The organism is Herbidospora solisilvae (genome assembly GCF_009901565.1).
GTDB lineage: Bacteria > Actinomycetota > Actinomycetes > Streptosporangiales > Streptosporangiaceae > Herbidospora > Herbidospora solisilvae.
In genome coordinates this window covers 402,886-451,006 of sequence record NZ_WXEW01000009.1, presented here as the reverse complement: position 1 = coordinate 451,006, position 48,121 = coordinate 402,886, and the positions used below count along the sequence as shown (strand labels likewise).

Genomic DNA, 48,121 nt, shown 5'->3' with positions numbered 1-48,121 from the left:
CGGGATCAACCGGCTCAAACGCCACCGCGCCATCGCCACTCGCTACGACAAACTCGCCGTCCGCTACGAAGCCGCCGTCCAGATCGCCGCCATCAACGACTGGTTAACCCGACTTCGAAACACGACCAGCCCGGCCTTCAGGGCAGCCACCCGGTCGTTGACGGCGCCCCAGTCGGAGACGACGACTCCGTCGAATCCCCATTCCTCGCGCAACACCGTGGTGAGCAGCCAGGGATGCTGAGCGGCGTAGACGCCGTTGACCTTGTTGTAGGCGGCCATCACCGTGGCCGGTCGGGCCTCCTTGACCACTCGCTCGAAGGCAGGCAGGTAGATCTCACGCAGGGCGCACTCGTCGACGTCGGCGCTCACGCGCATCCGGTCGGTCTCCTGATTGTTGGCCGCGAAGTGCTTGACGGACGCACCGGCTCCTTCAGCCTGCATCGCTTTGACATGGGCTGTGGCCAACACACCGGTGAGCAGCGGGTCTTCTGAGTAGTACTCGAAATTTCGACCGCACAGCGGGGAGCGCTTGATGTTCACCCCCGGTCCGAGGACCACCGTGACGCCGGACGCCCTCGCCTCCCGGCCGACGGCGGCCCCCAGCCGGGCGGCCACCTCGGGGTCCCAGCTCGATCCCACCGCCACGGCGGGCGGAAGGCAGGTGGCGGGAAGGCTGTCGTAGATGCCGAGATTGTCGGCGCCGCCGGCCTGACGGCGAATGCCGTGCGGGCCGTCGGTGAGGACGATGGACGGGACGCCTGCCTCCTCGATCGGCTTCGTGCTCCAGAAATTTCGTCCTGAGAGCAGGGACGCCTTCTGCTCCAGGGTGAGTTCGGTGGGGTCGCTCTGCGACACTGCGGTCCTTTCACGGTCGTATTAAGGCGACGGGCATCGCGAGGGCATCGGACTCCCCGCCCCCCGCGAGGACCCGGGTTCACATGTGCGCTCCGCCGTCGACTCGGATCTCGGTGCCGGTGACGAAGGCGCCGTCGTCGGAGACGAGCATCGCGACGACACCGGCGACGTTCTCCGGACCGGGAAGGCCGTCGCCGATCGCGGCTGTCAGCTTGAGGAACAGGTTCCAGTCGACGTCCTCAGGGACGAGGCTGGCGATGTTGTTGGTGATGCCGCTGCTGATGCCGCCCGGCACGATGTTCACGGCTCGCAGGCACTGCTTGGCGTACTCCAGGGCGGGGCTGTGGGTGAAGGAGGCGACTCCGCCCTTACTGGCGGAGTAGGCGGCCATGAACGGGTGAGCGAAGAACGCCGACGTGGAGCTGAAGTTCACCACCACGCCCATGCCGGTCTCCAGCAGCGCCGGCAGCGCCGCCCGGGTCATGAGGAATGTCCTGGTGAGGTTGACGGTGATGATGCGGTTCCACAGCTCCAGCGAGCACTCGTGGGTGTGCGCGCCACGCAGGATGCCCGCCGCGTTCACCAGGGCGTCCAGGCCGCCGAGGCCGGCCACCGCGTGTGGACGACCGAGCTGACCGACTCCTCGTCGGCGATGTCGAGGGTCGTCAGACATCCACTCGCGCCGCCGGGGCCATGTCCCGCGGTATCGATCCATCGACCCGACACGCTGCCCCGGGGACCCGCCCCGATCGCACCATCCACGGGGGGATATTCATGACCACGCCGGTTGAGCAGCTGCTCGAACGCGCGCACCTGCTGGGAGCCGATCCCCGCAACACGAACTTCGCCGGGGGCAACGCCTCGGCCAAGGGCGCCACGGTGGACCCGGTGACCGGGTCCACCGTGGAGTTGATGTGGGTGAAGGGGTCGGGTGGCGATCTCGGCACGCTCACCGAGGCCGGGCTGGCCGTGCTCCGGCTCGACCGGCTGCGCGCGCTGACCGGCGTCTACCCCGGCGCCGAGCGCGAGGACGAGATGGTCGCGATGTTCGACCACTGTGCGTTCGGCAAGGGTGGGGCAGCCCCGTCGATCGACACCACCATGCACGGGCTGCTCGACGCCGCCCATGTGGACCACCTCCACCCCGACGCCGGGATCGCGATAGCCACCGCTGCCGACGGCGAGGAGCTGACCCGGCGCATCTACGGCGACCGGGTCGTCTGGGTGCCCTGGCGGCGGCCCGGCTTCCAGCTCGGCCTGGACATCGCCGCCATCAAGGACGCCAACCCCCAGGCCGTCGGCTGCATCCTCGGCGGGCACGGCATCACCGCCTGGGGCGACACCTCCGCCGAGTGCGCGGACAACTCGCTGTGGATCATCCGCACCGCCGAGACGTACATCGCCGAGCACGGCAGGCCCGAGCCGTTCGGACCGGTCAGTCCGGACTGGGAGCCGCTGCCAGAGCAGGCCAGGCGAGAGCGGGCGGCGGCGCTGTTCCCCGTGCTGCGCGGCCTGTGCTCGACCGACGTCCGCCAGGTCGGCCACTACACCGACACCTCCGAGGTGCTCGACTTCTTGTCCCGCGAGAAGCACGCGGAGCTCGCCGCTCGCGGCACCTCCTGCCCCGACCACTTCCTGCGCACCAAGGTCGCGCCGATGGTGCTCGACCTGCCCGCCGACGCTCCGCTTGAGGACGTGATCTCCCGCCTCGGCGAGCTGCACGCGGCCTACCGTGAGGACTACCGCGCCTATTACGAGCGGCATGCCACGCCGGACTCCCCGGCGATGCGCGGCGCCGACCCGGCGATCGTGCTCGTGCCGGGCGTCGGCATGTTCTCCTTCGGCAAGGACAAGCAGACCGCCCGGGTCGCGGGCGAGTTCTACGTCAACGCGATCAACGTGATGCGCGGCGCCGAGGCGCTGTCGGCCTACGCCCCGATCGAGGAGTCCGAGAAGTTCCGCATCGAGTACTGGGAGCTGGAGGAGGCTAAGCTGCGGCGGATGCCGGCGCCCAAGCCGCTGGCCACCCGGATCGCGCTGGTCACCGGTGGCGGCTCGGGCATCGGCGCGGCCACCGCCCGCCGCCTGACCGCCGAGGGCGCCTGCGTCGTGGTCGCCGACCGCGACCTCGCCGCTGCGGAGAAGGTCGCCGCCGAGATCGGGGCCCGCGCGTTCCGAAGCGCCGACGTCGCCGTGGCCGTCCAGGCCGACGTGACCGAGGAGGCCCAGGTCGCCGAGGCCGTACGGCAGGCCGTGCTGGCCTTCGGCGGAGTGGACCTCGTGGTCAACAACGCCGGGCTGTCGCTGTCGCGCTCCCTGCTGGAGACCACCGTGGACGACTGGGACCGTCAGCACGACGTGATGGCCCGCGGCTCGTTCCTCGTCTCCCGCGAGACCGCCCGCATCATGATCGAACAGGGCATAAGCGGCGACATCGTCTACATCGCGTCCAAGAACGCGGTGTTCGCCGGGCCGAACAACGTGGCGTACGGCGCGGCCAAGGCCGGCCAGGCCCATCAGGTGCGCCTGCTCGCGGCCGAACTCGGCGAACACGGCATCCGCGTCAACGGCATCAACCCCGACGGCGTGGTCCGCGGCTCCGGCATCTTCGCCTCCGGCTGGGGTGCCAACCGGGCCGCCGTCTACGGCGTGCCCGAAGACAAGCTCGGCGAGTTCTACGCCCAGCGCACCCTGCTCAAGCGCGAGGTCCTGCCTGCGCACATCGCCGCCGCCGTCTTCGCCCTAACCGGCGGCGACCTGTCCCTCACCACCGGCCTGCACATCCCCGTCGACGCCGGAGTGGCCGCAGCCTTCCTGCGCTGACAGCCAGGCTCGTGGCCGGGATCGCGGCCGGGCTCGTGTTCGTGTTCGTAGGCGAGTTCGTGGGCGACTCGTGGCCGATGGAGAAACCGGGATTCGCCAACCTCCGGTTGCATGACCGGGGCCCACGCCTTGCGGGCAAGCTCGTGTTCGGGCTCGTGTTCGGGCTCGTGTTCCGGAAACACCATTCTTGGCTGGCATATCTGGTCGCCACTTACCGTCTTGCCTGGGCGGGTGGCTGCCCCGCCCGTTGATGCCATTTCTGGATGACGCGCACCGACTCGGGTTGCTGCGCGCGGTCGGGCCGATCTACCAGTTCCGGCACGCCGACCCGCCGCCCAGCTGAAGATCGGAGGGTTGACTGGCAGAGTGACGTACTCGACTGTGTCGTATTCGCCGCGCGCGTGGTGCAATGCGGACCTTCCTGACGGCTCGGGAAAACCCGGGCAGTGCCTCGCGGCGAGTAGCGAGGAGTGAGTTACCGGCCGGTCACGTCCAGCGGAGTGGTGTAAGAGATCAGCTTGCGCGTGATCTTGTTTGTGCAGGTTAAGCGGTAAGTGTCTCTGGCAATGCGTTCGGTACCGGTGTGTCGCCATTGATCACGCGGAGTCAGGCTTTGGCGAGAATGTCCAGGCCGATGTAGCGGCGGACCTCGCTCCATTCGTCGGTCTGCTCGGCCAGGACAGCGCCGACCAGCTGGATGATCGCGGCCCGGTCGGGGAAGATGCCCACCACGTCGGTGCGGCGGCGGATCTCCTTGTTCAGCCGCTCTTGGGGGTTGTTGGACCAGATCTGCCGCCAGACCTCGACCGGGAAGGCGGCGAAGGCCAGCAGATCCTCCCGGGATTCGTCCAGGTGCCGGCAGGCGGCCGGATACTTGGCCTCCAGCGCGTCGATCACCCAGGCGTGCTGGACGCGGACCGCCTCGGCGCTGTCCTGGTCGAAGATCGTGCGGACCAGGGTGGCCACCCACGGCTGGGCGTTTTTCGGCACGGTGGTGAGCAGGTTGCGCACGTAGTGGGTGCGGCAGCGCTGCCAGGCCGCTCCCGGCAGGCAGGCGCCCACCGCGTCCACCAACCCGGCGTGCGCGTCAGAGGTGACCAGCTGAACACCAGAAAGGCCCCGCGCCACCAGCGAACGCAGGAAGGCCAGCCAGCCCGCGCCGTCTTCCCGCGAGGACACCTCCAATCCGAGGATCTCCCGCTGGCCGTTGGCGTTGACCGCGGTGGCGACCAGCACGTGGACGTTGACGATCCGGCCGCCCTCGCGGACCTTCTGGGTGAGCGCGTCCAGCCGGAGGAAGGTGTAGGGGCCGCCGGCCAGGGTGCGGGTGCGGAACTCCTCCACCTGCGCGTCCAGCGTCTTGGACATCTGGCTGACCTGGCTTTTGGAGATCCCGGTGATGCCGAGTTGCTCGACCAGTTCGTCCACCCGGCGGGTCGAGACTCCCAGCAGGTATCTGGTGGCGACCACGCTGATCAGCGCCTGCTCCGCGCGGCGCCGTCGTTCCAGCAGCCAGTCGGGGAAGTAGGAGCCCTGGCGCGGATGTCCCACTCGCGGGTGCGGTAGCCGTTGCGAGAGTTGACGCGCTCGTCGCTGCGCTGGCCGTATCCGGCTCCGCAGGCGGTGTCGGCCTGGGCCGACATCAAAGCCTCGGCCATGGTCTTCACCATGGATCGCAACAGATCCGGGTCACTGGTCTGAAGCCGGCTTTCCAGCCAGGCGGCAGGGTCCACACTGTCGTCCACGGCCATCGTTTCGGTTCCTTCGATCTTGGTTTTCGCAGACCAGAAGGATCACTCGGTGGCCGTCCTCATTTCACGACGCCACGCCTGCTACCAGCGGAAACTCGTACACCACCTCCGTGGACGCAACCTCGGCCGCCCCGCCTCAATCGTCGGGGTGCGGGCCGAACTTCGTTCCTTCGACCTGGTCGGTCGCCGCCCGCACTTGTTGCTCTGACAGACCCGTCCCCCGCAGGTCCGCACCGTTCAGGTTCGCGCGTGTCAGGCTTTTACTGCGTAGCCTCGCGCGATGCAGGTTTGCGTGGCTCAAGTCCGCACCCTTCAGGTCCGCGTCGCGTAGGTCCGTGTCGTACAGGTCCGCGCCATTCAGTTTTGCACCAGTCAGATTCGCCCTGCTCAGGTTCGCGCTGTTGAGGTGGGCGTCGCGCAGGTCAGCGCGGCTTAGGTCCGCGTCTTTCAGGTTCGCGCCGTCCAGCCTCGCGCGGTTCAGATTGGCGTCGCTCAAGTTTGCGCCGATCAGGTTCGCGGTGAACAGGTTCGCGTCGCGCAGGTCGGCGCCTTCCAGCACCACGCTGGCGAGGTACGAGTCGCCCCCCAGATTCACATCCTTCAGATTCGCTTCGGGCGGGAAAATCATGAGGGGTGTGCGGAGGTCGGTAAGGTCCAGTGGGGGGCTGCCGGGGGGATCCGCGGGGCGGCGGGCCAGGACGGTGAGTGCGGCGGCGATATCGGCGTCGGGATAGAGCGGAAGCTTGTCGCCTTTGACGGTAGGAGCGGGGTCGCGTTCGCGGATGAAGGTCGCCAGGACATCGCGGATCGCCAAGCGGTCGCGTTCGGAGTCTTTGGTGATGCGCTCCAAGGCGTAGACGGCGGTCGTGCGGATCTCGCGCTTGTCGGAGCCGAGTTGTTCGCCAGCCTTAAAGAAGCGGTCGGTGACCTGGCCTTCAGCGGTGATGTTGAGTTGCTCTTGACCGCTGCGTAGTGTCAGCGTGCCCACTATCAGGGTTCCTACGGTAGCGATGATGCCCGCCGCCAAGAAGAAGGTGTGGAGCCAGCGGTGCCGCTGCTGGTGCTTGAGGTCCATCAACTCCAGGCGCCGGTCAGCGGGCAGTGCATCCAGTTGTTGCTGGGTCGGCGGGGTGAGCCGTGGTGCTTGCCGTACCGATGAGGCCGGCGGGGTGCCCGTCGGCTCCAGTTCGCCGGGAGGGATGGAGGCGTCGGCGGGCGGTGGGGTGCGGGAGGAATCGCTCACATAACCTTGGACGCCGACCGCAACCACGAAGATCCCGCCCGGGGTTGATGAAGTGCGTTGTGGACAGCTTCCGCCAGGACCTGGAGGCGACCCTCGCGACCACCGGCCTCCTGCTCAATCTCGCCGACGAACGATCCACCTCAACACCGCGACAAACATGGGTCCCCGCTGGCTGTTTCCCGGCCGCCGCGCCACCATCCGTGAGCACCTACGCCGCGCAGGCTCCCTCACTGGCCCTGTTCACGCTCTACCACCAGATCCACGGACCCGACGTGCCGGGCCTGCCCGCCCTCCTGCCGGAGGTGTGGCTGCGGGCCTCGCACAGCGGCGGCCCGGCCGCTCGGATTGCGGCCGGGCCGTCTCCGAGCGGCAGCGCAGCTGTGTGTTTCGCGCCGCGGTCATCGCGCGGTCCGGGTCACTGCTTGGCGAAGCCGTCCGCCAGGGACTTCGTGCGGGTGGTGAGGGTCTCGCGGAGGGAGGCGAGTTCCTTCTGGGCCTCGATGGCGTCGGCGCCCTCGTTGGCCTGGTACGACGCGACCGCCCGGTCGAGGAGGGTGTCCGCCTTTCCGCTGGAGAGGAGGTCCTGGTAGAGCTTCTGGTACTGCTCCTCGTAGATCTTCTTGAACGCGGGCGTTTTGAGGAAGCGGTCCTTCAGCGTGTGTCCCATGCGCATTCCGCCACCGCCTGGCCGTCGCTGAGCCTGCTCTGCAGGGGCTCCTTGCCCGCCCGGCTGCCCCGCCTGGTCGGGTGCTTGGCTTTGCCCACCAGATGGGCTGGCCCGACCTGCGGCCGCATCCTGTTCATCGGGCTGCGTACCGGTCTGGTCCGCGGGTCGCTGGTCGACTTGGCGCATGCGGCCGAAACCGCCCATGCTCATCGCATCGTTGGGGCCGGCGGTCGCGTCGCCGCTGAAGGCGAGGTTCAGGTCCCAGGTGATGACCTTGAACTTCTTCGTCGTGAGGTCGTACCACAGGTAGTAGTTGCGGCCGGGCCCTGCCATGTCGTCGAAGTTGAGCAGCATGTTCTGCAGAGCCAGGTAGCGGGCGAACGACTCCACGTCGAGCTTCGCGGCCAAGCCCGCGGCGAACTCCTCGTCGGAGGACTGCTCGACCCATTTGACCAGGTCGATCACCGGCTGGAGGTCCTGCTCGCCCTTGGCGTTGATCTGTTTGTAGTCGTCCACGTAGGAGGTCTGGTCTTCGCCCTTGTACGTGAAACTCGACGTCGCCAGCGACTTGTAGAGCACGCCGTCGCCCAGTTTCTCCGCGTAGCCCTCATCCAGGTACTCGACCAGCAGTCGAGGGCCCGAAGAGCGGCCGTTCACGGAGAAGGCGCTGTAGGCGTAACCCTGTGACGGTTCACCCGACGTGTCGACCATCGAGATCGCCAGCGACTCCTTGAGCAGGGTTGAGGACCCCATCGAGGTCGGGCGTACGGCGATCTGGCTGTGGCCCTGGTAGCGGCGGCCCTCGACGAACTCGTCGAAGCTGATCAGCCAGGGCAGGTTCTCCGGCTCCTCCGCCTTGAGGGACATCCCAACCATTCCAGCGAACCCGCCGCCGCGCGGCATCTCGCCACCACCCGGCATCTCACCGCCGGCCGGCGGTTCGAAGCCCTCCGGTGGCTGGAATCCGCCTTCCGGGCGCTGGCCGCCGAATCCGCCGCCGCCCGGCCCCCGGCCGCCTTCTCGGCCCTTGCCGTTCCAGGTCAGGCTGCCCAGGGTCGAGTTGCCCTTCAGTCGGACGCCCACGCTGGGGATCGTCGTCCCGTCGATGACCAGGTCGGCTTCGACGTAGTTCTTCTCGCCGCTCTTGAAGTACTCGGTCAGCATGTCTTCGTAGGCCGCGTCGGTGAAGGTCAGTTTCACCTGGTGGGGCTTCGAGAGGTCGAAGAGCTCCACCGAACCCTTCAGGTCGGTGATCACCGTCGCCCCGGAAGCGGAGGCCGTGCTGGTCACGTACGGGCGGATGGTTCCCGTTCCGAAGACCCCGGCGCACACCGCCAGGAAGATCCCCGAGGCGGCGACCGGTTTCCAGTTCATCCGCAGGGAGACGGGGATCCGGTGTTTGAGGGCCATCAGAGGTCGGTCTGGTCGTAGCCGGTCAGGACGGTGACCGACTGGCCGTGGTTGCGCTCGCGCAGGGCGCTGATCAGGTCGGCGGGTTCGTGGCCCTTCTTGATCTTCACGGTGTACATCAGCTCCATGAGCGCACCGGCGCGGATCGACTCCATGCTGACCAGCTCGAACTCGTCGGTGTGTTGGATAAGAATGTCCTGGATGGCGTGCGTGTAGTCCTCGTCGGAGGGCACCTGCACCTTCACGACCTGGCGCTGCGTGTTGAGCGCGAACCAGTTGAACCGGTTCATGATCACGACGATCAGGCAGATCGCCACGGCCGCGACGATGGCCAGCACATAGAAGCGGGTGCCGACCGCCATGCCGACGGCCATCACGAGGAAGATGAAACCGACGTCGCGCGTCTCCTTGATGGCGTTGCGGAACCGGACCACCGACAGGGCTCCGACCAGGGCGAACGCGCGGGCGATGTTCGACCCGACGACCAGCATGATCAACGAGATGAGCATGCCGAGGATGACGAGCGTCTGCACGTACGACTGGCTGTAGGACACGTTGCGGTGCGTCGCCCGGTAGACCCAGCCGATCATCGCGCTCAGCACGAACGACAGGGCCATCGCGACGGCGATGTCGGTCACGCTGAACGTGCCGGACAGGTCCTGGAAAGTGAAGTCCATGGGGGTTCAGACCTTCAGGTAGGCCGGACGGTGCGCGTCGGCGTGGTGGTCGTCGGAGATGTGGAAGATCGAGCGCGGCACCAGCCCGTAGGCCTCCACGCTCTGGCAGTACTTGGAGACCCGGACCACCTGGAGGTTCTGCGCGGCGGCCAGGTCGGTGAACCAGTAGGGCACCCGCTCGTTGGCCTTGACCTCGACGATCGCCTTGCGGGCCGGCACGATCAGCCGGTTCTCCGCCTGGGCGGCGAGGTCGAAGTCGCGGTCGCGGCCCCGGATGCGGCGGTCGAAGGTGACGCGCAGGCCCAGGTCGGCGTCGCGGCCCACGTAGGCGTGGCGGGTGTAGCCGGTCATCGCGGTGGCGCCCAGGTCGAGGCGGGACACCAGGTCGAGGACTTCCTCGACGAAGGGCTGGGAGTCGCTCTCGACCATCTGCCGCCGGTCGCACAGGGCGAGCGCTTCGGCGTAGGGCAGCCGGACCCGGCGCTTCTGGGTGACCTTGTTCACCCGCTGCTTGATCTCGACGTACACGGGCGTCTCCGCGGTGGCCGCGAAACGGTCGCCGTAGTGGCGGATGCGCAGCTTGCGGCGGAACTTCAGGCCCTCGATCTTCTCCCAGTAGAAGCGGAGCCGCCGGGTGTCGTAGTAGGTGCTCCAGATGCTGTAGCCCTCCTCGGGGCAGTGCCGGTCGCGGTCGAGGCGCCGTTCGATCTCTTCCCGCAGCCGGTCGACCTGGTCGACGTCGATCAGGTACTTGATCTCGTAGCGGTTGAAGGCGTGCAGCCTGCTCGGCGCGCGCAATCGGTCACCGTGCATGTTCCTCCGTTCGGGTCAGCGCATATACGACCCGACCAACCTGGGAACAATGTGTGAACCTAGGCCGAACCAGACATGAACGGCAGCGTCACCCGGAACGTGGCGCCCTCGCCCGCGACGCTCTCCACCTCGATCCGGCCGTGATGCGCCTCGACCAGCGCCGCCGCGATCGCCAGGCCCAGACCAGTCCCGCCATGAGCCCGTGACCGCGACGGATCGACCCGGTAGAAGCGGTCGAAGACATGCGGCAGATGCTCGGCGTCGATGCCGGGGCCCTGATCTCGTACCGAGACCAGAGCGGTCTTCTCGTCATGGCGCGCGACGGTGACGAAGACGCGGTCGTTGGTGTGGGTGACCGCGTTCCGACCAGATTCGCGATCACCTGGTGGAGCTGGTGTTCGTCCCCGTGTACGCAGACGGGATCGCCCGGCAGCTCCAAGGTGATCGGCCGCCCGGGTTCCCTGGCACGGGCGGCGTGGACGACGTCGCCAGCCAGTACCCGCAGGTCGACCGTGCTGAGGTCGAGCATCGGCTCGCGGTCGAGCCGGGCCAGCAGCAGCATGTCCTCCACCAGCACGCCCAGGCGCTCCAGCATCGTGTTGAGAGCGGTACCGAGCCTGCCGGGTTCGGTGCGCGGGTCGGAATCGGCCACCCGGCGGTCGAGGTCTCCCGCCGTGATGGCCTCGGCGGTGGTCTCCATCCTGGTCAGGGGACGCAGCCCCAGTCGTACCAGAACCCAGGCGAGCGCCCCGAGAAGGACCAGCACGACCACACCGACGACGATCTCGATGATCAGCAGTTCCCGCACGGTCGCCTGGTTCGACTCCAGCGACATCGCCACGGCGACCCGCCGCCCATCGGGCAACTGCTCGACGATCGCCCGCCAGTCGCCCACAGTGAACGGTCGGCGGGTCGCCCCGGTGACGAGGTCGGCGGTCAGCGTCGGCCCGTCGTCAGAGGTGGTGGGCAGATGCCGTTCGAACTGCCCGGACGGGGTGTAGAAGATGACCCGGAACTGGCTCGGCAGCTCCAGGCTCCCACGCGGTGGCGGTGGCTGGATGTCCGAGGGCGGCGGCGGGCGGCGGGTGACGCTCATGGCGAAGTCGCTCAACTGGCTGTCGGAGCGCGCCAGCAGCGACCGCTCCAGCACCAGCACTCCCGACACCGCGAACACCGCCAGCCCGATGGCCGACAGGGTGAGCAGCGCCGCCAGCAGCCGCAGCCTGAGCGGCCACGGACGGGTCATGGCGCGCTCGACAGCCGATAACCGACACCCCGGAGGGTGTGGATCAGCGGCGGCCCGCCCGTGTCGATCTTCCTGCGCAGATAGCTGATGTACGACTCCACGATCCGGCTGTCGGTGTCGAACCGGTGGTCCCAGACGCGTTCGAGGATCTGCGCCTTGCTGACCACCCGCTCGGCATTGATCATCAGATAGCGGAGCAGGGCGAACTCCGTCGGCGACAAGTGGATCGGACGACCCGACCGGCGCACCACGTAAGCCTCCTCGTCGAGTTCGAGGTCGGCGTAGCGAATGACGCCGTCGAACTCCGGCGGCCGCATGCGCCGCAGGATCGCCCGCAGCCGCAGCACCACTTCTTCGAGGCTGAAGGGCTTGGTGACATAGTCGTCGCCGCCCGCCGTGAGGCCTCTGATGCGGTCGTCGACGTCGTCCTTCGCGGTCAGGAACAGCACCGGCGGGCCGCTGTCGCCGAGCCGCCGCGCCACAGTGAAGCCGTCGATGTCCGGGAGCATGACGTCGAGGATCACGATGTCGGGCCGGTCGGCCGCCACCTCCTGCAGGGCGGCCCGGCCGCAGGAGACGACCCGGACGCTGAACCCGTCCGGACGCTGAACCCGTTGAGTTCCAGCGCCTCGGCGAGCAGGTCACGGATGCTCGGCTCGTCGTCGACCACCAGCACTTCGGCGTCCATAGTCGATTTCTACGCGGTCGGTCTGAAGAAAAGCTAAGAGCTTCTAACAAAATGACTCCCTTGTGCTTTGATCTCTCGCTGAAGCCAAGCGGGAGGCGTTGCGGGTGGCCAAGTCCCAAGCCGTGGGAAGTCGAGGATGAGCTGTGGGCGGTGATCGAGCCGTTGCTGCCCCGCCGTCCACGCCGGGTACGGCATCCGGGCCGCAAGCGGCTAAATGACCGGCTGGCACTGCAAGGCATCCTGTGCGTGCTGCACACCGGAATCGCCTGAGAGCACCTGCCGCAAGAGCTCGGCTACGCCTGGACGAATGGAACAAGGCCGGGGTGTGGCAGCGGCTGCATGAGAGTGGCTGGCACGATCGCCGATCTCGCGCTCGGTGACACCTCACGGGCATTGGCCGCTCACGCTGGCCACCTGCCGGGGTGGCTGTCTCGCTTCCAATAGGAACACCACGGCTCACGACGGGCTGCGATGCCACGGGGTGTCAGATCTGCCTCAGACGGGCTGGCCGACCGGCCGGATGGTCAGGGTGTTGAGGTCGACGCCGGCCGGCTGCCCGAGGGCGAAGCAGATGGCCTCGGCGACGGGCTCGCGGGACAGGGCGAAGGGCGGGACGCCGCCTTGCCAGAAGGGAGTGTCGGTCATGCCGGGGTTGACGAGGGTGACGCCGACGCCGCGACTGGTGGCGTACATCCGCAGGTTCTCGGCCATGCCGGTGACGGCCCACTTGGTGGCGGAGTAGAGGTTGGCGGGGCTGTTCTTCAGGCCGGCGACGCTGCCGATCAGCACCAGCCGTCCGCCCGTGGCCTCGAGGTGGGGCAGGGCGGCGTTGGCCAGCAGGGCGGGGCCGAGGACGTTGGTGAGGACCATGGGCGCCCACAGTTCCGGATCGCCGTCGGCGATGGTGCGAGGGTGGTCGGCGGCCACGAAGCCGGCGTTGGCCACCGCGGCGTGCAGGGCGCCGAAGTGTGCCACGGTGCGGGTCACGGCGGCTTGGGTGGCCGGCCAGTCGGCGGCGTCGGCGATGATGCCGAGCAGCCGGTCGGGGCGACCGGTCTCGTCGAGGAAGGCCTTGAGTCTGGTCTCGTCGCGGCCGGTGACGGCCACGCGGTGGCCGCGGTCGAGGAGCAATCGTGCGGTGTGCGCGCCGATGCCGCTGGTCGCGCCGGTGATCAGTACGGTCTTGCCGGTCATGGTCATACTCCCGGGTGCTGGAGGTCCTGGTGGTGCGTCACAGGAGGGCTTCGACGGTGATGGGCGGCCCGATCACCGCTACTGGAACTGGTCGGAGAGAGTCCATCTCCGTGGCGCAGGTCGCGTTCGACTTGCTGATCCCAGGAAACCTGCCTGGCCGGGCGCGAGGCAGAGCGCGTTTATAGGGGGGATAAGCTCAACCCCCTTACCGTCGGCGCCTGCGCGAACTCTGCGGTTACCGTGGGGGCATGGACGACCGGCCCGACCACCGCGCCCAGATCCGGGACTTTCTCGCCACTCGGCGCGCCAAGCTCACCCCGGAGCAGGTCGGGCTGCCCGCCAGCAGCCGGCGTCGGGTCCCCGGGCTGCGCCGCGAGGAGGTCGCGGTGCTGGCCGGGGTGAGCACCGAGTGGTACATCCGGCTGGAGAAAGGCCACATCAGCGGCGTATCGGAAGAGGTACTCGACGCGGTCGCCCAGGCCCTGCGCCTGGACCAGGACGAACGCACCTACCTGTTCGACCTGGCCCACGCCGCCCGGCCCGCCCGCCGCGCACCTTCGCGCCGCAAGGATGCCGAGGTCCCGCCGCGGGTCCAGTGGATGCTGGACTCCGTGACGATGTCGGCGGCGTTCGTACGCAACGGCCGCCAGGACCTCGTCGCCCACAATGCGCTGGCCCGGGCCCTGCTCGCGCCGGTCTTCGACAGCCCTGCCACCACACGGCACGGCCGCGCCAACCTCGCCCGCTACGTCTTCCTCGACCCGGGCTCCCAGCGGTTCTTCGTCGACTGGGACGCGGCCACCGCCGTCAGCGCCGCGCTGCTGCGCGCCGAGGCCGGACGCGAACCCCACGACCGGGCGCTACGCGACCTCCTCGGCGAGCTCTCTACGCTCAGCACCGAGTTCCGCAGCCAATGGGCCGCCCACGACGTGCGCATCCGCCACGCCGGCAGCAAGCGGCTGTGGCACCCGCAGGTCGGCGACCTGGAGCTGACCTACCAGTCCCTTGACCTGCCCATCTCCAGCCGGACGGTGTACGACCTCACCATCTACACCGCCGAACCGGGCAGCACCTCAGAAGAGCGGCTCAAGCTCCTGACCAGCCTGGCAGCCACCCAGTCGGCACACCCCACCAGCCAGCCGCGGTGAAACGCGCCGACTTGCTCACGGCCTGCAGCTCGGGCACCGCAGACGGCGGCCTCATCCCCCACCGAGGGTTCCATCCATGCTGATGCCGAAGGCACACGGGGCCGCGCCGCTCAAACTGCGTCGCGCAGTGGTGGCGGTAGGCGGCAGTGGCCTCCCGGGTCGAGGGCCGCCGCTCTGCCAGCCGACCATCTGCTCGTCCTCGCCGGTCAGATGAGCGTCGAGGTCGGCCGGCGTCAGTGGGCTCAGGTCCATGGGCCTCCGTCGCAGGAGCGCAGGCGTGAGGGAGTGTCTGCGCGAGGTCACGTCGAGTTTCCTGGACACCTTCCGCCGGCGGCGATCTCGTGGTTGGCGGTGCTGACGCCTGCGAGCGTGGCCACGCGGAGTTCGTGCGGGTCAGGTCGGTGAGGGTCCGTCTGCTGCCGGGCGCGGGTCTGCTCCGCGCCGCGGCCAGTTCCAAGCGGGCGCGTTCGGCGAAGGCCGCCGCGCCCATCTCGCTGAACATCTGATGGGTGGTGCACAGGTGGTGGCAGGCGAGCCGCGGTAGCCCCACAGCCACCCTGCGCCGAAAGGGCGGAGGGTCACCGTGGCGATGAGGGCTGTGGGGTCTGACCGGGAACGGAAGGGGAACTGTGATCAGCCTGCAGCCCGTGGCGACTTCCCCGTTAGACGCGCCCGTCTACACCTGGGTCCACCGCCGAACATCGCACTTGTCAGCGACCTTCTATTCGGAGCTACCAAGCGGGCCCGAGGGCTTCGTCCGTGGGGTGATGAGGATGCCGATGGCCGCGCCGAGGATCAGGATGGCGATGTCCGCGATCCGGTCCATCCAGAAGGTGATGGTGTTGTCGATGGCCAGGAACTGTACTGAGATGCCGCCGTTGTCGCGGACCCATCGCATGGAGCGGAGAGACGCCAGCTCGACGTCCGGTGCAGGCTCGGAGAGCGTGATGCTGTTGTTGGATTCGTGGTATCGGATTTCGCTGGCGACGGGAGTGGCGCTTGTCTGCGTGTCGACGAAGTCCAGGTCCGGATACTCCTGGCTGAAGCCGTACGGCGAATCCTCGACCTCAAGGAAGATCTTGTTCTCGCCCCAGTGCTGGTGATAGCGGACGGTCTTCACCGGAAAATCGAACGCGACGGTCAGCATGTACTCGCCGGCCGGCTGGTGGATCGGCGCGACGACCACGGAGAAGTCGTCGACGCCGTTGGATCTGCCGGTCTCCGTCCAGGCGGTGAGCTTGCGACCGGCACCGGATTTGGGCGCGGCAGAGGAGATGGGGAGGAACGCCGACTCGCTTCTGCCTTCGCGTGAGGGTTCGCCAAGGCTGAAGCGGGTCGGCGTCAACCGTTCGTCCAGGGCGAACCGGAAGGTTTGCCGGATGGCGTGGGAGCTTTTGAAGGAGACGGTGAAGTAGCCGGAAGCCGGTTCGTCGTCGAAGAAGGGCTGAGTCTGACCGGTGCGGGTGTGCTGCTGGACCACGAGAGTGCGGCCGGTCAGCGTGGCTGAGGTGCCGTCGGCGGGTTGCTCGGCAGCAACCTGAAACGGCATCAGGTCGTCATAGGACGGAGAGCGGGGATACTCGCCCCACCAATAGATCGCGTAGACCAGACCCGACAGCAGCAGGAGAGGAAACGGGGACACAAACGCGGCCCGGATGCGTTGCGATCTTGAAGACAAATCAACGCCCCCTGCACCCTGCGAAATCGGCGACGGGAATCAGAAGCAGCCTATTCGGCCCACCCGGCGGGGTTCGCGCGAAAGTTAAGACCGTGACTCATTTGGGTTGTGGTTGTTGGATCGTTCGTGGATGCGTTCTTTAAGCGGCTGGTGCCCGACGAACTGTGGGAGCTGTTTCAGCGTGTGGTCCCGCCGGCGCCGACCCGTCCGCAAGGCGGCGGGCGGCGGCGGGTCGAGGACCGGGTGATCCTGGCGGCGATCGTGTACGTTGCCACGACCGGCTGCGCCTGGCGGCAGCTCCCGCCCGTCTTCGGCGCCTCCTGGCAGACGGTGCACCGCCGCTTCACCGAATGGAGCGGCGCACGGGTGTGGGCCAAGCTGTATCGGGTCCTGCTGGATGAGGTCGGTGCCCGCGGTGAACTGGACTGGTCGCGGTGCGCGATCGACTCCGTCCGCGTGCGAGCGGTCAAAGGGGGGAGCTGACCGGCCCGAATCCTGTCGATCGCGGCAAGAACGGGTCGAAGATCCACCTCATCACCGAACGGACCGGTCTGCCGATCTCTGTCGCGATCAGTGCCGCCAACACCCATGGCAGCCGGGCGTTGGAGCCGCTGGTGTGCGGCATCCCGGCCATCCGCTCACGCCGTGGACCGCGCCGACGCAGGCCCGCCAAGCTGCACGGCGACAAGGGCTACGGCTACTCCCACGTGAGGGCATTCCTGCGCGGGTGTGGCATCGTCCCGCGCATCGCCCGGCGCGGGATCGAGTCCAGTCAGCGGCTGGGCCGCCACCGCTGGGTGGTGGAGCGGACCGTCTCCTGGCTGGCCGGGTGCCGGCGATTACACCGCCACTACGAATGCCGCGCCGACCACTTCGCTTCCTTCGTCGCCGTCGCCGCAGCCCTCATTTGCTACCGCCGACTCACCATATGAGTCACCGTCATAGTCCCCGTCGCAGCGGTTTGCATCGCAGGCCGGATGGGTCTGGACTTGATGCGATCTTGGGCAGGTCGCCCGGTGGGAGGAACTTGCCGCGTCGACTCCGGTCCCGCGAGGACTAAACTGTCGCTATTGCGAAATATCGTAATTACTCAACTGCGGAACCGAGGTCGCGCGGTTGGGGCGACGGAAGGAGACGCGTGGTGAGCACAGCCGTTGCCGCCGCCATCCGGGCACGGGCCGGCGTGGCCCGGCAGGCGCTGCGGGCCGCCTACCGGAACGGTGACGCCCATGCCGTGCTGCTGGCCGAAGAAGAGTGGGACGACGTGCGACGCCTGGCACGCGCGCATTCCGTGCTCCTGCCCGGAGGCGACGACCCCCGGGAGGCCGTCGAGGGTGACGAGGTGGAGGCGTGATGTCGGTTCCCCTTTACCAGGCCAAGGCGGAACTCTTCCGGCTGATGGGGCACCCGGTGCGGATCCGCGTCCTGGAACTGCTCCAGGACGGGCCGATGCCCGTCCGGGAGCTGCTTTCGGCGATCGACGTGGAGCCGACAGGGCTGTCGCAGCACCTGGCGGTGCTGCGCCGTTCCGGGCTGGTGACCGCTCAGCGAGACGGGGCCACCGTGGTGTACGCGCTGGCGGGCGGACAGGTGGCGGGGCTCCTGCGAGCCGCCCGCGAACTGCTGACCGAGAAGCTGTCAGGGCAGAGCGAACTGCTGAGTGAGCTGCGAGCGGAGTCCCGCGAGGAGAAGGCCGAGACGAGCGCGTGAACAGCCGGATCCTGGCGGGCTGGACGCGCCTGCGATCGGTGCTGCCCGAACGCGCAGAACTGGCCGCCATGGGCCGTCACCCCCGCAGGGACTTGGTGGCGGGACTGACCGTGGCGATCGTCGCACTCCCACTGGCCCTCGGATTCGGCATCTCCTCGGGGATGGGCGCGGAGGCGGGGCTGGCCACCGCGGTGGTCGCCGGCGCGGTGGCCGCCTTCTTCGGCGGTTCGGCGCTGCAGGTGTCGGGCCCGACGGGGGCCATGACGGTGGTGCTGGTGCCAATCGTGCACGCGCACGGCGCATCGGGGGTGCTGGCCGTCGGGGTGCTGGCCGGGCTCCTGCTGCTGGCGTTGGCGCTGGCTCGCGCCGGTAGGTACATGGCGCTCGTGCCGGCTCCAGTGGTCGAGGGCTTCACCGTCGGCATCGCCTGCGTGATCGGCCTGCAACAGATCCCCGCCGCGCTCGGCGTGAGCCCGGGCGAGGGAGAGAAGGTCGTCGTGGTGGCCTGGCAGGCCGCCCGTGACTTCCTGACGGCGCCCGACTGGCAGGCGCCGGTCATCGCGGCGGGGGTGGCGGTGCTCATGCTGGCCGGCGGCCGGTGGCGGCCGGCCGTGCCCTTCTCCCTGATCGCGGTGGCCGCCGCCACGGCCGTCGCCGAACTGACCGGCCTGGACGTGGCCCGGATCGGAGCGCTGCCCGCCGGGCTGCCCGCCCCGTCGCTGGACTTCCTCGACCTCGACTCGCTGGGCTCCCTCGTCGCCCCGGCCGTCGCGGTCGCCGCGCTGGCAGGCTTGGAGTCCCTGCTGTCGGCCGCGGTCGCCGACGGCATGAGCGTCCAGCACCGGCACGACCCCGACCGCGAACTGTTCGGCCAAGGACTGGCCAATCTGGCCGCACCGCTGTTCGGCGGGGTCCCGGCGACCGGCGCGATCGCGCGCACCGCCGTCAACGTGCGCTCCGGCGCCTCCTCCCGGCTTGCCGCGCTGGCGCACGCCGCCATCCTCGGAGTGATCGTCTTCAGCGCGGCGGGCCTGGTCGCCCGCATTCCCCTGGCCGCGCTGGCCGGGGTGCTGCTGGCCACCGCAACCCGGATGGTCGAGGCCGGATCCGTCACCGCGATGATCCGCTCCACCCGAGGTGACGCGCTCGTACTGGTGCTCACCGCGGTCGCGACGCTGGCCCTGGACCTGGTGCTGGCCGTCGTCCTCGGCCTGGTCGTGGCCGGCGCGCTGGCCCTGCGTGCGGTGGCCCGCGACGTGCGGCTGGACGCCGTGCCGCTGAAGCCTGACCTGCCGCAGGACCACACCGAGGAGGAGCACGCCCTGCTCGCCGAGCACATCGTCGCCTACCGGCTGGACGGGCCGCTGTTCTTCGCGGCCGCCCACCGTTTCCTGCTGCAACTGTCGGAGGTCGCCGACGTCTCGGTCGTCATCCTGCGAATGTCCCGGGTCACCACGGTCGACGCCAGCGGTGCGCTGGTACTCGCCGACGCGATCGAACGACTCCAGCGGCGTGGCATCACCGTCTACGTCTCCGGCATCCGTGACGGCCATCACCAGCCGCTGCACGCCCTTGGCGTGATCGCCCGACTGGACGCCGCCGGCCAGGTCCTGGACACCACGCCAGAGGCCATCGCCGCCGCCCGCGATCACCTGCACCACACGGGAGTCCTCAGCGCCTCTCGTTGACACTGGGGACCTCGTGGCCACCCTGGAGGTGGCCACCCACCAGCGCTCCTGGCCGCGCCGCCACGAAGTTCCCTTCGGTCTTGTCCTCCCGGGAACCTCGGGACACAGCCCGGGCGGGCGTCGGGATTGGCGCAGGTGTATCGGTCGCGTCGGCGGAAGAGTGTCAGGAACGTGTCGGCCGCGATGTCGTCGGTCAGGCCGCTCATGGTCCGGATGAGAGCCTGCCGCAGGCGTTTCCGGGACAGGAGGAATCATGACGACCACCACGACCGGCCGCCGGCGGATCGGAGTGGCGGTCGGCGCGTCGTCCTGTTGGTGGCCGCCGTCGCGGGGACGGGGATGTGGTTCCACTCCGTCGTGGCGACCACCTGTCCCGGCTGCGGCCCGGCGTGTACGCCGAGCCCGGCCGGCGATCGGGCAGGGAGCAAGGTGCAGCAACGCCTGGCTGACCGATCCGAGCACCGTCCCCGCGAGCGCACCGTGTCCGTGAGATCCGACCACCAGCAGGTCGGCCGAACCGGCGCAGGATGTCGACGGGATGCCCTTCGACGACCTCCCTCGACACCTGGACGTCGGGGTACCTCTCCCGGCGGCGTTCGCCCGAAGCTGCCGCCAGTTCCAGGCGAGCACGGCATGCAGAAGGCAGGCCGGCCACGGTCGCATACGCCATCACTTGCGGCACCAGGTATCCGGCCACGATGAGCCCGGCGAGCAGATCGCCCCTAAACCAGGCCCGCTGGTATTCCCGCAGGTCGGAGATGACTTTATGGTGCGTGGATCATGACCGGAAGTCTTGCACTCGGCGGGACTGAGATCTCACCTCAAAGAACCCCCCGCCTCTGGGGTCCACCTGACCGTGGGGGGAGAGTGGAAGAGAACTGAGAGACAGCGGGTGAGACGTATGACCACGATGAACGGGGTCGTCATCGGCTACGACGGCTCAGATTTCGCGATGCAGGCCCTGGACTGGGCGATGGATGAGGCCGAGATGCGGAAACTGCCGCTCACCATCGCCCACGCCTGGCACTGGCCCTACGGCGAGGCGTCCGACGAAGCCAAAGATCACTTGCGCCGGGCCGCCGACCACGTGCTCTGGCACGGCGTGTCATGCGCGCGGGCGACCAGCTCGGTGACGGACGTCAGGGGCGAGTTGTGGAAGGGCGCGGCCGGCGACCAGCTCGTCGCGCTGTCCGGTGCCGCCGATCTGCTCGTGGTCGGCTCCCGGGGGCTGAGCCGGGTGCCCTCCATGATGCTTGGCTCGGTCGCCGGCTACGTCGCCGCCTACGCCGCCTGCCCTTCGCTGGTCGTACGCGGGCCAGGCCCCATTCCGGCCCCACTCAACCCGGGCCCGGTCGTCGTGGGGGTCGATGGGGCGCCCGGTGGGAGAGCCCGGCTGGTGGTCGAGTTCGCCTTCGCCGAAGCGGCGCTCCGGCAGCTCCCGCTGGTGGCGGTCCGGTGTGGCCTGACCGCCCCGTCGTTCGGCACCTCGATGGCGCTCGTCCCCGACCTGACCCTGGCGGAGGAGGAACTCGGGGAGGCGCTCACGGCCTGGCAGGAGCGCTACCCGGAGGTTCGCGTCAGCGCCAGGGTCACCCTCGACGCCCCGAGAGAGGCCCTCAACAGCCTGTCGAAGCAGGCCGGCCTCGTCGTGGTGGGACGCCGCCGTTTCGGCCACCTGGGCTCGACCGCCGACCCGGTGCTCCGGCACGCCTCCTGCCCCGTCGCCGTGGTCGCGATGGCCGACTGAGACACCCGGGAAGGGAGAACGACCATGACCTCGACCATCGTCGTGGGCGTCGACGGATCGGCCCCCTCGCTCGCCGCCGTGGAGTACGCGGCGCGTGACGCGGCCCGCAGGAACGCCGCACTGCGGATCGTCCACGTCTGGCCGCCCCTCACCGTGGGCGACAACGAAGTGCACGCGACGGAGCGCGCACACCACGAAGGCATCGTCGCCGAGGCCCAGCGACGGGCCTGGGACTGCGCCCCGGACATCGAAATCAGTGCCCAGCTGATCAGGGGCGATGTCATCGACCGGCTCAATCAAGAGGCGATGGGCGCCGACGAGGTCGTGATCGGCAGCCGCGGCATGGGCGGTTTCGCCGGCCTGATCCTCGGATCGGTCGGCCTGGCCCTCGCGGGCCACACCGCAGGCCCGGTCGTCGTCGTCCGCAAGTCTCCCCGGCACACCTACGGGGAGCTCGTGGTCGGTTACGACGGCAGCGAGGAATCAGAGACGGCGCTCGACTACGCCTTCGCCGAGGCCCAACGGCGCCAAGCCCGGCTCAAGCTCGTGTACGCCTGGCAACCGCCGGTGCTCGCGGCCTCCGCAGCCGGCTACGGCGCGCTGATCCAGCACTGGTTCGACGAGCAGACGACTTTCGTCCGGCAGCGACTGGCTCCGTGGACCGAGAAGTTCCCCACGGTCCCGGTCGAGCACGTGGGCGTCTGCGGCCATCCGGTGTACGTCCTGTCGGAGGAGTCCCGTACGGCCGACCTGGTGATCGTCGGTTCACGCGGGCGTGGAGTCATCCGCTCGACCGCTCTGGGATCGGTGGGACACGGCCTGCTGCACCGGGCCCACTGCCCAATCGCCATCGTCACCGAAAAGGAGGACAGACGATGATCGATCCGACGAAGCTCACCGCGAGAGACGTCATGACACGGGTGGTCGTCACGGTCACCCCGGACGAATCCCCGATCATGGCCTGGGAGCTCATGCGCAAGGGCGGAATGCACCACATCGCGGTCGTCGGGCCGAGCCGCTGGCCGCACGGGATCCTGTCGATGCAGGACATCGCCACCGGCTGCTCGGGCACGCTGGCCGACCTTTCCCGCCGTAAGGTGGGCGACCTCATCAAATCGATGCTCACCCCGCGCGTTCCGCTCGACCGGCCGCTCTCCGGCGTGGCCGCCGTGATGCTCGATTCCGGCCGCGACGCCGTCCCTGTGGTCGACGAGCAGTGCCGGGCGGTCGGCCTGATCACCACTGTCGACGTTCTCCGTGCCGTCGCGGGCCGGATATCGCCGGAATCCGGCGCGTCCAGCGACGTCCATCCGGCCCTGTTCCGGGTGGAGCCCGTGACCTGACGCCGATCGCGGCCGTGTTCCGGCGCCTAGGAAAGGACCTCCACCAGCGGACGCCGGAACACCTGGGGCGTACTGACGCAATAGCCCAGGCGCAGGATGATCTGCGGATACTCTCCTGAGCAGAGTTCGGTGCGGACGAACTCGCGCAGCAGCGGATATTCCAGCAGTTGGGTGTGGAACGCGGCGCGTTGAACAGTGCCGCACCGCAACTGATCGTCAACTGCCGCCCATGCGCAGCGCAGACAGATCTCTTCACCGTCGATGGCGAACGACCATGGTTGTGAGTTGTGAATCGACGGCGCCCACCTCGCGGCCTCCACGACGGCCTCCAGCCCGTCGCCGCGCTGGTCGGGCACGTCCTCACCTTCAGGGAAGGTCAGGCCGCAGCAGTCGACGTCCACGACGCCGTCGACGCCTCAGAGGGCTTCGATCAGATCGGATACCGATCGGCCGGATCCACCACAGGCAGTTGCCGAAGCTCGTGGCAGTACATGAGCCGTGCTGCCTCCCGAGCCGTCATGCCGGGCGTGACCGTCACCGCCGGCGATCTCATCAGCTCCACGCAGAGCCTCCTCGAAAATGACACCGATCGGCTGGTTATCCTCATCGAGGACGGTGACTGCCGGGAGTTGGTATTTGTCCATCGCGGACACAATCTCCGCACGCCGGGTGCCCGGCCGTACGGCGACCGCGTTCTGGCCCATCAGCTGTCCGACTTTGATCGTCATTTCGGCCACCCATCCATACTCCGCGAGTGGTGACGACAGAATACGCAGGAAGTCCTATTGCTTCCTTCTTAGCAGACTGGACGAACTGACTGAGCATGCGTATCGAACCAGATGGAATCGGGCGCACCTACGGTGTTCCGTATTCGCAAAAAGCGGCACCATGGATCAAAACCCGCAATCCGGAATCGACGATCTGGAAGTAGAATCGCTTTTCAAATTGAGCCGAGCCGCGAAGGCCGCCGAGGCCCACGGCGATGGACCAAAGTCGTGGTCGCTGGTGGTCTTCGACCCTGATACGCATCCCGGTCCCCCACAGACACTGAGAGTGTCAAGTCGAGGTCTTTCCCACGAGGGGAGATGGGCGCCATGCGTGCGCTTGTCGTCTGCGAATCCATGTTCGGCAACACCATGAAGATCGCCGAGGAAGTGGCGCGGGGCCTGGGCGGCGCCATGCCGGCCGAGGTCGTCGAGGTCGGGGCGGCGCCCACCGTCATGCCCGACGATGTCGGGCTTCTCGTGGTCGGCGGCCCCACGCACGCGTTCGGCATGTCGCGGGCGAGCACCCGCAAGTCGGCACTCGAACAGGCCCCGGAGGGCCTCGTCTCCAAGGGCGGCGGAGTGCGCGAGTGGCTGACCGCCCTGCAGGTGAACAAGCCGATCGCTGCGGCGGCCTTCGACACCCGGCTCAGGGCGGCCTATCTGCCGGGCTCGGCGGCGAAGGGCGTCCACAAGGCGCTGCGGCGCCATCGGATGATCCTCCTCGCGGCGCCGACCAGCTTCTACGTCACCGGCACCAAGGGCCCGCTCGAGGAGATCGAGGCCGCTCGCGCGTTCGAGTGGGGGCGGTCCCTGGCCGAGACGGCCTCGTCTCTCTGAGCGGCGTGGGAGGGCATGGCCATGAGAACGGCCGATCGAATCATGAGGGTGGTCCGGCTGTACCGGCCGGACCGGAATCCGTTACGCCGGTCCTCGGACCGGTGGGAGGCGGCCGTCGTCGCCGTGCTCGTTTCGCTGGCGCTGCTGTCCTTGTGGCCGGCCGTGTGGATCGCCTCCGCCATGTACGAGAGCGGGGTCCGCGCAGAAGCGGCCGCTCCCCCGGGGCGGGCGCTGGTGGTCATCCGGTACACCACCGGCCGGTGGCGGTCACCCGACGGCGCGGTCGTCGCGGGGAAGGGTCTGGCCCCTCCCGCGAGCCAGGCCGACACCATCCGCCAGGTGTGGCTCGACGGGCGTCACCAGATCGCCCCGCGCCCGAGAGATCCGCAGGAACTCGCCCTGGCGGCGGGCATCACCGGGTTGGGTACCGCGTTGACGGCCGCCGGGTTGCTGGCGGTGGTGTACATGTGGGTGCGCTTCTTTCTCAACCGTCGCCGCCTCACCCGGTGGGGCGACGACTGGCTGGTCGCCGACCGACGGTGGCGTCGGCCCCGCCAGGCGTGATGACCCCACAATGCGATCAGGCCCCGGTCGGCGGACCGGGGCCTGACGCGTGAGCGGCTACGCCGTCCGGGCATGGCGGGTGCGCAGGTCGTCCTGCTGCCATTCCAGTTCGTTGACGACGTCGACCACGCCGTCCACCCGGTGGGTGAGCCGGGCGGCGATCTCGGCGTCGCTGTGCCTGCCGATGGCGCCGCTGAGGGTGACGACTCCCCGGTCGGCACTGACCCTGACGTCGGAGGTGTCGACCCACAGATAACGGCCGAGCACGTCATGCCGCACCTCCCGCACCAGATCGGCGTCGGGGCGGACGAAGACCTTGAGGAGGTCGGCCCGGCTGAGAAGGCCGCGCACGACCCCGTCGTCCAGGGTGACCACGAGCCGTTTGACGCCGAACTCGTCCATCTGGCGGGCCGCGGCGGCCACCGAGGACTCCGGATGCACGGTCCGCGCGGGAGCGGTCATCAGATCCGCGGCCGTGAGCGCGTCCGCCTTGCCCGCCGGGTGAGCGCCCTCCGGGGACAGCCGGTGGCGAAGCCGTACCTTCCACGGCTGTCTGTACTCGTCCTGGAACTCCGTCTTGCGCATCAGATCGGCCTCGGAGACGACCCCCAAGACACGGTTGTCCGCGTCGACCACCGGGACGGCGCTGACGCGGTTGCTCAGCAGGGTATGAGCCACATCCTTGAACGTCATGTCCGCGCCGACGGTCACGACCTCGACGGTCATGATGTCCTGCACCTTGGTACGCATGATCCTGGTCCTCCATGGCCCGCCCGGTGAAGGGCGGGCCGCGTTACGGGGTGACTACTTGGGGACGGTGACCGGGATGCGGGTGCCCGCTTCCTTGGTGTCGGACAACTTGAGGGTGATCTCCAAGATGCCCTTGTCGTAGACGGCGGTCGCGTCGGTCTCCTGCGCTCCCTGGGGGAGGGTGACCGACCGGGTCAGGCTGCCGTACCTGAACTCGGTGTGGACGGCGTCGGTGTCCTCGCGCTGCCGCTCGGCGTGGATCGTCAGGACGCCGCCCGTGAGGGTGACCTCGACGTCCTCCGGGTCGATGCCGGGGAGCTCGGCGCGCAGGACGTAACGCCCGTCGCGGACGACGCCCTCCAGCCGCAGAGGGCGGGCCCCCAGGAACGGGGTCTCCAGCAGCTCGAAGATCTCGGGGATGATCCCCTTGTCCCGGCGCGTGAGTGTGCTCATCGCTCCACCTCCTGGTGTGCTGTGCTCGATTCCATTCGATCCCGGCCCGGCGCAGGCGGGCAGAGCCGCAGGTCCCCGGGACGGGTGTCCTTGGTCATCGCCGTCCCCGCCACGCGGGCAGGTCGTCCTCGTCCCAGCCGAGCTCGTCGACGACCGCGACGACGCCGTTGACGCGGCGCGTCATGCTCACGGCCAGTTCGGCCTCACTGCGTGTGGGGGTCCGGCCGGAGACGGTGACGACGCCGTCGGAGGCGGTGACGGCGAGCCGGTCCATCGTGATCCACTTGGCCGGGCCCAGGACCTCCTCGGTGATCTCGGACACGAGGTCGGCGTCGTCCCGGACGAAGACCCGCAGCAGGTCGCCCCGGCTGACCACGCCGACCACCCGGCCCTGGTCGGCGACCAGCAGCCGCCTGACGCCCTCCTGATCCATCACCCGTGCGGCACGCACGGCGGGGGTGTCGGGCGGGACGGTGACCACCGGGGTGGTCATGACGTCGGCGGCCGTCAGGGCCTCGGACTTGCGCCTGGCCTCGAAGCCCGGCGTGCGGTCGTGACGGCTGCGGCCGGCGGGCTCATAACCCTCGCGGTAGTAGAGCTGGCGGAACTCTTCCTTACGAAGCAGATCGGCCTCGGAGACGACGCCGATGGCGACGCCTTCGGCGTCCAGGACGGGCACCGCGCTGATGCCGCGGCCGACCAGTGTCCGGGCGACCTCCTTGAAGGGGGTGGTGGCGGCCACGGAGACCACGTCGGCCGTCATGACGTCCCGCACGTTGACACGCATGATGTTCCTCTTCTCATTCGGGGGACAGCAGGGCGGCGCGGCCCGCTTCGAGGCGGGCCACGGGGACCCGGAAGGGGGAGCAGGACACGTAGTCCAGCCCGGCCTCGGCGAAGAACCGGATCGAGGCGGGGTCGCCCCCGTGCTCGCCGCAGACGCCGATCCGCAGGCCGGGACGCGCGCGCCGGCCCTCGTCCACGGCGATCGTGATCAGGCGGCCGATGCCGGGCCGGTCGAGGGTCTCGAACGGGGACTCCTCCAGGATTCCCATCCGCAGATAGGCGGGGAAGATCGACCCTTCGACGTCGTCCCGGGAGAAGCCCCAGGTCATCTGGGTGAGGTCGTTGGTGCCGAAGGAGAAGAACTCGGCCTCGGCGGCGATCGATCCGGCGGTCAGGGCGGCGCGCGGCACCTCGACCATCGTGCCGATCGGGATGCCGGGGAAGATCTCGTCCAGCACCTTCACGGCTTCCGCCTTCACCGTGGCCAGTTCCCTGACGTCGCCCACGAGGGGCACCATGATCTCGGGCTTCGGCCGGCCTCCGGCGGCCACCCGCTCGGCGGCGGCCTCCGCTATCGCCCTGACCTGCATGGCGAACAGACCGGGGACGATCAGGCCGAGCCGGACCCCGCGCAGGCCGAGCATGGGGTTGGTCTCCCGCAGGCGGCGCACGGCGGTCAGCAGTTCACGGGAGTGGTCGTCGGTGGCGCCGAGGAGGTCCTCGTACGACGGCAGGAACTCATGCAGCGGCGGGTCGATCAGGCGGATGGTCACCGGCAGGCCGTCCATGGCGGCCAGGATGCGGGTGAAGTCGGCCCGCTGGAGCGGCAGCAACGCGTCGAGCGCGGTCCGGATCTCGGTCTCGTCCTCGGCGATGATCAGCCTTTCGACGAGCCGGCGTCGTTCTCCGAGAAACATGTGCTCGGTACGGCACAGCCCGATCCCGGCCGCGCCGAACCGGCGGGCACGAGCGGCGTCCTCCGGGGTGTCGGCGTTGGCGTACACGCCCAGACGGCGCACCGCGTCGGCGCGGCCGACCAACCGGGCGACCGCCGAGACGAGCGGCCCGGCATCCGCGGGGACGGCGCCGTCGAAGTGGCGGACCACGGGTGACGGCGTGACGGGCAGCTCGCCCGGGTAGACGCGGCCGGTGGCGCCGTCGACCGAGATCAGGTCGCCTTCCCTGATCACCGCGTCTCCGGTGCGGAACTCCCGCCGTTCCTCGTCGACCTCGATCGGCGCGCCGCAGACGCAGGTGCGGCCCATGCCGCGGGCGACGACGGCGGCGTGCGAGGTCTTGCCTCCGTGGCTGGTCAGGATGCCGGTCGCGGCCAGCATGCCGGGCAGGTCGTCGGGGTTGGTCTCGCGGCGGACCAGGATCACGGGGCCGCGCGCCTCGGTGGCCGTCCGGGAGTCGAAGACGGCCCGGCCACAGGCGGCTCCGGGCGAGGCGGGCACTCCGGTGGCCAGCGGAAGAGGCGAGTCGGTCAGGTCGAAGCGGGGGAACATCAACTGGGCGAGCCGTGCGCCGTCGACGCGGAGCAGGGCCTCGTCGAGGGTGATGACCCCCTCGTCGACGAGCTGGGCCGCGATGACGAAGGCCGCGGCGGCGGTGCGCTTGCCCACCCGGGTCTGGAGCAGCCACAGCCGGCCCTCCTCGATGGTGAACTCCACGTCGCAGAGGTCGCGGTAGCGGGCCTCCAGCGTCGCGAGGGCGGCCGTGAGCTCCTCGTAGCTCCGGCGGTCGAGCTCGGCCAGCCGGTTCAGCGGCAGGGTGTCGCGGATGCCGGCGACGACGTCCTCGCCCTGGGCGTTCTGCAGGTAGTCGCCGTAGACGCCACGGGCGCCGGTCGCGGGGTCGCGGGTGAAGGCGACGCCGGTGCCGGAGGCGGGGCCGCGGTTGCCGTACACCATGGCCATGATGTTCACGGCGGTGCCGAGGTCGTCGGGGATGTGCTCGGCCCGGCGGTAGACGCGGGCGCGTTCGGTGTTCCACGACCGGAAGACGGCCAGCACCGCCCCTTCGAGCTGGGCCTGGGGGTCCTGTGGGAACTCCTCGCCGGAGTGATCGGCGAAGATCCTCTTGTACGCGGCGACCAGGCGGCGTGGATCGGGCTCAGTGGCGTGGGCCTGCTCGAACAGGTCATGCGGCACGTGGGCGACAGTGGATCCGTACATCGAGATGAGCCGCCGGTAGCAGTCCCAGGCGAACTCCTCGTCGCCGGAGACGGCGGCCAGGCCCTCGACGGTGACGTCGTTGAGGCCGATGTCGAGGATCGTCTCCATCATCCCCGGCATGGAGAATCTGCCGCCCGACCGGACCGACAGCAGCAGCGGGTCGGCCGGGTCGCCGAGGCGGCGGCCCATGAGCTGCTCGACGTCGTCGAGGTGACGGCGGATCTCGGCGAACAGCCCGTCGGGGGTCTCCCCCAGCTTGAGGTAGGTCCGGCAGGCCTCGGTCGTGACGGTGAAGCCGGGCGGTACGGGCAGGCCCATGCGGGTCATCTCGGCGAGGTTGGCGCCCTTGCCGCCGAGCAGGTCCTTGAGCTCCATGCCGCCGTCGGCGAAGTCGCGTACGTAGGACATCTCTCACTCCTCACCACGGGGTGCGCCGTAGTAGGCGGCGCGCATCAGGGCGCGCATGTCGGCGAGCATCGGCATGCGCGGGTTGGCGGGGGCGCACTGGTCCTCGTAGGCGTTTCGGGCCTGCGCGGGCAGGGCGTCCAGGAAGTCCCGCTCGTCGACGCCGAGTTTCTGGAAGGTGGGCTCGATGCCGACGGCGTCGCGCAGCCGTTCGACGGCCTGGGCCAGTTCCTCGGCGCCGCCGTCGATTCCGAGGGAGCGGGCGATCTCGGCGAAGCGTTCGGGAGCGCGGTAGTGCTCGTACTTGGGCCAGCCGGTGGGCTTGGCGGGGACGGTGCCGTTGTAGCGGATGACGTGCGGGAGTAGCACCGCGTTGGTCCGGCCGTGGGCGATGTGGAAGGTGGCGCCCAGGGTGTGCGACATGGCGTGCACGATTCCGAGGAAGGCGTTGCCGAACGCCATGCCGGCGATGGTGCCGGCGTTGTGCATGCGTTCCCGCGCCTCGGGATCGGCCGCGCCGTTACGGACGGCCCGTTCCAGGTTGGCGAAGATCAGCTTGATCGCGTGCAGGGCCAGGCCGTCGGTGAAGTCGCTCGCGTACACCGACACATAGGCCTCGATGGCGTGGGTGAGCGCGTCGAAGCCGCTGTCGGCGGTGACCACCGGCGGCAGGTCGGCGGCGAGCACCGGATCGATGATCGCTACGGTCGGAGTGAGCGCGTAGTCGGCCAGCGGGTACTTCTTGCCGGTCGCGGTGTCGGTGATGACGGCGAAGGGCGTCACCTCCGCGCCCGTCCCCGACGTGGTGGGCACGCAGACCAGCCGGGCCAGCGCGCCGAGCGGCGGGAACCGGAAGGCGCGCTTGCGGATGTCGAAGAACTTCTGCCGCATGTCGGCGAAGACGACCTCGGGGTGCTCATAACGCAGCCACATGACCTTGGCGGCGTCCATCGCCGACCCGCCGCCCAGCGCGACGATCGTGTCGGGCCTGAAGGAGCGCATGAGTTCGGCGCCCCGGTCCACCGTGGCGACGCTGGGTTCCGGCTCGACGTCGTCGATGATCTGGAGCGCGACCCGTTCGGGCCGCCGGTTCAGGACGGTGATGATCCGGTCCACGTACCCGAGGCGGGTCATCGTCGGGTCGGTCACGACGGTCACCCGGTGGACGTCCGGCATGTCGGCCAGGTAGCGGATGGCGTGCGGCTCGAAGTAGACCTTGGCGGGGACCTTGAACCACTGGAGGTTGTTGGTCCGCCGCCCAATGCGCTTGATGTTGAGCAGGTCGACGGCCGAGATGTTGTGCGACACCGAGTTGCGGCCGTAGCTGCCGCACCCCAGTGTGAGCGAGGGCAGGAAGGCGTTGTAGATGTCGCCGATGCCGCCCTGCGAGGCGGGCGAGTTCCAGATGATCCGCACAGCCTTCACCCGCTCCCCGAACTCCTCGGCCAGCGCCGCGTCGCGGGTGTGCACGGCCGCGCTGTGCCCGAGCCCGCCGAACTCGACCATGCGCTCGGCCAGCGTGATGCCCTCCTGCCGGTCGCCCGCCCTCAGCACCGCGAGGACGGGGCAGAGCTTCTCCCTGGTCAGCGGCTCGGCCGGGCCGACGCCCGCCACCTCCGCCAGGATGATCGAAGTCCCCTCCGGAACGGTGAATCCGGCCTGCTCGGCGATCCACTCGACGGGGCGGCCCACCACGTCGGGGTTGATGGCCCCGGCGGTGAACAGCAGGTCCTCCAGCTTTCGCTTCTCGTCGGGGGTGGCCAGGTGGGCGTGCAGCCGGGCGAACTCCGCGAGCGCGGTGTCGTGGACCGCGGCGTCGAGGATGACCGCCTGCTCGCTGGCGCACACCATGCCGTTGTCGAAGGCCTTGCTCAGCACGATGTCGTTCACCGCGCGCCGCACGTCGGCCGTGGCTTCCACATAGGCGGGCACGTTGCCCGCGCCGACGCCGAGCGCCGGCTTGCCCGCCGAGTAGGCGGCGCGCACCATGCCGTTGCCGCCGGTCGCCAGGATCGTCGCGACGCCGTCGTGCCGCATCAGCGCGGTCGTGGCCTGGAGCGACGGTTCGGTGATCCACTGCACGCAGTGCTCCGGCGCGCCCGCCGCCACCGCCGCGTCGCGCACCACCCGGGCCGCCGCGGCGCTGCACTGCTGGGCCGCCGGGTGGAAGGCGAAGACGATCGGGTTGCGCGTCTTCAGCGCGATGAGGGCCTTGAAGATGGTGGTCGAGGTCGGGTTGGTGACCGGGGTGATGCCGGCGATCACCCCCACGGGCTCGGCGATCTCGACCAGGCCGGTGATGTCGTCGCGGGAGATCACCCCGACGGTCTTCAGCGCCGCCATGCTGTGGGTCACGTGCTCGCAGGCGAAGAGGTTCTTGACGGCCTTGTCCTCGAACACGCCGCGTCCGGTCTCCCGGACCGCGAGGTCGGCGAGTTCGGCATGCTCGTCCAGTGCCGCGACGGACGCCTTCTTGACGATGTGGTCGATCTGCTCCTGGGTGTAGGCCGCGTACTCGTCCAGAGCCTTGAGGGCGTTTCCCACAAGTAGGTCGATCATGTCCGACCACCTCCGCCCCCAGCATCCCCACCGGCGCGAGGCGGTTCCTGAGCACAAAGGCCCAAGGCGGGGGGACCTTCGGCCCGTGCCCGGACGACCGCCGTCCTGGACGGTGGAAGGGCCGATGAAGGAGGTCCCCATGCGTGTCGTCAACGCGGTGGTGCGATGGATACTGATGTCCCCGCTGCACGACCTGTTGTCTCGTTTCGTCGTCCTGCTGGTGATCACTGGGCGGCGCTCCGGCCGCGTCTTCGCGATCCCGGTCCGGTACGCCGAGGACGGCGACGTCCTCACGGTCGTCAGCCGACGTGGCCGCACCTGGTGGCGCAATCTCGAAGGCGGAGCGGCGCTGACCGTGGTCCTGCGCGGCCGGGCGCATCCTGCCTACGGCTCGGCCACCACCGGCCCAGCCGCCGTCCGCGCGGCGCTGACCGAGCTCGGGCAGCCGGTGGTGCGGTCGTTGGACGACGGTGTGGCGATCTCCATGGTCGTCGGCCCTGCCGACCCTCAAGCCGCGCCGACCGGCCCGTGGGGGCGGTGGTTCCGTGCGGTGACCGCAGGCGAACTGGCCGGCTTCGCCGTCCCCGCCGTGGTGGCCGCGCTCGTGGCCGGGTCGGAGTCGCCGCTGCTCCAGGCGCTGGCGCTCATCACGGCGGGGGCGGTGGAGGGGCTGGTTCTCGGCTTCGTCCAGGCCTGCGCCCTGCGGAGCGTGCTGACCTGGGTGCCGACCCTGGCCTGGGCAGGCGCGACCTCGTGCGGGGCGGCGACGGCCTGGGCCGCGGGGGTGGTGCCCGTCGTGGTCGGTGATCAGGTCAGTGGTGTGCTTGCGGTCGTGCTCGGCGTCGTGGGGTTGTGCGCCATGGGTGTGCTCCAGTGGCGGGTGCTCGCCGTCCGGCTGCCGGGATCGGCGTGGTGGATCGCGGCCACCGCCGGGGCGTGGGCGGTGGCGCTCGGCGTGTTCGCCGCCGTGTCCACTCCGCTCTGGCAGGAGGGGCAGCCGGTCTGGCTCATCGCCCTGATCGGGCTGCTCGGAGGCGCCGCCATGGCCGCGACCGTGGCGGCGCTCACCGGACTGGCGTTCGTCAGGCTCGTCGCGCGCTCAGAACGTGAACACCAGGCGCGCGCCCACGCGGCCTGACAGCACGTCCTCCACGGCCTCGTTGATCTCGTCGAGCGGGCGCGTCTCGCACACGACCTCGGTACGCCCGGCCGCGTGCAGCGCGAACACCTCCGCGAGGTCGGCGCGGGTCCCGACGACGGAGCCGATCACGCTGAGGCCGTGGAGCACGGTCTCGAAGATCGGCAGCCGCATCTCGTTGTCCTTGGGCAGCGAGACCAGCACGAGCCGTCCGCCTGGGCGTAAGGACGCGTGCGCCTGCTCCAGCACCGCCGGTTCGGCGGCCAGCACGATCGCCACGTCCGCGCCGCCCATCTCCATGATCGCCTCGACGGGATCCTGCTCGGCCGCATTCACCGTGTGGTCGGCGCCGAGGCGGGTCGCGATCCGCAGCTTGACCTCGGTGACGTCGATTGCGACGGTTTCCGCGCCGAAGATCCGGGCGTATTGGAGGGCCAGATGGCCCAGGCCGCCGATGCCGAAGACGGCGGCCACCTCTCCGGGTCGCAGTCGCGACGTCTTGACCGCCTTGTAAGAGGTGACGCCCGCGCACGTGAGGGGGGCCGCCTCGACCGGCGGGACGCCTTCGGGAACGGGCACCACATAACGGGCGTCGGCGACGGCCCACTGCGCGTGGCACCCGTCGACGGTGTATCCGGTGTTCGACTGATCAGCGCAGAGCGTCTCCTGACCGCTGACGCAGTAGGCGCACGTGCCGCACGCCGAACCCAGCCAGGGCACGGCCACGCGCTCCCCCACCTGGCGGCCGGTGACGCCGGCGCCGAGCTCCCGGATGATGCCGACGCCTTCGTGGCCGGGCACGAACGGCAGACGCGGCTTGATCGGCCACTCTCCCCGCGCGGCGTGGATGTCGGTGTGGCACAGCCCGCTGGCCTCGATCTGGATGAGGACCCGGCCGGGCCCCGGCTCCGGGACCGGCGTCTCCGTGACCACGATCGGCTTGTCGAAAGCGATGACGCTCGCTGCCTGCATGGCTCCTCCTCTGTGATCTCTCCGTTTCACCCTGCACGTGTCCCACCAGCGGATGGAGAGGCTTAGGTCCCGCCCGGCGGTGACGTTTAGCCCTCCGCGGAGAGCCCGGGCGAGCGGACAGTGGAGGTGATCGACCAAGGAGGCGGCATGCGCAAGAAAACGATCATCCTCGGCGTCGCCGGAACGGCCCTCGCTCTCCAGCCGGCTCTGAACCGCTGGTGCCGGAACTGGGGAGCCGAGGAGAACGAGATCGAGGGCCCCATGCCGGGCGACGGGCTGATCCCCGAACCCGGTGTGACGACGACCCGGGCCGTCTCGATCGACGCGCCCGCGAGTGCGGTCTGGCCATGGCTCGTCCAGATGGGCAGCGGCCGCGGTGGGGCCTACACCTACGACTGGATCGAGAACCTCTTCGGGCTCGACATGCACAGCGCAGACGAGATACTCCCGGCCTTCCAGAACCTCAAGGTGGACGACGTCCTGCCCCTCGGCCCGTCAGGACCGCCCATGCGGGTGGCCGTCCTGGAGCCGGAGCGCGCTCTGGTGTTCCGGTCGGAGGACGGCAACTGGGTCTGGTCGTTCCTGCTGCGGGAGAAGGACGGCGTCACCCGGCTGATCAGCCGCAACCGCATTGACGTGTGCGGGGCGGCGAAGGTCTTCTACGACGTTGTGATGACGCCGGCGAGCCTGTTCATGGAGAGCAGGATGCTGCACGGAATCCGCGACCGCGCGGAACTCAAGCACAGGTGAGGCCCATGTTCCGGAACTGCCGCCGGACCCGGTCGAGCAGTTCCGGACCTGGAGGGCTCACGTCGGCGAGCGGGAACTCAAGGCCCAGCTCGCGGTACTTTCCCATGGCCATGCGGTGGAACGGCAGGACGTCGACCCGCTCCACGTTCCGCAGTGTCGACACGAAGGCCGCCAGGGTGTCCACGTCACGGACCCTGTCGGTCAGGCCGGGGACGAGGACGAAGCGGATCCACGTCGGCCGGCCCAGATTCGAGAGGCGGCGGGCGAAGCGCAACGTCGGGGCGAGGTCCACCCCCGTGAGGGCGCGGTAGCCCACCGGGTCGGCCGACTTGATGTCGAGCAGGACCAGGTCGGTGTCGGCCAGCAGTTCGTCGGTGGCCCGGTCGCCGAGATACCCCGAGGTGTCCAGGGCGGTGTGCAGGCCGAGAGCGCGGCTCCGGCGCAGAAGTTCGCCGGTGAACCCCGGCTGGAGCAGCGGTTCCCCGCCGCTGATCGTGACGCCGCCGCCCGCGACGTCGATGAAGCGGCGGTACTTCGCCGCCTCGGCCATCACCTCGTCCACGGTGACGCGGCGACCGTCGCGCAGGTGCCACGTCTCGGGGTTCTGGCAGTAGAGGCAGCGTAGCGGGCAGCCGCAGGTGAAGACGACGAACCGGGTGCCGGGGCCGTCGACGCCGACCGACAGGTCCCAGGAGCTGATGACCCCGGCCCCCTCCATCACAGCGTCCCGTGAAAGGTGCGGTCGACCACGTCCTGCTGCTGCTCCCTGGTGAGCCGGACGAAGTTCACCGCGTAGCCGCTCACGCGGATGGTGAGCTGCGGATACTTCTCGGGGTGTTCCATCGCGTCGAGCAGCGTGGCGCGGGTGAGCACGTTGACGTTCATGTGGAAGCCGCCGGCGTCCATGTACCCGTCGAGCACACCGGCCAGGTTGGTGACGCGTTCCTCCTCGGTACGGCCCAGACCTTCGGGCGTCACCGTGTTGGTCAGCGAGATGCCGTCCTGGGCGTCGCCGTAGGGCAGTTTGGCCACCGACAGGGCCGAGGCGATCATGCCGTGCCGGTCGCGGCCGTTCATCGGGTTGGCGCCGGGTGCGAACGGCAGGCCCGCCCGGCGGCCGTCGGGGGTGTTGCCGGTGTGCTTCCCGTACACGACGTTGGAGGTGATGGTGAGCACCGACTGGGTGTGTTCCGCTCCCCGGTACGCCGGATGCCTGCGGACCTTCTCCATGAACGAGTGCACCAGGTCGACGGCGATGGCGTCGACCCGGTCGTCGTTGTTGCCGAAGGCCGGGTAATCGCCCTCGACCTCGTAGTCGACGGCCAGGCCGGACGCGTCGCGGATCACCCGCACGCGCGCGTACTTGACGGCCGAGAGGCTGTCGGCGGCGACCGACAGGCCGGCGATGCCGCACGCCAAAGTGCGCTTGATCGGGTGGTCGTGCAGGGCCATCTCGACGCGCTCGTAGGCGTACTTGTCGTGCATGTGGTGGATGACGTTGAGCGCGTTCACGTACGTGCGGGCCAGCCAGTCCATCATGTGGTCGAAGGCCGGGGCGAGTTCGTCGTAGGACAGGTGATCCCCGGTCAGCGGGGGCGTCGGTGGAGCGATCTGGTCGCCGGTCATCTCGTCGCGACCCCCGTTGATGGCGTACAGGAGGGTCTTGGCGAGGTTGACCCGGGCACCGAAGAACTGCATCTGGTGTCCAACGGGGGCCGCGGAGACGCAGCAGGCGATGGCCGTGTCGTCGCCGAAGACCGGGCGCATGAGCTCGTCGCTCTCGTACTGGATCGAGCTCGTCTCGATCGACAGGGTGGCGCAGAAGCGCTTGAACGGCTCCGGCAGGCGGGGCGACCAGAACACCGTGAGGTTGGGCTCCGGCGCGGGGCCGAGGTTGCGCAGCGTCTGCAGGTAGCGGAAGCTCGTGCGGGTCACCAGGGGGCGGCCGTCGTCGCCGATGCCGCCGATCGACTCGGTCACCCAGGTCGGGTCGCCGGAGAAGAGCTGGTCGTACTCGGGAGTGCGCAGGAACCGGACGATCCGCAGCTTGATCACGAAGTCGTCGACCAGTTCCTGGGCGCGTTCCTCGGTGATCCGGCCTTCGGCCAGGTCGCGTTCGAGGTAGACGTCCAGGAACGTCGAGGTGCGGCCCAGCGACATCGCCGCGCCGTTCTGCTCCTTGACCGCCGCCAGGTAGGCGAAGTAGAGCCACTGCACGGCCTCGTGGGCGGTGGTGGCCGGGCCGCCGATGTCGTGGCCGTAGGAGGCGGCCATCGCGCGCAGCTCGTGCAGGGCGCGGATCTGTTCGTTCAGTTCCTCCCGGTCGCGGATCACCGCGTCGGTGGAGAAGGCGTCGTCCAGCGCGCCGAGTTCGGCCTTCTTGGCCTCGACGAGCCGGTCGACCCCGTACAGGGCGACGCGGCGGTAGTCGCCGATGATGCGGCCTCTGCCGTAGGCGTCGGGCAGGCCGGTGATCAGGCCGGCGCGGCGGGCGGCCCGGATCTCGGGGGTGTAGGCGTCGAAGACGCCGTCGTTGTGGGTCTTCCGGTATTTGGTGAAGATCTCCTTCACCTTCGGGTCGAGTTCGTAGCCGTAGGCGGCCAGGCCGTTCTCGACCATGCGCAGCCCGCCCTGGGGCATGATCGCCCGCTTGAGCGGCGCGTCGGTCTGCAGTCCCACGATCAGCTCGTTGTCCCGGTCGATGTAGCCGGGAGCGTGTGCGGTGATCGACGAGGGCGTGGCGACGTCGACGTCGTAGATCCCTCGCCGCCGCTCCTCGGGGAGCATCCCGGCGACCGTGTCCCACACGGTCTTCGTCCGGGGGGTGGGCCCGGCGAGGAATCCCTCGTCTCCGGTGTACGGCGTGTAGTTGGCCTGGATGAACGCGCGGACGTCGACGATCGTGCGCCACGTCGTGCCTCGGAACCCTCTCCAGGCCTCGGTGAGCGTCATCACGTACCCCCTCAGATCGATCGGCACCTCTCACTCTCGCGCGTGGCCGGCCGCCGATCACGACCCGGAGGTCACGCCTGACCAGGACCAAAGTCACCTCGATCCTGCGGTCTTCGCCTCTACGCCGGCCGGGACCACAGCCGGACGATCGGCTCGGCTCGACGAAACGGAGGAGAAGACCATGACGAGGATCGGCATCAACGGATTCGGGCGGATCGGCCGGGCTGTGCTGCGGGCAGGTCTTGACCGCGGCCTGGACATCGTGGCCGTCAACGACCTCGCCGACCCCGAGGCGCTGGCCCACCTGCTCAAGCACGACTCCACCCACGGCACCTACGACCGACCGGTGACCTCCACCCCCGGCGGCCTCGTGGTCGGCGGCGTGCGCATACCGGTGACCGGCCACCACCACCCCTCCGGCATCGACTGGCGCGCCTACGGCGTGGACCTGGTCATCGAGGCGACCGGCCGGTTCCGCGCCCGCGCCGACGTGGAGACGCACCTGAAGAACGGCGCGCGGAAGGTGCTGGTGAGCGCACCCGGCAAGGGCATGGACGTCACGATCGTGCCCGGTGTCAACGACGCCGCCTACGACCCGGCCACACACCGGATCATCTCCATGGCGTCCTGCACCACCAACTGCGTGGCGCCGATGGTGAAGGTGCTCGATGACACGTTCGGGCTCGTCAAGGGCTTCATGACCACCGTCCACGCTTACACCGGCGACCAGCGCCTGCTCGACGCGCCCCACAAGGACCCGCGCCGCGCCCGTTCGGCCGCCGTCAACATCATCCCCACCACGACCGGCGCCGCCCGCATGGTCGGCGAGGTCCTGCCCGCGCTGTCCGGACGCCTGGACGGCGTCGCCCTCCGGGTCCCCGTCACCGACGGTTCCCTCACGGACCTGTCGGCCGTCGTGTCCCGCCGGACGACCGTCGAGGAGGTCAACCACGCCTTCGCGCAGGCCGGAGAGGGTCCTCTCGCGGGTGTGCTCCGCTTCAGCACCGCTCCGCTGGTCTCCAGCGACGTGATCGGCGACCCGGCGTCCTGCGTGTTCGACGCTCCGCTCACCCAGGTCGACGGCGACCTGGTGAAGGTCTTCGGCTGGTACGACAACGAGTGGGGCTACGCCAGCCGCCTGGCCGAGACGGCCGGCCGCATCGCCGCCGAATGACGGCGATGACCAGGTCCGGTGCTTTCGCCTCCCTCGGCAGGGACCTTCGTCCCTGGGGAGGCGAGTCCGGGCGGAGTGTCATGGAGGTGACCCCAGGAGGAGCCATGAAAGAAGCCATCGTCGTCGGTGTGGACGGTTCACCGGCCACCGTCGCCGCCATCGAGTGGGCCGCGGACGACGCGGCCCGGACCGGCCTGCCGTTGCGCGTCGTCTTCGCCGTCGACCGGTCCCCGCACGAGATCCCCAAGTTCCCCAACCCCCACCTGGAGGACGCGCTGTCCCGGGGCGCGGTCCGCGTCCTCCAAGAGGCCGAGAGGGCCGCCAAGGCCAGACAGCCCGGGATCACCGTCGTCACCGAGCAGATCGAGGGCCGGCCGGCGGACGTCCTGCGCCGGGCCGCCACCGAGGCGGCGGAGCTGGTCGTCGGCACCCGGGGCATGGGCGGCTTCGCGGGCGCGGTCGTCGGGTCGGTGAGCTCGCACGTCGCCGGGCACGTGCCCGGTCCCGTGGTGGTGGTCCGCCACCTTCCGGGACTGCCCACCGGCGAGATCGTCGTCGGCGTGGACGACTCCCCCGCCGCGCAGCCCGCGCTGGCCTACGCGTTCGAGCAGGCCCGGTCGCGTTACAGCACCCTGCGGGCGGTGCGCGCCTGGATGGAGCCGGTGCACGCGTACGCGCCCGGCATCATCTACGACCTGGAGGAGATCGGCACCGCGCAGCACGCCGTGGTCGCGGGGATCCTCGATCCCTGGCGGGAGCGGTACCCGGAGATCAAGGTCATCGAGGACGTGCGCCTGAGCCATCCCGTCGCGGCCCTGGTGGACGCCTCCGCGGGCGCCGACCTGCTCGTCGTGGGCTCGCACGGCCGGAGCGCGGTCGCCTCGGCGCTGATGGGCTCGGTCAGCCGGGCCGTCCTGCACCACGCCGAGTGCCCGGTCGCCGTCGTCCGGCCCGACGCACCTGTGGAGGGGGCAGAGAATCATGTCCGTTGAGGTCAAAGACGTCATGGGCCGCGTGGCGATCGCCGTGGAGATGGAGGCGGACTTCGCCGAGATCCTGTCCGCCATGCAGCGGTTCAAGGTCGGCGCCGTCGCCGTCGTCGACGCCGACCGCCGCCCCGTCGGAGTCGTGTCGGAGGACGACCTGCTGCTGCGGGAGATCGTCCCCCGGCGCACGTTCGCCTCGTTCGGCCCGGGCAACCGGGCGCGGCAGCGCAAGGAGCGGGCGGTGCGGGCGGCCGAGCTGATGACCTCGCCCGCGATCGTCGTGACGCCGGGGACGTCGGTGAAGTCCGCCGCGCGGCTGATGCACGAGCACCGTGTGAAGCAGCTTCCGGTGATCGACCCGGTCACCGGGCGGGTCTGCGGCACCGTCCACCAGTTCGACCTGCTGCGGGTGTTCCTCCGTCCGGCGGCCGAGCTGGAGGCCGACGTCACGGCCGCCGTCCACGCGGCCGCCGCGAATCCCGAGACGATCACCTGCGATGTCGACAAAGGGATGGTCACCGTCGCCGGAGAGATCGGGGACCTGGAGCTCCGCAGGCTTCTCAGGGAGATCCGGGAGATCGACGGCGTGATCGACGTCGCGGTGGGCGAGATCACGGTGCGCGGCTCCGCTCCGGAAGCCGTCTTCCCCCCTCTGCTCTGAACACGGAACGAAAGGCCGGCCCGGCGATCCACTCGCCGGGCCGGCCTTTCGCGATTGTTCAGAGGCCGGACCAGGTGACCCCGTCGTCCTGTGTCCACGTCATCTCGTTGACGACGTCGACGACGCCGTTGACGCGTTCGACGACACGCGCGACGAGGGCGCCCTCGCTCCTGCGGCGCGTCGACCCGCCGAGCCGGACGATTCCTTCTTCCACGATGACGCGCACGCCGCGGGTGTCGATGCCGAGGCGCCCTCCGAGGACGTCGCCGGCGATCTCCTCCGCCAGTTCGGCGTCCGGGCGGAGGAACGGCTTGATCAGGTCACGCCTGCTGACCATGCCGATCAGCCGACCGGCGTCGTCGACCACGGGCAGCCGCTTGACGTCCTCGCGCTCCATGAGCCGGGCCACGCACCCGCACGAGAAGTCCGGGCCGATGGTCACCGCCGGAGAGGTCATCAACTCGGCCGCCGTGTCACCGTGGGCCGTGCGTCCGGGGTCGCGCCGGTGATTCAGCCGATGACGCAGACGGGCGCGCAGCGGGGGCTGGTAGCCCTCGCGGTAGTACTGCTCGCGGAACTGCTCCTTGCGCAGCAGGTCCTCTTCGGAGATGACGCCGAGCACCCGGCCGTCGTCTCCGACGACCGGGACTCCACTGATCTCGTTCCCGATGATGGTCTCGGCGACCTCCTTGAAGGTCGCGTCCGGATGAACCGTCACAACCTCCTGAGTCATCAGGGTTCGTACGGTGGGTCGCATGTCTCCTCCTGTCAGCGGAGTCTGCGGATGAACGGCGAGGGCGGGCGTCCGGCCGGGGCCAGTCTGATTCGGGCGTCGACGGCGACCGCGCCGCCGGGGGTGACGATCACCGGGTTGAGGTCGAGTTCGGCGACCTCCGGGAGGGCGTCCATGAGCAGGCCCACTCTTCTGACGACCTCTGCCAGCGCCTGGGCGTCGGCCGGGGGCCTGCCGCGGTAGCCGTACAGGACGGGGTGCGAGCGGAGCTCGCGGATCATCCCCTCGGCGGTGGCCGCCGAGAACGGCGGCACCCGGAAGGCGCGGTCGGCGAGCAGGTCGGCGGTGACGCCGCCCATGCCGACCATGACCAGCGGGCCGAAGGCCGGATAGTTGACGCCGCCCACGATGATCTCGGTGCCCTGTTCGACCATCGGCTGGACGACGGCCCCGGTCATCTCGGCGCCGATCGACTCACGCATCGCGGTGAACGCGGCCCTGACCTCCTCCGGTGTGGCCAGGCCGACCCGTACACCGCCGACGTCGCTCTTGTGGACGGGGCCGACGACCTTCAGCACCACCGGGCCGCCCAGGGCGGCCGCCGCCTCGGCCGCCGCGTCGGCGTCGGCCACGCTGATCGTCTGGACGAGCGGGATGCCGAAGTGCCGGAGCAGTCCGTCGAGCGCGTCGGCGTCGAGCCATCCTTCGGGGGCCTGGCCCGACAGCAGCGCCCGGGCGGTGAGGTCGTCGAAGCCGCCTGTCTCCACCTCCTCGGCTGGCGAGTTCCGCCACTTCGTGTAGTCGACCACCCGGGCCAGCGCCTGGACGGCCTGCTCCGGATAGGCGTAACACGGCACCCGGCCGTCGATGAGGCCGTCCTCGCCCAGGACGCAGGCGATGACCGGCTTGACCGCATGGCGGGTGGCCTTCGCGATGGCCTCCTTGGTGGCCGGCGCGCCCGAACCGAAGGGCGGGGTGTAGACGACCAGGACGACGTCCACCTGGTCGTCGGCCAGGGCGCTCTCGATCGCCAGCCCGATGTCGTCGGCGGACGCCTCGGCGCCCAGGTCGACGGGGTTGCCGAGCGCGGCGGAGGGGAACCTGCGCCGCAGTTCGGCACCGGGGGTGAGCGCTGGGACGGCCAGTCCGGCGCGCTCGCAGGTGTCGGCGGTCATGGCCTCCGGGCCGCCCGAGTTGCCGACGATCGCCACCCGTCGACCGGCGGGCAACGGCTGCGTCTCCAGGAGCCGGGCGGTGTCGTACATGTCGCGGATGCTGTCGAGGCGGATCACCCCGGCCGCGCGGACCAGCGCGTCGACGGCGATGTCCGGAGTCGCGGCGGCGGCGGTGTGGGAACGCACGGCCCGGTCACCGGCCTCCGACCGGCCGCTCTTGACCAGCAGGACGGGCTTGCGGCGGCCCACGCGGGCGGCGATCCGGGCGAATCGGCGGGGGTTGCCGAACGACTCCAGGTAGAGGGCGACGACCCGGGTGGCCTCGTCGTCCTCCCAGTACTCCAACAGGTCGTTGCCGCTGACGTCGGCCTTGTTGCCGACCGACACGAACGAGGAGATCGGCAACCGGTCGAGCAGCACCGCGCCGACCGCCCCCGACTGGGACAGCACCGCGACACCGCCCGGTTCCGGCGTGCCGCGCAGGAAGCTGGCGTTCAGGTGGGCGGCGGTGTTGACGATGCCCAGGCAGTTGGGGCCGATCAGGCGCATCCCCGCCGTGCGGCAGATCGTCAGGAGTTCGCGTTCGGCGTCCTTGCCGCCATGCTCGGCGAACCCGGCCGACAGGACCACCAGGCCGCGCACCCCCGTCGCCGCGCAGTCGCGGGCCACGTCCGGGACCGCCTTCGCGGGGACCGCCACCACGACGACGTCGACCCGCTCGGGCAGCATGGCCAGGGAGGGGTAGGCCGGCCAACCGGCGATCTCGTCGGCGTGCGGGTTGACGGGGTAGATCGTGCCGGGGAATCCGCCGTCTATCAGGTTGCGCAGAACCTTGTGCCCCACCGAGCCGGGATCGCGGCCGGCCCCGACGACAGCCACGGCGCGTGGTTCCAGCACCCGTCGCAGCGAGGCGCGTTCGGCCTCGTGATCGCGGGCCGCGATGGTCCCGGCCAGGCGACTTCCCGCGGTGAGCGCCACGATCACGCGGGTGTCCGGGCCACTGCGGGTGATCTCGACCGGCAGGCCCACGTGGGAGAGCACGTCGAGCATGACCTTGTTCTCGGTCAGGACGTCGGCGACGAAGCGGGTCACCCCCTCGGCCGCGGCGGCGAGGGCCAGGTGCTCGATGAGCAGCGTGCCCAGGCCGGTGCCGTGCAGGGCGTCGTCCACGAGGACGCCGAGGTCGGCGGCGCCGTCCGCGTCCGGGATGTACTCGGCGACGGCGGCGAGCCGTCCCGCCACCAAGGCGACCAGCACACGGCCGTGATGGCCGGGCCGGGCGATCGCGTCCATGTACGCGTGCGCCGTCGCCCGGCCTCCGGTGAAGAACCGCAGGTACGCGGATTTCTCGGAGACGCGTTCCACCAGTTCGTGCAGTTCCGGCACGTCGCCGGGGCCAAGCGGACGTATGTGGGCGATGCCGCCGTCGCGCAGCAGGACGTCGCATTCATCGGACATGGTGGATCTCCAGTTCAGTCACGGGACGGCGGGGCGCGCGCGGCACGGGCGGGCCGAAGCCGAACCTGATGATCATTTGTGGATGCCCGCGCCGGTGGCGGGGGTCGGTGTGGCCGCGCATGTCGCGCAGGTCGAGCGGCTGGTTCAGGAAGGACGTGGACAGCCCGGCGGCGGTGGCGACGAGGAGCACCCGTTCGAGGGCCTGCCCGGCGCGCAGCCAGTCGACCGGCCCGTCACCGGGCGTGGTGAGGACGGCGATCCGCGGACGCGCCTCGAACGTGGCCGACCGGTACCGCCGGCCGAGGTTGCGGGTCACGGGCGGGTCGCCGTCCGGGCCGGGGCCGCGAACGTAGTCGGGCACCGCCCACCGGGTGAGCTCCGCCTGATAGTCGCCGTCGCGGCCCAGTTCGTCCTCCGCGATGGCCACATATTCGAGCAGCTCATGAACCCCGGTGCGGTCGAGGACGACCAGGCAGGCGCCCTCCCGGCTGGCGGCGATCTTCATATCGCCGATGATCCCGGCGGGCACGGCCCGATCGTCGTAGGGCTCGCGGTTGGTCCTGCGGGCGGGGATGGCGGCGTACAGACGGCGCTCGGCGGGGAGGGGCGCCTCGGTCTCCTTGAGGCGCACGGCGGCCAGCAGGCCGGGTTCGGGCATCAGCCACACCAGCGGGTGGTGACCCGTCTGCCGGACGGCCAGCCGGAGGTTGAGCAGGGCGGCACCGCAGCTCACGTGCAGCGACCTGGCGCGGGGGTCCCCCACCGTCAGCCGGCGATCCGGGTCGGCGGACAGCTCGACGTACTCGCGGCGCACGACCCGGAACCGCCACGGCTGGGTGTTCTGCACCGACGGCGCCTCTCCGGCTGCGATCAGGAGCCGGCGTGTCCCAAGATCGGTGGCGAGCGGAGTGATCATGGCAAAGCCTCCTTAACGGGCTCTGCCTCCAGGTTCTCGCCCGCCGTCCCGCCTGCCGCAGGGCCGGAGGGCTCTGCGGTCAGGGACTTTGGTCCACCGATGCACTTGGTGCCACAATTCGGAAATGACCACGGGGGGAACGCATCCTCTGATTCCGAGCATGCGCCTGGACGAGCTGCTCGCCGAGCTCCAATCACGCCTGGAGGCGGTGCTCGCCACCCGCGACCGGGTCCACACACTCCTGGAAGCCGTCGTCCTGGTCGGCAGCGACCTCCAGCTCGAGACGGTGCTCCGGCGCATCGTCGAGACCGCGACCCAACTGGTGGACGCCAGCTACGGCGCCCTCGGCGTGATCGGCGAGGAGAACACCCTGCTGGAGTTCATCCCGGTCGGCCTCAGCGAGGAGGAGATCGCCCGGATCGAACACTGGCCCCACGGTCTCGGCCTGCTCGGACTGCTGATCAAAGAGCCCCGGCCACTGCGGATGTCCCGAATCTCCGACCATCCCGAGTCGTACGGGTTTCCCCCCGGCCACCCGCCGATGGGTTCCTTTCTCGGCGTCCCCCTGAGACTCCGTGAGGAGGTCTTCGGCAACCTCTACCTCACCGAGAAACGCGGCGGAGCCGACTTCGACGAAGAGGACGAGGCCGTCGTCATCGCCCTCGCCACGGCCGCCGGCGTGGCCATCGAGAACGCCCGCCTCTACGGCGAGACCCACCGCCGGGAGATCTGGTTGCAGGCCAGCTCCGAGGTCACGACAAGCCTGCTGTCCGGCGCGGACGTCGGCGACGTGCTCAACCAGGTGGCCCGGAACGTCCGGGACATGGCGGACGCCGACGTCGCCTCGATCCTCTTCCCCATCGACGACGGCCGGGCGCTGCGCGTGCTGATCTCCGAAGGCGCCGAAAGCCTGCTGGGCACCGAGATCGGCATCGACGGGACGCTGGCCGGCCAGGCCTACCGGACCGGCGAGCCGGTCACGGTCCGCGACCTGGCCGCGACCGACTACGAGACCTTCGACAGCCTGCCGATCGGTCCCGCCACCGCCGTCCCGCTGGGCGCGGCCGGATCGATCAGGGGCGTGCTGACCTTCGGCAAACGGCCAGGGCGCGTTCCGTTCGCCCCCTCGACGGTGCGCATGCTGCACTCCTTCGCCGGCCAGGCCGCCATCGCGCTTGAGCTGGCCGAAGCGAGGAGAGACGCCGAGCGCCTGGGCTTGCTGGAAGACCGCGACCGCATTGCCAAAGACCTGCACGACGTGGTCATCCAGCGGCTGTTCGCGGTGGCGATGACCCTGATGAGCACCATCCGGCTGGTCGACCGGCCCGAAGGGGCCTCCCGCGTCCAGCACGCCATCGACGAGCTCGACGCCACGATCCGCCAGATCCGGGCCACGATCTTCGCGCTCCAGGGGCCGCTCGGGCCGGGCGGCTCGGGTCTGCGCGCGCAGATCGTCGATCTCGTCGAGGGAACCCGAGGGCACCTGGGGTTCCTTCCGGGACTGCGGCTGGAGGGGCCGCTCGACAACGCCGTCCCGGAACCCGTCGCCGAACACCTGCTCGCCGTTCTCAGAGAGGCGCTGTCGAACCTCGTCCGACACGCGAAGGCGACCCGGGCCCAGGTCACGGCGGAGGTCGGCGGCGGGAACATCACGCTGACGGTGGAGGACAACGGTGTCGGCCTGTCCCCGGACGGCCGCAGGAGCGGGCTGCGCAACCTGGACGACCGGGCCGACCAGCTGGGCGGCACGTTCGAGGCGGGTCCGGGCGCACTCGGTGGGACGCTGCTGCGCTGGAGCGTCCCGACCGGCTGACAGAGCCGTCAGTCGTGCCGGTCGGCCTGGAGGCGCGCGGCCAGGGCGGCCACCTGGGTGCGGCGCTGCATGCTGAGCTTGGTGAGCAGGGTGGACACGTAGTTCTTCACCGTCTTCTCGGCCAGGAACATGTGCTCGCCGATCTGGCGGTTGGTCAGCCCCTCGCCGATGTACTCCAGGATGCGGCGCTCCTGGTCGGTCAGCGCGGCCAGGGGATCCTTGCGCGCCGCGTCGTCGCGCAGCCGGTGCAGCATCGCGGCGGTGGTCTGGGGATCCAGCAGCGACTGCCCGGCCGCCACCGTGCGCACGGCCCCCACCAGGTCGGACCCGTGGATCTGCTTGAGGACGTAACCCGACGCGCCTGCCATGACCGCCTGGAACAGCGCCTCGTCATCGGCGTACGAAGTCAGCATGAGGCACGCCAGACCGGGCACCCGGTTGCGCACCTCGCGGCAGATCTCCACGCCGTTGCCGTCGGGCAGCCGCATGTCGAGCACCGCGACATCGGGGCGCAGGGCGGGGATGCGCGCGATCGCCGACTCCGCGGTGCCGGCCTCGCCGATCACCTCGATGTCGTCCTCGCTGTCCAGGAGCGCGGCGACACCGCGCCGGACGACCTCGTGATCATCGACAAGAAAAACCCGAATCATGCCGCCAATTTACTTTTACCGGACATAACGCAACAGGGACCAAGGTCCTGCCGTGCGAGGACCGAGTCCCCTGGGGACGGCCACATCCGGCCCTCCACGCTCCCACCATGGACGTCCTCGACCTCTCACGCTGGCAGTTCGGCATCACGACCGTCTACCACTTCCTGTTCGTCCCGCTCACCATCGGCCTGTCGGTGCTGGTCGCGAGTCTGCAGACCGCCTGGTACCGCACCGGGAAACCCGGATACCTGAGGCTGACCCACTTCTGGGGCAAGCTCTTTCTGATCAACTTCGCGATGGGCGTGGTCACCGGCATCGTGCAGGAGTTCCAGTTCGGGATGAACTGGAGCGCCTATTCGCGCTTCGTCGGTGACGTGTTCGGCGCGCCGCTGGCCATGGAGGGGCTGATCGCCTTCTTCATGGAGTCCACGTTCCTCGGGCTGTGGATCTTCGGTTGGGACCGGCTGCCGCGCCGGGTCCATCTGGCCACCATCTGGCTGGCCTCCATCGGCACGGTCATCTCGGCGTACTTCATCCTCGCGGCCAACTCCTGGATGCAGCATCCGGTGGGATACCGGCTCAACCCCGTGAGCGGACGGGCCGAGCTGACCGACATCGGCGCGGTGCTGACCAACTCCACCACGCTGGTCACCTTCCCCCATGTGATCTTCGGGGCGTTCGCCACGGCCGCGGCGTTCATGGCCGGTATCAGCGTCTGGCAGATCGCCCGTGACCGGGACGCGGCCATCTTCCGCACCTCCGCG

The 48,121-nt window shown here is 69.7% G+C and carries 43 protein-coding genes and 5 pseudogenes (1 of these 48 cut by a window edge); 19 read left to right on the top strand and 29 right to left on the bottom strand.

Annotated features, from left to right (window positions below; translation table 11 throughout):
- Positions 1-63: 63 nt before the first annotated feature.
- Positions 64-615 carry a glycoside hydrolase family 3 N-terminal domain-containing protein gene (locus GT755_RS30570; protein WP_328794573.1) on the bottom strand — a complete coding sequence of 184 codons (552 nt, stop codon included), beginning with the start codon at positions 613-615 and terminating at the stop codon, positions 64-66.
- A gap of 319 nt (positions 616-934) precedes the next feature.
- Positions 935-1,468 (bottom strand): SDR family NAD(P)-dependent oxidoreductase, encoded by a 534-nt coding sequence (locus tag GT755_RS30565; protein WP_328794568.1) that lies wholly within the window; start codon positions 1,466-1,468, stop codon positions 935-937.
- Positions 1,469-1,629: 161 nt separating this feature from the next.
- On the opposite strand from GT755_RS30565, the gene GT755_RS30560 reads away from it, so the two are divergent.
- Positions 1,630-3,678, top strand: a complete 2,049-nt coding sequence (locus GT755_RS30560; RefSeq protein WP_161483032.1) for a bifunctional aldolase/short-chain dehydrogenase — start codon at positions 1,630-1,632, stop codon at positions 3,676-3,678.
- Between the two features lie 543 nt (positions 3,679-4,221).
- On the opposite strand, the pseudogene GT755_RS30555 reads toward GT755_RS30560, so the two are convergent.
- The 9 genes and pseudogenes from GT755_RS30555 to GT755_RS41690 all read right to left on the bottom strand — a co-directional run bounded on the left by GT755_RS30555 (position 4,222) and on the right by GT755_RS41690 (position 12,173).
- Positions 4,222-5,429, bottom strand: a pseudogene (locus GT755_RS30555) (IS256 family transposase).
- A 136-nt stretch (positions 5,430-5,565) separates the two neighbouring features.
- Positions 5,566-6,699 carry a pentapeptide repeat-containing protein gene (locus GT755_RS41395; RefSeq protein ID WP_161483031.1) on the bottom strand — a complete coding sequence of 378 codons (1,134 nt, stop codon included), beginning with the start codon at positions 6,697-6,699 and terminating at the stop codon, positions 5,566-5,568.
- A 388-nt stretch (positions 6,700-7,087) separates the two neighbouring features.
- Positions 7,088-8,749 (bottom strand): CotH kinase family protein, encoded by a 1,662-nt coding sequence (locus GT755_RS30545; RefSeq protein WP_161483030.1) that lies wholly within the window; start codon positions 8,747-8,749, stop codon positions 7,088-7,090.
- Complete coding sequence (locus GT755_RS30540; RefSeq protein WP_161483029.1) at positions 8,749-9,426, bottom strand: DUF4956 domain-containing protein; 678 nt, start codon at positions 9,424-9,426, stop codon at positions 8,749-8,751. The genes GT755_RS30545 and GT755_RS30540 overlap by 1 nt, the downstream gene beginning before the upstream one ends.
- A gap of 6 nt (positions 9,427-9,432) precedes the next feature.
- Positions 9,433-10,239, bottom strand: a complete 807-nt coding sequence (locus GT755_RS30535; RefSeq protein WP_161483028.1) for a polyphosphate polymerase domain-containing protein — start codon at positions 10,237-10,239, stop codon at positions 9,433-9,435.
- Between the two features lie 59 nt (positions 10,240-10,298).
- Positions 10,299-10,655 carry a sensor histidine kinase gene (locus GT755_RS38815; protein WP_202610711.1) on the bottom strand — a complete coding sequence of 119 codons (357 nt, stop codon included), beginning with the start codon at positions 10,653-10,655 and terminating at the stop codon, positions 10,299-10,301.
- Between the two features lie 176 nt (positions 10,656-10,831).
- A pseudogene (locus tag GT755_RS40755) lies at positions 10,832-11,074 on the bottom strand (HAMP domain-containing protein); the annotation flags it as partial.
- Between the two features lie 407 nt (positions 11,075-11,481).
- Complete coding sequence (locus GT755_RS30525; RefSeq protein ID WP_407929434.1) at positions 11,482-12,033, bottom strand: response regulator transcription factor; 552 nt, start codon at positions 12,031-12,033, stop codon at positions 11,482-11,484.
- A complete protein-coding gene (locus GT755_RS41690) occupies positions 12,006-12,173 on the bottom strand; it encodes a response regulator (RefSeq protein WP_407929433.1) in 168 nt (55 codons plus the stop codon). Before GT755_RS41690 ends, GT755_RS30525 begins: the two co-directional genes overlap by 28 nt.
- Before the next feature lie 78 nt (positions 12,174-12,251).
- On the opposite strand from GT755_RS41690, the pseudogene GT755_RS40100 reads away from it, so the two are divergent.
- Positions 12,252-12,517: pseudogene (locus GT755_RS40100) on the top strand (transposase); the annotation flags it as partial.
- Positions 12,518-12,668: 151 nt separating this feature from the next.
- On the opposite strand, the gene GT755_RS30515 reads toward GT755_RS40100, so the two are convergent.
- Positions 12,669-13,367 carry an SDR family oxidoreductase gene (locus GT755_RS30515; protein ID WP_235967629.1) on the bottom strand — a complete coding sequence of 233 codons (699 nt, stop codon included), beginning with the start codon at positions 13,365-13,367 and terminating at the stop codon, positions 12,669-12,671.
- 248 nt (positions 13,368-13,615) lie between these two features.
- Here GT755_RS30515 and GT755_RS30510 point away from each other — a divergent pair, with 248 nt between their 5' ends.
- A complete protein-coding gene (locus tag GT755_RS30510; protein ID WP_161483026.1) occupies positions 13,616-14,515 on the top strand; it encodes a helix-turn-helix transcriptional regulator in 900 nt (299 codons plus the stop codon).
- A gap of 721 nt (positions 14,516-15,236) precedes the next feature.
- On the opposite strand, the gene GT755_RS30505 is transcribed toward GT755_RS30510, so the two are convergent.
- The gene (locus tag GT755_RS30505) at positions 15,237-16,064 is read right to left on the bottom strand and encodes a hypothetical protein (protein WP_161483025.1); all 828 of its coding nucleotides are present in this window, start codon (positions 16,062-16,064) and stop codon (positions 15,237-15,239) included.
- A gap of 255 nt (positions 16,065-16,319) precedes the next feature.
- Between GT755_RS30505 and GT755_RS30500 the strand changes: the two genes are divergently transcribed.
- The 4 genes from GT755_RS30500 (at position 16,320) to GT755_RS30485 (ending at position 19,591) form a co-directional block, all read left to right on the top strand.
- Positions 16,320-17,125, top strand: a protein-coding gene (locus GT755_RS30500; RefSeq protein WP_161483061.1) for an IS5 family transposase whose coding sequence is annotated in 2 segments (ribosomal slippage) — positions 16,320-16,671 and positions 16,671-17,125 — 807 coding nt in all. Because the reading frame shifts where the segments join, the coding sequence is not laid out codon by codon here.
- 209 nt (positions 17,126-17,334) lie between these two features.
- Positions 17,335-17,547, top strand: coding sequence for a hypothetical protein (locus GT755_RS30495; protein WP_202610680.1), 213 nt, complete (start codon positions 17,335-17,337; stop codon positions 17,545-17,547).
- The gene (locus GT755_RS30490) at positions 17,547-17,903 is read left to right on the top strand and encodes an ArsR/SmtB family transcription factor (protein WP_161483023.1); all 357 of its coding nucleotides are present in this window, start codon (positions 17,547-17,549) and stop codon (positions 17,901-17,903) included. Before GT755_RS30495 ends, GT755_RS30490 begins: the two co-directional genes overlap by 1 nt.
- Before the next feature lie 68 nt (positions 17,904-17,971).
- Positions 17,972-19,591: a SulP family inorganic anion transporter gene (locus GT755_RS30485; protein WP_161483060.1), complete on the top strand. Its 1,620-nt coding sequence runs from the start codon at positions 17,972-17,974 to the stop codon at positions 19,589-19,591.
- A 471-nt stretch (positions 19,592-20,062) separates the two neighbouring features.
- On the opposite strand, the pseudogene GT755_RS40095 reads toward GT755_RS30485, so the two are convergent.
- Both GT755_RS40095 and GT755_RS41685 read right to left on the bottom strand, forming a co-directional pair.
- Positions 20,063-20,254 (bottom strand): annotated as a pseudogene (locus tag GT755_RS40095) (hypothetical protein); the annotation flags it as partial.
- Positions 20,238-20,306: pseudogene (locus tag GT755_RS41685) on the bottom strand (hypothetical protein); the annotation flags it as partial. The pseudogenes GT755_RS40095 and GT755_RS41685, both read right to left, overlap by 17 nt.
- A gap of 186 nt (positions 20,307-20,492) precedes the next feature.
- Here GT755_RS41685 and GT755_RS30470 point away from each other — a divergent pair.
- From GT755_RS30470 to GT755_RS30460, 3 genes are read left to right on the top strand one after another with little or no spacing between them, the layout of a single operon-like run.
- The gene (locus GT755_RS30470; protein WP_235967628.1) at positions 20,493-21,338 is read left to right on the top strand and encodes a universal stress protein; all 846 of its coding nucleotides are present in this window, start codon (positions 20,493-20,495) and stop codon (positions 21,336-21,338) included.
- A gap of 24 nt (positions 21,339-21,362) precedes the next feature.
- Positions 21,363-22,217: a universal stress protein gene (locus tag GT755_RS30465; RefSeq protein WP_161483022.1), complete on the top strand. Its 855-nt coding sequence runs from the start codon at positions 21,363-21,365 to the stop codon at positions 22,215-22,217.
- Entirely contained in the window at positions 22,214-22,681 is a 468-nt protein-coding gene (locus GT755_RS30460) for a CBS domain-containing protein (protein WP_161483021.1), read from the top strand. The genes GT755_RS30465 and GT755_RS30460 overlap by 4 nt, the downstream gene beginning before the upstream one ends.
- A 26-nt stretch (positions 22,682-22,707) precedes the next feature.
- Here GT755_RS30460 and GT755_RS38800 read toward each other — a convergent pair whose 3' ends face one another.
- Positions 22,708-23,082, bottom strand: a complete 375-nt coding sequence (locus tag GT755_RS38800; RefSeq protein WP_202610678.1) for a nitroreductase family protein — start codon at positions 23,080-23,082, stop codon at positions 22,708-22,710.
- A 15-nt stretch (positions 23,083-23,097) separates the two neighbouring features.
- Positions 23,098-23,409, bottom strand: coding sequence for a CBS domain-containing protein (locus GT755_RS41740; protein WP_456319074.1), 312 nt, complete (start codon positions 23,407-23,409; stop codon positions 23,098-23,100).
- A 366-nt stretch (positions 23,410-23,775) separates the two neighbouring features.
- Between GT755_RS41740 and GT755_RS30445 the strand changes: the two genes are divergently transcribed.
- Together GT755_RS30445 and GT755_RS30440 are read left to right on the top strand one after the other, a co-directional pair.
- The gene (locus GT755_RS30445; protein ID WP_161483018.1) at positions 23,776-24,285 is read left to right on the top strand and encodes a flavodoxin family protein; all 510 of its coding nucleotides are present in this window, start codon (positions 23,776-23,778) and stop codon (positions 24,283-24,285) included.
- 42 nt (positions 24,286-24,327) lie between these two features.
- Positions 24,328-24,849: a hypothetical protein gene (locus tag GT755_RS30440; protein WP_161483017.1), complete on the top strand. Its 522-nt coding sequence runs from the start codon at positions 24,328-24,330 to the stop codon at positions 24,847-24,849.
- Positions 24,850-24,906: 57 nt separating this feature from the next.
- Here the strand turns inward: GT755_RS30440 and GT755_RS30435 are convergent, their stop codons facing one another.
- The 5 genes from GT755_RS30435 to adhE form a co-directional block, all read right to left on the bottom strand.
- Positions 24,907-25,599, bottom strand: a complete 693-nt coding sequence (locus GT755_RS30435) for a CBS domain-containing protein (RefSeq protein ID WP_161483016.1) — start codon at positions 25,597-25,599, stop codon at positions 24,907-24,909.
- 54 nt (positions 25,600-25,653) lie between these two features.
- Positions 25,654-26,052 carry an Hsp20/alpha crystallin family protein gene (locus GT755_RS30430; protein ID WP_161483015.1) on the bottom strand — a complete coding sequence of 133 codons (399 nt, stop codon included), beginning with the start codon at positions 26,050-26,052 and terminating at the stop codon, positions 25,654-25,656.
- Between the two features lie 94 nt (positions 26,053-26,146).
- Positions 26,147-26,839: a CBS domain-containing protein gene (locus GT755_RS30425; protein WP_161483014.1), complete on the bottom strand. Its 693-nt coding sequence runs from the start codon at positions 26,837-26,839 to the stop codon at positions 26,147-26,149.
- 13 nt (positions 26,840-26,852) lie between these two features.
- Positions 26,853-29,423, bottom strand: coding sequence for a pyruvate, phosphate dikinase (gene ppdK / locus GT755_RS30420; protein WP_161483013.1), 2,571 nt, complete (start codon positions 29,421-29,423; stop codon positions 26,853-26,855).
- A gap of 3 nt (positions 29,424-29,426) precedes the next feature.
- Entirely contained in the window at positions 29,427-31,979 is a 2,553-nt protein-coding gene (adhE, locus tag GT755_RS30415; protein ID WP_161483012.1) for a bifunctional acetaldehyde-CoA/alcohol dehydrogenase, read from the bottom strand.
- Between the two features lie 139 nt (positions 31,980-32,118).
- Here adhE and GT755_RS30410 point away from each other — a divergent pair, with 139 nt between their 5' ends.
- Positions 32,119-33,117, top strand: a complete 999-nt coding sequence (locus GT755_RS30410; RefSeq protein WP_161483011.1) for a nitroreductase/quinone reductase family protein — start codon at positions 32,119-32,121, stop codon at positions 33,115-33,117.
- Here the strand turns inward: GT755_RS30410 and GT755_RS30405 are convergent.
- Positions 33,079-34,089: a zinc-dependent alcohol dehydrogenase gene (locus GT755_RS30405; protein ID WP_161483010.1), complete on the bottom strand. Its 1,011-nt coding sequence runs from the start codon at positions 34,087-34,089 to the stop codon at positions 33,079-33,081. The genes GT755_RS30410 and GT755_RS30405 overlap by 39 nt on opposite strands.
- Before the next feature lie 147 nt (positions 34,090-34,236).
- On the opposite strand from GT755_RS30405, the gene GT755_RS30400 reads away from it, so the two are divergent.
- Positions 34,237-34,839 (top strand): SRPBCC family protein, encoded by a 603-nt coding sequence (locus tag GT755_RS30400; protein WP_161483009.1) that lies wholly within the window; start codon positions 34,237-34,239, stop codon positions 34,837-34,839.
- Here GT755_RS30400 and pflA read toward each other — a convergent pair.
- Both pflA and pflB read right to left on the bottom strand, forming a co-directional pair.
- Positions 34,826-35,557, bottom strand: coding sequence for a pyruvate formate-lyase-activating protein (gene pflA, locus GT755_RS30395; protein ID WP_161483008.1), 732 nt, complete (start codon positions 35,555-35,557; stop codon positions 34,826-34,828). The two genes, GT755_RS30400 and pflA, sit on opposite strands and share 14 nt — an antisense overlap.
- Positions 35,557-37,791, bottom strand: a complete 2,235-nt coding sequence (pflB, locus tag GT755_RS30390; RefSeq protein WP_161483007.1) for a formate C-acetyltransferase — start codon at positions 37,789-37,791, stop codon at positions 35,557-35,559. The genes pflA and pflB overlap by 1 nt, the downstream gene beginning before the upstream one ends.
- Positions 37,792-37,972: 181 nt before the next feature.
- Between pflB and gap the strand changes: the two genes are divergently transcribed.
- The 3 genes from gap (at position 37,973) to GT755_RS30375 (ending at position 40,612) form a co-directional block, all read left to right on the top strand.
- Entirely contained in the window at positions 37,973-38,965 is a 993-nt protein-coding gene (gap, locus tag GT755_RS30385) for a type I glyceraldehyde-3-phosphate dehydrogenase (RefSeq protein ID WP_161483006.1), read from the top strand.
- 104 nt (positions 38,966-39,069) lie between these two features.
- Positions 39,070-39,957, top strand: coding sequence for a universal stress protein (locus tag GT755_RS30380; RefSeq protein WP_161483005.1), 888 nt, complete (start codon positions 39,070-39,072; stop codon positions 39,955-39,957).
- Positions 39,947-40,612 (top strand): CBS domain-containing protein, encoded by a 666-nt coding sequence (locus GT755_RS30375; RefSeq protein ID WP_161483004.1) that lies wholly within the window; start codon positions 39,947-39,949, stop codon positions 40,610-40,612. The genes GT755_RS30380 and GT755_RS30375 overlap by 11 nt, the downstream gene beginning before the upstream one ends.
- Before the next feature lie 58 nt (positions 40,613-40,670).
- Here the strand turns inward: GT755_RS30375 and GT755_RS30370 are convergent, their stop codons facing one another.
- The 3 genes from GT755_RS30370 to GT755_RS30360 are packed head-to-tail and all read right to left on the bottom strand — an operon-like array spanning position 40,671 to position 44,894.
- A complete protein-coding gene (locus GT755_RS30370) occupies positions 40,671-41,345 on the bottom strand; it encodes a CBS domain-containing protein (RefSeq protein WP_235967626.1) in 675 nt (224 codons plus the stop codon).
- A 35-nt stretch (positions 41,346-41,380) separates the two neighbouring features.
- A complete protein-coding gene (locus tag GT755_RS30365) occupies positions 41,381-43,978 on the bottom strand; it encodes a bifunctional acetate--CoA ligase family protein/GNAT family N-acetyltransferase (protein WP_161483002.1) in 2,598 nt (865 codons plus the stop codon).
- Positions 43,968-44,894, bottom strand: coding sequence for an Acg family FMN-binding oxidoreductase (locus tag GT755_RS30360; protein WP_161483001.1), 927 nt, complete (start codon positions 44,892-44,894; stop codon positions 43,968-43,970). Before GT755_RS30360 ends, GT755_RS30365 begins: the two co-directional genes overlap by 11 nt.
- 160 nt (positions 44,895-45,054) lie before the next feature.
- Here GT755_RS30360 and GT755_RS30355 point away from each other — a divergent pair, with 160 nt between their 5' ends.
- A complete protein-coding gene (locus GT755_RS30355; protein WP_235967624.1) occupies positions 45,055-46,707 on the top strand; it encodes a sensor histidine kinase in 1,653 nt (550 codons plus the stop codon).
- Between the two features lie 8 nt (positions 46,708-46,715).
- Here the strand turns inward: GT755_RS30355 and GT755_RS30350 are convergent, their stop codons facing one another.
- Positions 46,716-47,357, bottom strand: coding sequence for a response regulator transcription factor (locus GT755_RS30350; protein ID WP_161482999.1), 642 nt, complete (start codon positions 47,355-47,357; stop codon positions 46,716-46,718).
- Positions 47,358-47,464: 107 nt separating this feature from the next.
- Between GT755_RS30350 and GT755_RS30345 the strand changes: the two genes are divergently transcribed.
- Positions 47,465-48,121: the beginning of a cytochrome ubiquinol oxidase subunit I gene (locus GT755_RS30345; RefSeq protein WP_161482998.1), read on the top strand. The gene runs 729 nt beyond the window's last position; the window shows 657 of its 1,386 coding nt (coding positions 1-657); the start codon lies at positions 47,465-47,467; the stop codon falls past the right edge of the window.

Bases quoted from the DNA above. Each gene is read 5' to 3' on its own strand.
- GT755_RS30375 (WP_161483004.1), top strand. From the start codon at position 39,947: ATGTCCGTTGAGGTCAAAGACGTCATGGGCCGCGTGGCGATCGCCGTG.
- GT755_RS30410 (WP_161483011.1), top strand. From the start codon at position 32,119: ATGCGTGTCGTCAACGCGGTGGTGCGATGGATACTGATGTCCCCGCTG.
- gap (WP_161483006.1), top strand. From the start codon at position 37,973: ATGACGAGGATCGGCATCAACGGATTCGGGCGGATCGGCCGGGCTGTG.
- GT755_RS30435 (WP_161483016.1), bottom strand. From the start codon at position 25,599: ATGCGTACCAAGGTGCAGGACATCATGACCGTCGAGGTCGTGACCGTC.
- GT755_RS30505 (WP_161483025.1), bottom strand. From the start codon at position 16,064: ATGCCGTTTCAGGTTGCTGCCGAGCAACCCGCCGACGGCACCTCAGCC.
- pflA (WP_161483008.1), bottom strand. From the start codon at position 35,557: ATGGAGGGGGCCGGGGTCATCAGCTCCTGGGACCTGTCGGTCGGCGTC.
- GT755_RS30370 (WP_235967626.1), bottom strand. From the start codon at position 41,345: ATGACTCAGGAGGTTGTGACGGTTCATCCGGACGCGACCTTCAAGGAG.
- GT755_RS30430 (WP_161483015.1), bottom strand. From the start codon at position 26,052: ATGAGCACACTCACGCGCCGGGACAAGGGGATCATCCCCGAGATCTTC.
- GT755_RS30355 (WP_235967624.1), top strand. From the start codon at position 45,055: ATGCGCCTGGACGAGCTGCTCGCCGAGCTCCAATCACGCCTGGAGGCG.
- GT755_RS30510 (WP_161483026.1), top strand. From the start codon at position 13,616: ATGGACGACCGGCCCGACCACCGCGCCCAGATCCGGGACTTTCTCGCC.
- GT755_RS30545 (WP_161483030.1), bottom strand. From the start codon at position 8,749: ATGGCCCTCAAACACCGGATCCCCGTCTCCCTGCGGATGAACTGGAAA.
- GT755_RS30485 (WP_161483060.1), top strand. From the start codon at position 17,972: ATGGGCCGTCACCCCCGCAGGGACTTGGTGGCGGGACTGACCGTGGCG.
- GT755_RS30405 (WP_161483010.1), bottom strand. From the start codon at position 34,089: ATGCAGGCAGCGAGCGTCATCGCTTTCGACAAGCCGATCGTGGTCACG.
- GT755_RS41690 (WP_407929433.1), bottom strand. From the start codon at position 12,173: ATGGACGCCGAAGTGCTGGTGGTCGACGACGAGCCGAGCATCCGTGAC.
- GT755_RS30445 (WP_161483018.1), top strand. From the start codon at position 23,776: ATGCGTGCGCTTGTCGTCTGCGAATCCATGTTCGGCAACACCATGAAG.
- GT755_RS30425 (WP_161483014.1), bottom strand. From the start codon at position 26,839: ATGCGTGTCAACGTGCGGGACGTCATGACGGCCGACGTGGTCTCCGTG.
- pflB (WP_161483007.1), bottom strand. From the start codon at position 37,791: ATGACGCTCACCGAGGCCTGGAGAGGGTTCCGAGGCACGACGTGGCGC.
- GT755_RS41740 (WP_456319074.1), bottom strand. From the start codon at position 23,409: ATGACGATCAAAGTCGGACAGCTGATGGGCCAGAACGCGGTCGCCGTA.
- GT755_RS30470 (WP_235967628.1), top strand. From the start codon at position 20,493: ATGACCACGATGAACGGGGTCGTCATCGGCTACGACGGCTCAGATTTC.
- GT755_RS30560 (WP_161483032.1), top strand. From the start codon at position 1,630: ATGACCACGCCGGTTGAGCAGCTGCTCGAACGCGCGCACCTGCTGGGA.
- GT755_RS30365 (WP_161483002.1), bottom strand. From the start codon at position 43,978: ATGTCCGATGAATGCGACGTCCTGCTGCGCGACGGCGGCATCGCCCAC.
- ppdK (WP_161483013.1), bottom strand. From the start codon at position 29,423: ATGTCCTACGTACGCGACTTCGCCGACGGCGGCATGGAGCTCAAGGAC.
- GT755_RS30400 (WP_161483009.1), top strand. From the start codon at position 34,237: ATGCGCAAGAAAACGATCATCCTCGGCGTCGCCGGAACGGCCCTCGCT.
- GT755_RS30380 (WP_161483005.1), top strand. From the start codon at position 39,070: ATGAAAGAAGCCATCGTCGTCGGTGTGGACGGTTCACCGGCCACCGTC.
- GT755_RS30360 (WP_161483001.1), bottom strand. From the start codon at position 44,894: ATGATCACTCCGCTCGCCACCGATCTTGGGACACGCCGGCTCCTGATC.
- GT755_RS30490 (WP_161483023.1), top strand. From the start codon at position 17,547: ATGTCGGTTCCCCTTTACCAGGCCAAGGCGGAACTCTTCCGGCTGATG.
- GT755_RS30350 (WP_161482999.1), bottom strand. From the start codon at position 47,357: ATGATTCGGGTTTTTCTTGTCGATGATCACGAGGTCGTCCGGCGCGGT.
- GT755_RS30535 (WP_161483028.1), bottom strand. From the start codon at position 10,239: ATGCACGGTGACCGATTGCGCGCGCCGAGCAGGCTGCACGCCTTCAAC.
- GT755_RS30515 (WP_235967629.1), bottom strand. From the start codon at position 13,367: ATGACCGGCAAGACCGTACTGATCACCGGCGCGACCAGCGGCATCGGC.
- GT755_RS30460 (WP_161483021.1), top strand. From the start codon at position 22,214: ATGATCGATCCGACGAAGCTCACCGCGAGAGACGTCATGACACGGGTG.
- GT755_RS30540 (WP_161483029.1), bottom strand. From the start codon at position 9,426: ATGGACTTCACTTTCCAGGACCTGTCCGGCACGTTCAGCGTGACCGAC.
- GT755_RS30440 (WP_161483017.1), top strand. From the start codon at position 24,328: ATGAGGGTGGTCCGGCTGTACCGGCCGGACCGGAATCCGTTACGCCGG.
- adhE (WP_161483012.1), bottom strand. From the start codon at position 31,979: ATGATCGACCTACTTGTGGGAAACGCCCTCAAGGCTCTGGACGAGTAC.
- GT755_RS30465 (WP_161483022.1), top strand. From the start codon at position 21,363: ATGACCTCGACCATCGTCGTGGGCGTCGACGGATCGGCCCCCTCGCTC.